Consider the following 56726-nt stretch of genomic DNA (forward strand, 5'->3'; position numbering starts at 1 on the left):
GCCCAACCCCCTCCGGCCCAGGCGTCACGACAGGCCGTTCCCGCGACGCCTCAGTCACCGAAGCTGCGCCTGCCCACGGAGGTGCGCCCCACCGGTTACACGGTGGAGCTCACGCTGGACCCGAAGGTGTCCGTGTTCCAGGGCGTGGCGGACATCGCGCTCGAGGTGACGAAGCCCACGTCCGTGGTGTGGCTGCACGCCAAGAGCCTCACCGTGAAGAAGGCCACGCTCACGCAGGGCGGTGCGTCCTCCGACGTCACGCCGGTGCGGGGCGAGGAGGACTTCCTCGGCTTCCCGCTGACGAAGCCGCTGGCCACCGGACCGGCGACGCTGCGCATCGTCTATGACGGCGTCGCGTCGGAGAAGGAGACGGACGGCGCCTTCCGCGTCAACGAGGGCGGGGACTGGTACCTCTACACCCAGTTCGAGCCGGTGGACGCGCGCCGCGTGTTCCCCTCCTTCGACGAGCCCGGCTTCAAGGTGCCGTGGCAGCTCACCTTCCACGTGCCCGCGGGCGTCGTGGCCGTCACCAACACGCCGCAGGAGTCGGAGGAGGCCCGCCCGGACGGTGGCCGCACCTACCGCTTCGCGCGCACGCAGCCGCTGCCCAGCTATCTCATCGCCTTCGGCGTGGGGCCCTTCGACTTCCTCCCCGCCGCCGACGCGGGCCAGAAGAAGGTGAAGACGCGCATCATCACCCCGCGCGGCCGCACGGTGGAGGGGACCTATGCCGCGAAGGTGACGCCGGAAATCCTGGCCGCGCTGGAGGACTACTTTGGCACGCCATACCCTTACGAGAAGCTGGATGTGATGGCGGTGCCGCTGCTGGGCGGCGCCATGGAGCACCCGGGCCTGGTGACGTTCAACTCGCGCCTCATTCTCGCGAAGCCGGAGGAGGACTCGCTGGGCCGCCAGCGCGGCTTCTCCGATACGCAGGTGCACGAGCTGGCGCACCAGTGGTTCGGCAACCTGGTCACCATGCAGTGGTGGGATGACCTGTGGCTCAACGAGGCCTTCGCCTCGTGGATGACCCCGCGCCTCGTCGAGTCGTGGCGCCCCGCCTGGGACGCGCCCGTCGAGCGCGTGCACGACCGCGCCCGGGCCCTGGACGCGGACAGCCTCCTGTCGGCGCGCCGCATCCGCCAGCCCATCGAGAGCGCCAACGACATCCACAACGCCTTTGACGGCATCACCTACGGCAAGGGCTCCGCGGTGCTCAGCATGACGGAGGAGTGGCTGGGCCGGGACGTCTTCCAGCGCGGCATCCAGCGCTACTTCCGCAAGCACGCGGGCGGCAACGCCACCGCGAAGGACTTCCTGGACGCCGTGTCCGCCGAGTCCGGCAAGGACGTGACGGGCATGCTGGGGACCTTCCTGGACCAGAGCGGGGCGCCGCTCGTCACCGCGTCGCTGGTGTGCGGCGCGGACGGCGCGAAGGTGGTGCTCACGCAGCGGCGCTACCTGCGGCTGGGGGCCACGTCACCGGGCCCGCAGACGTGGAAGGTGCCGGTGTGCGTGGAGTACGCGGCGGGCGGCAAGGAGGCCCGGACCTGCACGCTGCTGGAGGGCGAGCGCGCGGAGGTGGCCCTGAGCGAGGCGAAGACGTGCCCGGACTGGGTGTTCCCCAACGCGGAGGGCGCCGGCTACTTCCGCGTCCAACTGGACGGGGACGCGGCGGCGAAGCTGGCGAAGTCCGGAATGAAGCGGCTGTCGCGCACCGAGCAGGTGACGTTCCTGACGGACGTGCGCGCGCTGGCCCTGGCCGGGACGATTCCCGCCGCCGAGGCCCTGGCCCTGACGCGCCGCCTGGCGAATGAGCCGGACCGCGTCGTCACCCTGGCCTCGTTGGATTTGCTGGAGCTGGTCAGCTCGCGGCTGCTTCCGGACGAGAAGCTGGAGGACCGGGCCCGCTTCCTGCGGGAGACGTATGGGCCCCGGGCGCGGCAGCTCGGCTTCACCCCGCGCAAGGGGGAGAGCGAGGACACGCGCCTGCTCCGTCCCCGGCTGGTGCGGCTGGCGGGGCGGGAAGGCAGGGACCCGAAGCTGCGCGCGGAGGCGCGCGCCCTAGCGAACAAGTGGTTGAAGGACAAGCGCGCGGTGGCGCCGGAGATGGTGGACGTGGTGCTCGCCATCACCGCCACCGAGAACGACGCGGCCTTCCGGGAGCAGCTCGTCGCGGCGGTGCGCTCGGAGAAGGAGCGGCACACGCGCCAGCACCTCATCGGCGCGTTGAGCCACTTCACGGACCCGGCGCTGGTGAAGCAGAACCTGGCCCTGGTGTTCGAGAAGGGCCTGGACCCGCGTGAGACGGTGTGGATGGCGTTCGCCGCCTCGCGGGGCCTGCGCACCCAGGACGTGGCCTTCGACTTCGTGAAGGAGCACTATGACCGGCTGGTGGGGGACTCGCCCGAGGCGCTGCTGCCCGTCGAGGCCGCCGGGCGCATGGCCTACGTCGGCAGCAACTTCTGCGACGCGGGCAAGCGTCAGCAGGTGGAGGACTTCTTCACCGAGCGCAACGCGAAGGCGCCGGGTGGCCCCCGGATGCTGGCGCAGGTGCTGGAAATCGTGGACCAGTGCATCGCGCTGAAGAAGACGCAGGCGGCGAGCGCCGAGTCCTTCCTCTCCAAGGGCGCCCCGTCGCCGCGGGCGCCCACGTCGCGGTAGCTCGCGCGGGGCGGTCGGGCCCGGCAGCCCTCGCGGGGTGGCCGGGCCCGGAGGCTCAAGCGGGGCCCTACTTCCGGCCGCGGGACATGAAGGACATGAAGGCCTCCTGCGCCTCGGCGGACTGGAGGCGCTGGATGAACTCGCCACCCTCGCGGGCCAGCGTCTCGCGAATCTGGGCGCGCAGGGGCTCGCGAACCAGCCGCTTCGTCACGCGCACCGCTTCGGCCGGGCGGGAGGCCAGCGTGGTGGCGCGCTCGGTGGCCACCTGCTGGAGGCTGGCGTCCGGCACGACCTTGTTGATGATGCCCGCGCGCAGCGCCGTGGCCGCGTCGAAGGGCTCGCCGAAGAGCAGCAGCTCGCTGGCCACCGCGAAGCCCGCCGTCCTGGGGATGAGCAGGCTGCTGGCGCCCTCCGCGCACAGCCCCAGTTGGACGAAGGGCATGTGGAAGCGCGCGCGCTCGCTGGCCACCACGTAGTCGCAGTGCAGCAGCATCGTCGTGCCGATGCCCACCGCCGGGCCGTCCACCGCCGCCAGCACCGGCTTGTCCGCGTCCACCAGCGCGCGCAGGAAGCGGAACACGGCGCTGTCCTCGCCCGCGGGCGGGTGCTCCATGAAGTCGCCAATGTCGTTGCCGGCGGTGAAGACGTTGCCCGCGCCGGTGAGCAGCACCGCGCGCACGTCGACGTTGCCCTCCGCGTCCTTCAGCGCGCGGGTGGCCGCCTCGTACATGGCATGCGTGAAGGCGTTCTTCTTCTCGGGCCGGTTGAAGGTGAGGGTGAGGACCCCCGAGTCGAGCTTCGTCAGCAGCGTGTCGGACATGATGCCGGGGAGCCTAACCGACTCCGTGCGGAGGGCGGGAGAATGGCGCCCGGCCCCCTGGCGATGGGGGCTGTCGAGGAGCCCAGCCCCTTGCGGGCCGTCAGGGCCGCAGGGCCCGGGCCACCAGGGGCGCGAGCGTCACCACCTGGTGCTGGAACGGCAGCCCCTGGACGGGCTCCACGCTGTCGGTGCTCACCAACCGAGTGAGCGGCAGAGTGCGCAGGCGTTCCGCGGCGGGGCCCACCAGCAGGGCGTGGGTCGTCACCACGGTGAAGTCCTCCGTGCAGCCCGCGTCGCGCAGCGTGCCCGCCGCGGCGACCAGGGTGCCGCCGGTGGACACCATGTCATCCACCAGAATCGGGCGGCGTCCTCGCACCTCGCCCATCAGCCCGCTGGCGTGGACCTCGTCCCCGCTCAGCCGCACCTTGTGAATCACCGCCCATGGCCGGTCCAGCAGCCGCGCCAGGGCCTCCGCGCGCTTCACCGCGCCCAGGTCCGGCGCCACCACCACGGAGGTGTCGGTGACGTGCTCGCGCAGCGCGTCCGCCAGGAGCGGCAGCGCGGTGAGGTGCTCCAGCGGCGCGCCGAAGCAGCCCTCCAGCGCGGGGCTGTGCAGGTCCACCACCAGCACGCGCGCGAAGCGGCCCTGTGACAGCAGGTCCGCCACCAGCCGGCCGCCCAGGGGCTCTCCGGGCTTCGCCCGCCGGTCCTGCCGCGCGTAGCCCAGGTAGGGCACCACGGCCTCCAGGCGGGCGGCGCCCATGCGCCAGCACGCGTCCGCCATCAGCAGCAGCTCCAGCAGGTGCTCGCCCGCGGGCGGCGTCGTGGACTGCACCAGGATGACGGTGCGGCCTCGCACCCGCTCGGGCACCTCGACGTGCATCTCCCCGTCGGGGAAGCGCTCGAAGTGGCAGTCAGCGGGCGCGATGCCCAGGGCTTGCCCGAGCGCGCGTCCCAGGTGGGGGCTCGCCGTGCCAACAAGGAGGACAGGGTCCATGGGCCGCACCCTAGCGCGCCTGCCGGCCGGACGGCGCGTCCTGGGTGGCCCCCTCGCGAGCACCCCTGCGGGGCGGCCTCCGCCTGGCCCTCCGCCGCAGGCTGCGGGCCCCGTGACTTCCTTGTGGGGAGGAGGAAGGACGCAATGCGCTTTCGGGACCGAGCAGATGCGGGCCGCCGGCTGGCGGCGCGGCTGTTGCCCTACCGGGGCGGCGAGGTGCGCGTACTGGGCCTGGCGCGAGGCGGGCTCCGCGTGGCGTACGAGGTGGCCCGCGCCCTGGATGCGCCGCTGGACGTCTGGGTCGCCCGCCGCCTGGACGTGCCGGGCCGGCTGCCGGTGCTGGGCGCGGTGTCGGAAGGGGGCGGCATCTACCTGGACCGGGGCGCGCTGCGGGACCTGGGCCTGGCGGAGGTGGAGGCCCGGAGCCGGGCGCGGGCGGAGGCTTCGGAAGTGGACACTCAGGTCCAGCGGCTGCGGGGCACCTCGGAGCCCTCGGTGAGCGGCGCCACGGTGCTGCTGGTGGATGACGGGCTGGTGTCGGGCGCCACGGCGGTGGCCGCGCTCCAGGTGCTGCGGCGGCGGCACCCGGCCCGGCTGGTGCTGGGCGTCCCCGTGGGGACCCCGCACGGGCTGGCCCGGGCGCGGCCGGAGGCGGACGCGGTGCACTGCCTGGAGGTGCTCCCCGCGATGCGCGACGCGTCGGAGGCCTACGACGACTTCCGGCCGCTGCCGGACGTGGAGCTGCGGCAGTTGCTCGTGCGCGCCCGGGAGCCCGCGCAGCCGCGTGAACTCCTCGAGTCCACGGACCTGGGCGGCTTCTGGATGTGACGCGAAACCAAGGAGGCATGGACGACATGTGGCAGGGAGGAAAGACGGACCCGGACATCCGGGAGGTGCAGGTCCAGGTGGGTGACGTGGTGCTGGGGGGCAGCCTGGGCATCCCGGACGGCGCGGAAGGCCTGGTCATCTTCGCCCATGGCAGCGGCAGCAGCCGCTTCAGTCCCCGAAACCGCGCGGTGGCGCGAGCGCTGCGCGCGCAGGGGCTGGCCACGCTGCTGTTCGACCTGCTGAGTGAAGAGGAGGAGGTGGAGGACGCGGGCACCGGGGAGCTGCGCTTCGACATCCCGTTCCTCGCCCGGCGGTTGGCGGCGGTGACGGAGTGGGCGGAGCGGCAGCCGGCGCTGGCCCCGCTGCGCATGGGCTACTTCGGCTCCAGCACCGGCGCCGCGGCGGCGCTCGTGGCGGCGGCCCTGCATCCGGACCTCATCCACGCCGTCGTGTCACGCGGCGGGCGGCCCGACCTGGCTGGGCCGGTGCTGCCCCGCGTGCAGGCCCCCACGCTGCTGCTCGTGGGCGGGCAGGACGTGGGCGTGCTGGAGCTGAACGAGGAGTCGCTCGCGCGGATGGAAGGCCTGAAGGGCATCCAAATCATCCCGGGAGCCACGCACCTCTTCGAGGAGCCCGGCGCGCTGGAGCAGGTGGCCCGCCAGGCCGCCGCGTGGTTCCTGCGCTTCCTCGGCGGGGTCGGCGCGGAGGCGCGCGCGTGAGCCTGGCGTCGGGACACACCAACGAGGGAGGCGTCATGGAGACGGGGCAGGTATCGGCGGCGCGCGAGGCGGTGCCTCGGTGGGAGCACCTCACCCGCGGCACGGAGCGCGTGGTGCGGGGGCGGGGGCACTCGCTGGAGGAGGCCTTCGAGCAGGCCGCGGTGGCGCTGTGCGCGCTGGTGGTGGACCCCACGTCGGTGGAGGTTCGCGAGGAGGTGGAGCTGACGTGCGAGGCGACGGCGCCGGAGCGGCTGCTGGCGGACTGGCTGCGCGCCATCGTCCACAAGATGGCGGCGCGCCGCCTGTGTTTCCGGTGCTTCGCGGTGCGCATGGACGGCACGCGCCTCTTCGGCCATGCCTTTGGTGAGCCGTTGGACCGGGAACGCCACCCCTTCGCGCGAGACGTGCGGGGCGTGTCGCTGATGGAAACGCGGGTGTTCCAGGACGCGGATGGGCTGTGGACGGCCGAGTGCGAAGTGGAGCTGTGACGCAGGGGCGCGCGGGACGTGGCGCAATGAGCCCCCCGGGCGCGCGCGCGGGCTGGTAGGGTCCGCCGCATGAGTTCGCGTGAGCAGCGCTTCGTCTGGTTGGACTTGGAGATGACCGGGCTGGACCCGGAGACGTGTTCCATCATCGAGGTGGGCGTCATCATCACCGGTCCGGATTTGCGGCCCCTCGCGGAGATAGAGCGCGTCATCTGGCAGCCGGAGGAGGTGCTCCTGCGCATGGAGCCCGTCGTCCGGGAGATGCACACCCGCAACGGGCTCTTGGAGAAGGTGCGTGCCTCCAGCACCTCCCTGCGCGTGGCGGAGCGGGACGTGATGGCGCTCGTCGCCGAGCACTGCGCCCTGGGCGAGGGCATCCTCGCCGGCAACTCCATCCACACCGACCGGCGCTTCCTGTTCCGCTACATGCCCATGCTGGAGCGCTATCTGCACTACCGCATGGTGGACGTGACGAGCCTCAAGGTGTTGTCGCGCGCCTGGTACCCGAACCTGGTGGAGCCACGCAAGCCGCCCAGCGGGCACACCGCCCTGGCGGACGTGCGCGCCAGCATCGCGGAGCTTCAGTACTTCCGCGACACCCTCTTCCGCGGGACGCCGGCCTAGGCGTGGGGCTGATGCTCGACGAGCAGCTCGGCGATGGTGTCGAGCAGCACGTCCAGCTCGAAGGGCTTGGCGAGGAAGCGCGCGCTGGAGCGGCGCTCCTCGTCGGAGATGCGGCCGGCGCTCATCACCACCACAGGGATGCCTCGCAGGCCGGTGTCCTCGCGCATGCGGCGCAGCATCTCCCGGCCGTCCATGACGGGCATCATCAGGTCCAGCAGCACCAGGTCCGGCTTCGCGTCCGCCATGCGCTGCAGGCCCTCGGCGCCGTTGAAGGCGGTGACGATGTCGTAGCCCTCCACGGACAGGATGTCCTGGAGCGCCTCGACGATGGCCAGCTCGTCGTCCACGATGAGAAGCCGCTTCATGCGCCACGCCCCCCACGTCGGGGCGGCTTTCCGCGCCGGACCGGTTTGCGCCCTGCCTTGCGTTTCGGCTTCCGCGGCGGCACTGCCTGGGACGGGGTCTGCCCGTTGAAGAGGGCCTCCGCGCCCTCGCTGTCCGCCGCGACCTCGATGCCCCGGGGCGTCATGGCGAACAGGCGCTGGGCCGCGTCATGGTCGCTCTCCCGCGCCTTCAGCACGGAGAGCACGCGGTAGCGCCGCGAGCGCAGCGCCACCAGCCGCAGCACCAGGACGTTGTCGACGAGCGCCTCCACGTCCAGTCGCGCGTCCGCCTCCGGCGCGGCGAGCTCGTGCGTCTGCTGGAGGAGCAGCGGGGTGACGCCCAGGTTGAGCAGTTCGTACATGAGGGCGGCGAGGAAGCGGGGCGTGCGCTCCGGGGCCGTGAGTTCCTGACAGAAGGACTCCAGTCCGTCCAGTACCAGCCGCTGGATGCCGTGCTGTTTCACCCACCCGAACAGCTCCTCGGCCAGCGCGTCCGGCTGCGACTCCGCCGCCACGCGGGACACCAGGTGGACCCGGCCCGCGTCCACGTGCTCGCCCAGCGCCAGTCCCATCCGCTCCGCCCTGTTGACCAGCCGGGGCGGCGTCTCCACGAAGCCCAGGTACAGCCCGGGCTCTTGCCGGCGCGCGCCCTCCATCAGGAAGTGCAGCCCCAACTGCGTCTTGCCGCTGCCGGGCGGGCCCGCCACCAGCGTGGACGAATCCCGAACCAAGCCGCCGGAGAGCATCTCGTCCAGCGCGGGGAGGCCGGAGGTGAGCCGCGCGTCCGTCGCGAGCGTGCGCGCGGGCAGCCGCGTGTAGACGGCTTCGATTCGGGGATGAACGGACAGGCCGTCCTTGGAAATCTGGAAGCCGTGCTGGCCGGGGACCTGCGGGCCGCCGCGGAACTTCGTCACTTCGACCAGGCGCACCGACTTCACGCCGACGCGCTCCTGGGCCAGGGCGACGACGCCGTCCACCATGGTGTAGCGCGGGTCCACCGGGCCACCGTGCTGCCCGGCGAGCAGCAACGTGGTGCAGCCCGCGAGCGCGTTGTGGACGCACAGGCCGTGGAGGAACTCCCGGAGGCGCAGCGGGTCCTCGGAGCGCTCCTCCATGGCCACCAGGCCGTCCACCACCAGCGCCGTGGCGCCGTGCTCGCGCACCGCGCGGAAGATGAGCTTGCCGAGTCCCGCCAGCCCTTCCGCCTTGAGGGCGGCGGAGCCGCTTTCGTAGTTCAGTACGCGGCCGACCGCTTCCGGGTGGAAGAAGCTCATGCTCCGCAGGTGCTGCATCATCCGCGCGTGGGATTCACCCAGCACCGTGAGGTAGACGGCGCGCCCGCCCTGGGCCACGGTGGCGAAGCAGTACTGGTTGCCGAGGAGGGTCTTCCCCGTCCCCGGCGCCCCCGCGATGATGTACGTGCCCCCGCGAAGAAAGCCGCCGCGCAGGAGCGTGTCCAGTCCTGGCACGCCGCTGGAGACGCGTGCGTCGGGTTCGTCCGGCCGCTCAGCGGTGTCCGTCACACGATGCTCCTTCCGTCCTGGGCGCGAACCCTAGGCCAGCAAGGTGCCCACGCCACGCAATTGCGCGGCGTCTGTCCGGAACCGTGCGGAGGAAGCGCGGCTCACCGCGTCTCTTGCGTGCCGGGTGTCACCAGCGCCGCCCGGAGGAGGTGCTTCTGCACCTTGCCCAACGCATTGCGCGGCAGCGCCTCCGTGAAGACGACCTGGCGCGGCTTCTTGAAGCTGGCGAGCCGGTCCTTGCACCAGTCCACCAGGGCCTGGGACTCCGGCGGGGGCGCGCCCGGGTGAGGCACCACGACGGCCACCACCTGCTCGCCCAGGTCCGCGTCCGGCAGGCCCAGCACCGCGACCTCGGCGACGCCCGGGTGCAGGGCGAGCACCTCCTCCACCTCGCGCGGGTACACGTTGAAGCCGCCGCTGATGATGAGCTCGCGCGCCCGCCCGGTGATGCGCAGGTATCCGTCCGCGTCCACCTCCCCCAGGTCGCCCGTGCGGAACCACCCGTCCGCGTCGAAGGACTCGGCGGTGGCGTCCTGGCGGCGCCAGTACCCGGCGAAGACGTGAGGGCCCCGCACCTCGATTTCGCCCGTCTCACCGCGCGGCAGCGGCTGGCGCGTGCGCACGTCCACCACGCGCGCCTCCTGGCCAGGGTAGGGGAAGCCCACCGTGCCAGGGCGGCGCTCGCCCTCGTAGGGGTTGGTGGTGTTCATGACGGTCTCCGTCATCCCGTAGCGCTCCAGGATGCGGGCGCCGAACGCCGCTTCGATGTCCGCGAAGAGCTGGGGGCTGAGCGGCGCCGAGCCGGACACCCACAGGCGCAGCGCGCGCGGCTTCACGCCCGACGCGCGGGCCTCCTCCAGCAGGCGGCTGTACAGGGTGGGCACGCCGAAGAACATCGTGAGCGAGGCGTCGTCCCGCAGCGCGGCCAGGGCCTCGGCGGCGTTGAAGCGGCGGCGCAGGTCCACGCTGGCGCCGGTGAACAGCGTGCCGTGCAGGCCCACCATCAAGCCGTGGGTGTGGAACAGCGGCAGGGTGAGCAGCAGCCTGTCTTCCTCCGTCCAGCGCCACGCCTGGGTGACGGCCCGCACGTTGGCCAGCAGGTTGCGGTGCAGCAGCATGGCGCCCTTGGAGCGGCCGGTGGTGCCGGAGGTGTAGCCCAGCACCGCCAGGTCCTCCGGACGTGGCATCACCAGCGGCGCGGTGGCCAAGGTGCCCTCCGCGAGCAGCGTGTCGAAGGGGACCTCGGTCAGCGACTCGGGCAGCGCGGTGGTGGGGCGCTCCACGGTGACGAGCCACTGGAGCGAGGGCAGCTGGGCCCGCAGCGGCACCAGCTCGGCGACGCCCGCCGCGCCGGTGACGCAGCCGCAGACCTCCGCGTCGGACAGGATGTGGGCCAGCTCCACCTGCCGGTAGGCGGTGTTGACCAGCACCACCACGCCGCCCGCGGCCTGCACGCCCAGGTAGGCGATGGCGAAGCGGGCGCTGTTCTCCAGGAAGAGCGCCACCCGCTCACCGGCCTGGAGCCCGCGCTGCTTGAGGCTCCGCGCGAAGGCCGTGACGTGCGTGGCGAGCTGTCCGTAGGTGAAGCGCTCCTGCTCGAACGTCAGCAGGGGCCGCTCGGGCGCGCGGTGTGCATGGTCCAGGAACACTTCGAGAAGGGAGTCCGGCATGGGCGCGCACCTTAGCCCTGGCGCCTCCAGGGGCCTCCACCCCCTTCCCGCTGCTGTCCGCTTCTGGGACGGCCCTTTCCGCAAGTGGGCACGCGCTTCGGGAGGCACTGCTTGGGTCTTAGCAATTCCAGGGGCTTGGCGCGGAGCGTGGCCTTGGCACGAGCCTCGCTCTGCGCAGGGGCGTGGACATTCCCAAAGCCAAGAAGCCGCGTCGCAAGCCCTGGGTGCTCGCCATCGGTGGGGCCTGCGCGCTCCTGGTGGTGACGGTGGGCCTGTCCCGGCTGCGCCCGGCGGCGCCCACGGTGGAGCGGGCCTCGGTGTGGTTGGACACGGTGAAGCGCGGCCCCATGGTGCGCCAGGTGAAGGGCGCGGGCACGCTGGTGCCGGAGTACATCCGCTGGCTCACCGCGGACACGGCGGGCCGGGTGGAGCGCATCCACGTGCGGCCCGGGGCCACGGTGACGGCGGACACGCTCTTGATGGAGCTGTCGAACCCGGACGTGCAGCTCCAGGCCTTGGAGGCCGAGCGCCAGCTGGCCAGCGTGGAGGCCGACCTCATCCAGGTGCGCATGGAGCTGGAGACGCAGCGGCTGGCCCAGGAGGCCATGGTGGCGGCGCTCATCAGCGAGTCCGCCGAGGCGACGCGCCGCGCCGAGGCCAACGAGGTCCTCCACCAGCAGGCGCACATCGGTGACCTGGAGGTGCGGCAGACGCGCGACAAGGCCGCGGAGCTGAAGCGCCGTCTGGCGCTGGAGGAGAAGAAGCTCCAGGTCGTGGCCTCCAGCATGAAGGAGCAGCTCTCCGCGCAGCAGGGACAGGTGGAGCGGCTGAAGGCGGTGGCCCGCTTCCGCCGCGCGCAGGTGGAGTCGATGAAGGTGCTGGCGGGCGAGGACGGCGTGCTCCAGGACCTGCCGCTGGAGCTGGGGCAGTGGGTGACGCCGGGGGTGCTGCTGGCGAAGGTGGTGAAGCCGGAGCGGCTGAAGGCGGAGCTGCGCATCGCGGAGACGCAGGCGCGCGACATCCAGCCCGGGCTGAAGGCGTTGGTGGACACCCGCAACGGCGTGGTGGAAGGCCAGGTGGCGCGGGTGGCGCCCGCGGCGAGCCAGGGCACGGTGCGCGTGGAGGTGTCGCTGCCCGCGGAGCTGCCCCGGGGCGCGCGGCCGGATTTGACGGTGGAGGGCACGGTGGAGCTGGAGCGGCTGGGCGACGTGCTGTCCGTGGGGCGCCCAGCTGGCGCGCAGCCGGGCGCCACCATGGCCCTCTTCCGGTTGATGCCGGACAGTGATGAAGCCGTCCGCGTGCCGGTGCAGCTGGGCCGGGGTTCGGTGAACGCGGTAGAGGTGCTGCAGGGCCTTCAAGAAGGTGACCAGGTGGTGCTGTCGGACATGGCCGCGTGGGACGCGGTCGAGCGGGTGAGGCTGCGATGATGACGAACGACACGAAGACGGCTGCTCCCTCTGAAGGCGCGGCGGCGCAGGAGGGCGCGAGCGTGGAGCCCGGCAAGGGGCTCATCCACCTGGACGGCCTGACCAAGGTCTTCGAGACCGAGGACGTGGAGACGCACGCGCTCTCCAACATCCACCTCAACGTGCGCAAGGGAGAGTGGGTGGCGATTGTCGGCCCGTCGGGTTCGGGCAAGTCCACCTTGCTGGCGGTGCTGGGGCTGCTGGACACGGCGACGCGCGGGGCCTACCTGCTGGACGGGCGCAGCGTGTTGGACCTGTCCGCGACGGACCGGGCGCTGGTGCGCAACCGGCACATCGGCTTCATCTTCCAGAGCTTCAACCTCATCGGCGACCTGACGGTGTTCGAGAACGTGGAGCTGCCGCTGACGTACCGGGGCATGCCCGCCGCCGAGCGCAAGCAGCGGGTGGAGGGCGCGCTGGAGAAGGTGGGCATGGCGCACCGGGCCCGTCACATGCCGGGGCAGCTCTCCGGCGGTCAGCAGCAGCGCGTGGCGGTGGCGCGCGCGGTGGCCGGCGACCCGCTCATCCTCCTGGCGGACGAGCCCACGGGCAACCTGGACTCGAAGAACGGCGAGGCGGTGATGCAGCTCCTCTCCGAGCTGCACAAGGGCGGTGCCACCATCTGCATGGTGACGCACGACCCGGCGCACGCGCGCGTGGCCACCCGCACGGTGAGCCTCTTCGACGGCCGCGTCGTCCAGGACGAGCAGCGCCGCTGAGCGCGGGGCCTGGCCTCCGCGCCCATCTCCCCGAGGAGCGCCGGGAAGTCCTATCCCCTGGCCGGCGGCCGGGCTCGGGGGGGGCCGCGCCTGAGAGACTCCCGCGCGACCACCGCCGGTTGTTTCTGGCACATTCCCCCCATGGGTGTCCCCCGTGTCTGAATCCGCCCCCTCCGTCCCGAATGCCCCCAGTGCCGCCGGGCGGCCTCCGTGTGTCCTGGTCGCCGATGACCAGGCGGACGTCCTGGAAGCCCTCCGCCTGCTCCTCAAGCGTGACGGGCTCACCGTCGTCACCTCGCAGTCGCCCGCTGGCGCGCTCGCCACGCTGGAGGCCGAGGACGTGGACCTGGTCCTGATGGACCTGAACTACGCGCGCGACACCACCTCCGGGCAGGAGGGCATCGACCTGCTGGGCCGCATCCGCGCGCAGGACGCGTCCCTGCCGGTGGTGGTGATGACGGCGTGGGGCAGCGTGGAGGGCGCGGTGGAGGCCATGCGCGCCGGTGCTCGCGACTATGTGCAGAAGCCCTGGGACAACACGCGCCTGCTGGCCACGCTGCGCACCCAGCTGGAGCTGCGCCGGGCCCTGAAGCGCAGCCGCCGGCTGGAGGAGGAGAACCAGCACCTGCGCCGGGGGCAGGGCCATCAGCTCTCCCTGGTGTCCGAGTCCCGGTCCATGCAGCCGGTGCGGCGGCTCATCGACCGGGTGGCGCCGTCCGGCGCCAACGTGCTGGTGACGGGCGAGCACGGCACGGGCAAGGAGGTGGTGGCGCGGCTGATTCACGCGGCCTCCACGCGCTCGGAGCGGACCTTCGTCGCCGTCAACTCCGGTGGCCTGTCCGAGGGCGTCTTCGAGAGCGAGCTGTTCGGCCACGTGAAGGGCGCCTTCACGGACGCGAAGACGGACCGCATCGGCTGCTTCGAGCTGGCGGATGGTGGCACGCTCTTCCTGGACGAGATTGGCAACATGCCGCTGTCGCAGCAGGCCAAGCTGCTGCGCGTGCTCCAGACGGGCGAGCTGCACCCGGTGGGCTCGTCGAAGACGCGGCGGGTGGACGTGCGCGTGGTGAGCGCCACCAACGTGGACCTGTCGCGGGCGGTGACGGAGGGGCGCTTCCGGGAGGACCTGCTGTACCGCCTCAACACGGTGGAGGTGCAGCTGCCGCCCCTGCGTGAGCGGCGCGAGGACATCCCGCTGCTCGCCGCGCACTTCCTGGCTGAGCAGGGCCGGCGCTACGGCCGGCCCGACGTCCGGCTGTCCCCGGAGGCGCTGGAGGCCCTGCTGTCCTATGCGTGGCCGGGCAACGTGCGCGAGCTGGAGCACGCGGTGGAGCGCGCGATGCTGATGGCGTCGGGCGACGAGGTGACGCAGGAGGACCTGCTGCTCAAGCGGGCCGGCCGCGAGGGCCTGGCGCGCCTGGAGGAGATGACGCTGGAGGAGGTGGAGCGCTACCTCATCGAGCGGGCGCTGGCGCGGCACGAAGGCAACGTGAGCGAGGCGGCGAAGGGGCTGGGGTTGTCGCGCAGCGCGCTGTACCGGCGGCTCCAGTACTACGGCATCAAGGGCGCTCGGTGAGCGAGGAGCGCCGGCTACCGCCGCATGACCTGCAGGTGCTCGGGCTCGCGTGGCTCGCGGGCCTGCCGGGCTCGGTGGCCGCGCTCGTGCTGGTGTGGCTGGGGGACTTCTCCACCAAGGTGCAGTGGACGCTGACGTCCCTGGTGGTGGGCACCTTCCTGGGCGTGGGCCTGTTGGTGCGCGAACGGGTGATGCGGCCGCTGCACGCGGTGGCCAACCTGCTGGCCGCGCTGCGCGAAGGGGACTACTCCGTGCGCGGCCGAGGCGCGCGGGCGGGGGACGCGCTGGGCGAGGTGCTGCTGGAGGTGAACGCGCTGGGGGCCACCCTGCGCGAGCAGCGGCTGGGAGTGCTGGAGGCGGGCGCGCTCCTGGAGCAGGTGATGGAGGAGATTGACGTCGGCGTGCTGGCCTTCGACGGGGCGGGCACGCTGCGGCTGGTGAACCGCGCGGGCGAGCGGCTGCTGGGCGCGTCACGCTCGCAGTTGGTGGGCAAGGGCGCCGGAGCCCTGGGCCTGACAGACCTGCTGGCGGGCGACGTGCCTCGCAGGCTGACGCGCTCCTTCACGGAGGAGGGGGGGCCCTACGAGCTGCGGCGAGGCTCCTTCCGGCAGGGTGGCCTGCCACACCAGTTGGTGGTGCTCGCGGACCTGCGGCTGGCGTTGCGTGAGCAGGAGCGCGAGGCCTGGCAACGGCTGGTGCGGGTGCTGAGCCACGAAATCAACAACTCGCTGGCGCCCATCGGCTCCATCGCGGAGGCGCTGCGCGACACGTTGCTCATGGCGCCGCGTCCGTCCGACTGGGAGGAGGACGCGAAGAGCGGGCTGGGCATCGTCGCCCGTCGCTCCCAGTCCCTGGCGCGCTTCATGTCCGCCTACGCCAGCCTCGCGCGGCTGCCGCCTCCGACGCTGGGGGCGGTGGAGGTGGACGCGTGGGTGCGCCGGTCGGTCGCGCTGGAGAAGCGCCGGAAGGTGGGCGTGCGCGCGGGCCCCGGGTTGGTGTTGCGGGGCGACGTGGACCAGCTGGAGCAGCTGCTCATCAACCTGGTGCGCAACGCGGTGGACGCGGTGTTGTCCGTGCCGGAGGGCGCGGGGGACGTCTGGGTGTCCTGGGCCGTGCTGTCGCCGGGCGCGGTGGAGGTCTGGGTGGAGGACGAGGGCCCCGGCATGACGGACACCGGCAACCTCTTCGTGCCCTTCTTCACCACCAAGCCCCAGGGCAGCGGCATCGGCCTGGCGCTCAGCCGGCAGATCGCCGAAGCCCACGGGGGCAGCCTGCGCCTGGAGAACCGCCCCGAGGGCAAGGGCTGCCGCGCGCGCTTGAGGTTGCCTCAGGGCGCGTGAGCCTCAGGCCACCTGCGCGCGGGCCGTCGCGGGAGGCGCGTCGTACTCGGGCGTGAGGTCCACCACGTCGATGGTGAGCAGGTGGTAGACGATGCAGTTGCTCACCCAGAAGAACAGCGCGCTGTAGTGGACGTAGACGAGCGGCGAGCCGGGCCACACCTGGAGCGGATGGTTGAAGACGTTGGCCGCGATGTAGCCGCCCACCCACTCACCCACCCAGCACGCCGCGGCGCCAATGGCCAGCCGCGGCCAGACCTTCACGCGGCGCGGGTAGAACCAGAAGAAGTGGAGGCTCCACAAGAGCGCCACGCAGCCGGCCCACAGGATGAGGCTCCCGAAAGAGAACCAGTGGTACGGCGACCTGGGGAACACCCAGCCCCAGTCCCCATTCATCCACCGCCAGGCCACGTTCTGCGCCAGCTCCATGAACCAGAAGAGCGGGGCGACGTAGAGCACCTGCGTCAGCAGGACGCGCAGGAAGGTGCCGGAGTTCTGCCAGGTCAGCCTCGCGGGCCGGGCGAGCGAAGTCATGAGGTCCCTTGCGGCGGCGATGGGTGGTCCGGTGCCGCGTCACCAGTCAGTACGTGATGAGTCCCATTTCTTGGGAGAAGGGCGGCGACAGGTGGTTGCGCGGAGGCGCCAGAGTCCCGGTGGGAGGCGCCGTTGAAACAGCCATTTCCAGGAAGGTCAGCAAGAGAGGTGGTTTCACACCCGTTGGCCTGGGACGGGAAGGGCACCAGAATCCGCCGGATGATTGCCACCCCCCGCCTGTATCACCGACTCGGCCAGCCGCCCGCGCTGCTCCTGGCGCTGCTGTGCACCGTGGGCGCCGGCGCCCGCGCGGAGGCCCCCATCCAGCGCTCCTTCCTGCGCCTGCCTTCGTCCAACGGGCATGGCGCGGTGATGCTGGACGTGGAGCAGCGAAAGGTGACGCACTTTCGCGAGCACCTGTTCGCCACCGAGGAGCCCGTCATCGACGCGGCGGGCAATGACGTCTTCGAGAATGGCCACCCGAAGGTGATTCACTCCCGCGACCTGCTCTTCGACGCGTTCTTCGGGCTGCGCTCCGGGGGCACGCAGCGCTGGCTCAGCACGCAGGAGGCGGACCGGGACGCCAGCGGCTACGCGGCGTGGGCGCCGGAGAAGACGGGCGGAACGGGGCTGGGCGCGCTGGTGCAGCGGGTGGGGACGCTGGAGGCGACGACGTTCGTCTTCGCGCCGCAAGGCCTGCCGCACGCGTCCTTCGTGATGGCGCTGCGCGTGCGCAACACCGGCGCGGCGGCCGTCACCGGTGTGAGCGCCTTCTCGCTCCACAACTTCCACCTGGGCTTCGGTCGGCCGGGGGTGATGGCGGACCTGGAGGAGAATGGCGAGACGGTGGAGCTGAGCGGCGACGACTTCGTGGAGAAGGGCTTCGCCGGCGTGCTGGTGGCGCGGCCGTTGGGCGCGGTGGCGCGGAAGGCGGCGTGGCTGTCGGCGACGACGGGCGCGCAGAACGCCTACACGGTGGTGAATGGCGGCGGTGGGCAGGACCTGCGGGACTTCACGGCGCAGCCCTCGGCGGGGACGGGCTGGGCGACGGCGTACCAGTTCAACCTGGGGGACATCCCGGCGGGCGCGGAGCGGTGGGTGGGCGTGGCCTTCGCGCACCACGGTGACCCCGCGTCCGGGGCCACCGCGCGGCAGTGGCTGACGGAGTACGCGGGCGCGTCCGGCGCCCAGGCGCTGGTGGACGCGGAGGTGGCGCGGTGGGCGGCGTTCCAGGCGGACACGGTGAAGGTGCCGGCGGGCATGTCGGCGGACGAGGAGTCGCTGCTGCGGCACTCGGCGGTGGTGCTGCACATGGCGCAGGTGCGCTCGCGCGACGTGTACCTGCGCGAAGCGCTGTCCCGGGATGGCGAGCCGCGCCGCACGCGCTTCAAGGCGCCCGACGGGACGACGGCGACGCTGCCGGGCACGGTGCGCCACGCGGGCTACGGCGCGGTGCTGGCGAGCCTGCCGCCCGGGCAATGGACGTATGCGTGGATTCGGGACGGGGCCTACGCGGCGGCGGCCATGGCCACGCTGGGGATGCAGGCGGATGCCCGTGACGCGCTGGCCTATTACCTCAACGCGGACAGTGGCCGCTTCCAGCACTGGCGTGAGCTGGAGCCGTATTCGATGCCGCCGTACATCATCACCCTCACGCGCTACCACGGCTTCGGCGTGGAGGAGACGGACTTCAACGAGGCGGGGCCGAACCTCGAGTTCGACGGCTTCGGGCTCTTCCTCTGGGCGCTGCGGCACTACGAGCGGACGACGGGCGACACCACGCTGGTGGACCAGACCTGGCCCACGGTGTCGACGAAGGTGGGGGACGCGCTGGTGGCGCTCATCGACCCGGTGACGGGGCTCATCCGTCCGGACTCGTCCATCTGGGAGACGCACTGGAACGGGCGGCAGCGCTCCTGGACGTACACCAGCCTCACGGCGGCGCGCGGCCTGTGTGACGCGGCGGAGCTGGCGCGGCGGGTGGGAGACACGGAGCGCGCGCAGCGCTACCGGCAGGCGGGCGAGTCCTTGCGTCGGGCGATGGCGGAGCAGCTGACGGACAGCACCTTCGCGCTGGCGTCGAACCTGGAGGAGCTGAAGACGGGCCGGGGCTACTGGGACGCGGCGGTGTTCGACGCGTTCGCCTTCGAGCTGTTCGACCCGGCGGGGAAGATTGCCCAGGCCACGTACCGAGGCCTGGACCTGCGCCTGTCCTCACCGGCGGGGGCGGGCTGGCAGCGCAACGATGACCGGTATGACCACCCGGGTGGCGCGGACATGAGCCCCTGGGGCGGCGAGTACGACAGCGCGGAGTGGGTCATCGTCAGCCTGCGCGGCGCGGTTGCCAAGCGCATGGGCGGCGATGTGGCGCGTGCCGACCGCGTGCTGAAGTGGGTGACGGACCAGTCGCTGAAGAACTACCTGGCCGTGGCGGAGACGTATGACGAGCTGAACGGCACGTACAAGTACAACACGCCCATGGCGGGCTTCGGCGCGGGCGCCTATGCGCTGGCGCTGGACCACCGCGCGGCCGGAGTGAGCGACCCGGCGTGTGGCGCGTACTTCGACGAGAGCACGTTGACGAAGCAGCCGGACGCGGGCACGGGCACGCCGGACGCGGGCACGCAGCAGCCGGACGCGGGGCCGCAGACGCCCGACGCGGGCACGCCGCCGGATGACGGTGGAGGCGTGGGGGGTGGCGGTGGCGGCTGCAACGCGGCGGGACCGGGCGCGGTGGCGCTGTGGGTGGTGCTGGCCTTCGTGGGCCTGGCCGTGGCGCTGCGCCGTCGCGGAGCCTGAGCGCGGGCGGCGCGCGGTGGGCGGACCGCCGCGCGCTGTCTCGGGTATTGGCCTTCACGGGGCCTGAGCGGGGAGCGGCTCTCCGGGCGCGTTACAGGGCACTGGCGAACTTCGCGGCGATGGGCGCGGCGACGCGCCCGCCCACGCCGCCGCCTTCCACCAGGACGGCGAAGCCCACGCCCTTTCGAAAGCCGATGAACCACGCGTGCGTGGGCAGGGGCGCCACGGTGCCGAACTCGGCGGTGCCTGTCTTGCCGCCGAGCCCGGGGACCTGCCTGCCGGCCTTCCCGGAGCCCTCCGTCACGACGGCGCGCATCAGCGCGGACAGCGGCGCCCGGACGCCGTCGGAGAGCGGGCTGCTCGGTCCGCCGTCCAGTCCCTCCACGAGGTAGGGCGCGCGCCACTCGCCGGACTCCGCCGCCGCGGCGACCGAGGCCATGTGCAGGGGCGTCGCGAGCACCCGTCCCTGGCCGATGGCGGCGGCCGCCAGCTCAATGGCATCGGCGGGCGCGGGGAACGAGGCCCCGGCGGAAGTCAGGCCGGGGAAGTAGGACACATCGAAGCCGAAGCGGCGAGCCGCGGCGCCCAGCGCGTCACCGCCGAGCCCCGTCGCGAGCGTCACGAACGCGGTGTTGCACGAGTGGGCGAACACCTGTCGCAAAGTGGTGTCGCCCAGGGACTCCCCTTCGAAGTTCCGGAAGGGCTTGGTGCGCACCATCGTCATGGGTGGGCACGCGACAGGAGAGTCCACCCGCATGCCTCGGGCGAGCAGCGCCTCCGTGGTGACGACCTTGAACGTGGACCCGGGCGGATAGCGGCCGGTGAGGGCACGGTGCAGTGGCTGCGAGAGCGGCCGGCTGGCGACGGCGAGGATGGCCCCCGTGCCGCTGTCCACGGCGACGAGGGCCGCGGGGTGTGCCACGCCGTCGAGCGCGGCCTCCGCGGCGGCCTGGACCTCGCGGCGCAGCGTGGTGGACAAGGGCGCGCCCGGCTCGCCCTCGAAGTGGAAGAGGGCCTGCGTCTTGCCCCAGGGGCGCATGAGCAGGACGTCGCCGGAGGGGCTGCCCGCGAGCTGGACCTCGTAGGCCCGCTCCAGGCCGGAGAGGCCCACGAGGTCACCGGGCAGATAGGTGGGACCCATCAGGGGAAGCAGCTCGGCTGTCACCTCGCCGATGCGGCCCAGGGTGTGGGCGGCGAAGCCGTCCTCTGGGGTACGGATGCTCTTGCGGCGGAAGAAGATGCCGGGCACGGGGGCCAGCGCCGGGCGCACCTGTTGGTAGCGCTCGGGCGGGAGGTCGATGATGGGCACGAAGCGGCTCGTCGCCGTGCCCGCCGCGCTCATCGCTGCGTCGAACCGCGCGGTGCTCACGCCGACCTGGGCCTGGAGCGCCGCCGCCACGTCCGAGCGGCTCCGGACGCGGGTGGGGTCGACGCCGATGGTGATGACCTCGCCTTGCAGGGTGAGGGGTGTCCCCCGCGCGTCGAGGATGTCGGCCCGCTGTGGTGCGGTGCGGGTGCGGGAGAACAGGTCACCCTCGCGGGCTTCTGGGTGCAGCGTGGCGGGAGTCCACTGGACGCGCCAGTGGCCTTGGTGCCGGACGAAGCGCAGCGCGCCCTCCAGCTCCCATTCTCCGAGCCCGCGCAGCAGATGCACGGCGCGGTAGGTGGCCACCCGGGCGTCGCCATCGCGCTGGAAGGGCCCGAGCTCGAACTGGGAGGAGACGATGCGCAGCCCGTCGCGGAACTGCTGGTGCATCACCTCGAAGTACGCGGGCGGGTTGACGGCGGCGCGCCGCATGGCGGCGACATCTCCCGCGGCCCAGGCGTGCAGGTAGGCCTCGGCCTCGGCGACCGGGCCGGTGACGGCGGGTTCGGGGACGGGCAAAGGGGCAGGGGCCGCCGGCCTGGACGCGCAGGCCGCCAGGAACGCGGCCATCAGGGCCAGGACTCCAACCTTCCACGCTCGCCAGGACACGGGCGGAACTCTGTTGCGCACGAGCGCGGAGGGGTCAAGGAATCCGCCGCCGAGGGCACCCTGAGTGCGGCCAGGGGATGGAGGTCAACAGACTGCGCGACCGTGGACGGCGTCCCCGGCGCTGGAGCGTCCACCGGGCGCCACGGTGGACTCGGACGCGGCGCGGCGCCCGAGCGAGGACGCGGCCGGGAATGCACGGCGCGACCATCCTTGGGCGTGCAGGTTCGCCGCGGATGCGCTGGAGTGGGGCGCATGATGGAAGCAGCCCTGGAGGCCTTGGCGCGGCAGGCGCTGGAGCGGTGTCGCGCCGCGGGCGTTCGCCTGGCGTTGGTGGAGGCCTGCACGGGCGGCCTGCTGGGCGCGACGTTGACGGAGGTGCCCGGCGCCTCCGCGGTGGTCGAGCGCGGCTTCATTCCCTATTCGTACGAGTCCAAGGTGGAGCAACTCGGCGTGCCGCTGGCGTTGCTGCAAGCGCATGGCTCCGTCAGCGCGGAGGCGGTGGAGGCCATGGCCCACGGTGCCCTGGCGCGCTCCACGGCGGACTGGGTGCTGGTGGAGACAGGCATCGCGGGACCCGGAGGCGGCATGCCGCAGAAGCCCGTGGGCCTGGCCTACCTCGCGGTGCTCCAGCGGGGTGGACAGGCCACGGTGGAGCGGCACGTCTTCACTGGGGACAGAGCCGCGGTCCGGCGCGCCATCGTGGGACGGGGGCTGGCGCTGCTGGTGGAGCGGTTGGGCGCATCCTGATGGCCTCTGGGAGCGCGAATGCAATCGGGGGCAATGCGATGCCTTGAAAGCCCCCATGCTGCCGTCCGTGGGTGGCCAGGTGCCAGTGAATGGCGCACGCAATTGAGGTAGAGTTGCCCGAAGTGGCGCCGCATGTCGCCCCCTGGCTGCCCTGCAACTCAGGCGGGTTCTCATTCCTGGGGCGGACATTGATGCCCACGAGTCTTTCGGTCACCAGTCTGGGGATGCTCTCGTCGGTAGGGTACGACGTAACGACTGCGTGTGCCGCCATCCGGGCTGGTATCAGTTGCGCGCGTCCGCTGTCCTACTTCAGGGTCCTTGATGAAGAGGCCCAGGACACGGTTCCGTTGATGGGGCATCCCCTTGAGGGAATGGCCAGCGGCTTCGTGCTGCTGGGGTTCTGGGTACGGGTCGCCCGGGCGTGTCTGGATGACCTGCTGGTGTATGGCGACCTTCCGGAGATGGACGACACCTCCTTTTGGGGCCGTACCGGGTTGGTGGTGGCGTTGCCCACCTGGGATGCTCAGCGCTACCAGGAAGTTCCTCGTCCGTGGAACGACCACGACGCAATGGGGGCGCGTTTCCTGGAGCGACTGAAGCGCAGCATGTCCTGGCGCCTTGAGCCTCGATATGTGGCGGTTGTTCGCAAGGGGCATGCGGGGGGGGGCAGCGGGGCTCAGTCTTGCCCGAAGGTGGATGGATGAGGGGCTTGAGCGGGTCGTGGTGCTCGCCGTTGACTCCTACCTGGACCCATTCACCTTGGAGTGGCTGGAGTAGCGGCGCCGCCTGAAGACGAGCGAGCGTCCCGTGGGCTTGATGCCAGGAGAAGCGGGGGCTGCGGTTTTGGTGGAGTCGCGCGGCGCCGCGCAGCGCCGCGGAGCCCGAATCCACGCATCGATTCGTGGTTTCGCGACGGCCCAGGAGCCCCGGCACCTCTTTCAGGACAAGCCGAACACGGGAGAAGGGCTCGCCACGACGATTGCCACCTGCCTGGATGCCGGAGGCCGTGGCGTTCACTTCCGAGGAGACGTGGTCGTGGACCTGAATGGAGAGGAGTGGCGGGCGAAGGAGTGGGGCCACGCGCGGGTGAGGCTCTCCTCGCGGCTCGATGGCGTTGCCAAGTGGATTGTTCCGGGGACCTCCGTTGGCGACGTGGGTGCAGCCAGCGGACTGGTCGGATTGTGCGTGGCGGTCCGCTCGCTGACGCGACGCTATGCAACGGGGCCTCAGGTGCTCGTCGTCTCCAGCTCGGAATGGGGTGATGCGGGCGCGGTCCTTCTTGAAGGAGAGGTGTAGGCATGTCAGACGCATCGGAAGAGCAACACCTCAAAGATGTCGCCGCGCAGTTCCACGAGGGAGCCGCAGATACGTCGGTGGGCAAGTGCCTCAACCGGCATGTCTCTGTCTGGAAGGCGCACTCATGTTCGCATCGCTGGCAGGCCTGGCTTCACGCGTCCGATGACAAGGCGCTCTACGACTGGCCCAAGTACAAGCGCTTCGTGGACGAGAATCAGCCGATCCGCACCAACGCGAAGCAGAACTACACAACGAGCGACAAGTCTGGAAATACGACGGTCTGGCCTGTCTACCCTGCATTCTACAAGGAGTTCCTTGATGCTCCACAACCACACGATTGGGACGTAGGGCAACTGGGGAACTTCCGGCATAGCTGCGTGGTTCCCTACTACCACAACGCGCACCATATCGTTACGAACTCGGAGCTGCGAAACGCCATCAACAGGCTGACCTCGAAGTTCTAGTCGCGCGTGCCTGACGCCAACGCCTTCGTGCGTGGCGGTCTGCTGAAAGTCGGGTATAATCTCAATCACAAGATGAACATGATTGTCCTTCCAATGGACAAGGCCATCGCGGACGAGTTGGGCTTGCCTCGCCACCTGGACCAGGTGACGGATCGGGCGCATCCCATCTACTCCCATCAGGTCAAGGATGAGCTTGAGGGCATCATGGCCGATTACGCCCAGACGCTGGAATCGGTCGCCAACGCGGGACAGGACCACGTAATGCCCAACTATTCCCTCTCCAAGGCGAAGCTGGAGTCCCTCTCGAAGACCATCTACGCGAAGATCGTCTCGAACGTCCGCCCGCCAGGGTACGACGGCACGCTCAACACGGTGCTGGGGCCTCCTCGGCGGAGACCGGCCGCGCCCAGGGTGCTGGGCAAGCGCAAGGCGCAGTAGGGAATCGATTCTTCCATGAACTACTTCATGATCGAAACCTTGGGCGACACGAACGACAGTTCGCTCTGTCTGCTCGATAGCGAGCCCGAAGGCATGGGGCTGGAGAGCTATTACCTGTCCGTGGGCAAGAAGGCCGCCCCCTTCTTCCCAACGGATGCCAGACTCCATATGAGCGAGGCGTATCCAGGCATTCAAACGGGCTCTCTGATAGGGAACTTCAAGCGCTTTCTCATTGTGGATTCGAAGACTCGCGAGATATTCGCGCGACGGTGCTCGGGGATGGAGGTCGAATACCTCCCCTTCACCCTCTATAATCACAAAGGGCGCATCCATTCGCGCGACTATGGGTTCATCAATCCCATTGGTGCGTTTGACTGCCTGGACTTCCAGGAGAGCCAGATTGAGTATCTGGGCCAGGACATCGTGCGGATCGAAGAGCGAGTGCTCGACCCGCGGAAGTTGAAGCATGCGCCAGACTTGTTCCGTATTGACAGGGACACGCAGCGATATGTGGTCAGCGAGCGACTGGTAGACGCACTGGAGGCGTCAGATCCCACCAATATCCTGGTCACGGAGCTGGCGCAGTCGGGTCACCTGTGACTGTTCGCGAGAATCCCGTGACCTCGAAGTTTCTGCCGGTATTTGCCAAGAATGCACTGCTGGAGGCACATCAGGCGCTGCCTGGACTCATCGACGGTTCCGCGAAGGAAGCGGATGTCCTGGCGGTGTGCGGGCACTTCCGCCGCAGGGGCCTGTGCGAGTTGCTCTTCGAGGGAGCGCCCGAGCGCCTCCATCGGTTTCTCTTCATGAGCGGCTGCGCCTACCTGCATTTCCTTGAGCGTGCTGTACCCGCTGCGAGGCACGTCAGCAAGGCAGCTCCATTCTTCGACGCACTGGCGAGCATGGACCTGCAGAGGGCTCGGCGCATCGCGCTGGCCAGCACCGCTCCCTTCAATCCGAAGCGGGAATATGAAGAGGACTTCTTGTATGTGCAGCGCCTCATGGGGATGGTTGCTCAGCGAACGGAGCCTGCGGAGGTGCGAGCGCGCCACGCCGCCTTGTGCATGGAGACGGATGATGCCCGGTGGCATCTCGTGGAAGCGCTCCTGCACGACGATACGGCCAGGCTCAATGACGCGTTGACGCGAATGCTGCGAGAGGAGGCCTCGAGGTGGCGCAGGCTTCACGAAGAAGGCGCCGTGCGTGAGGAGGAAGCCGCTACCGAAATGCATGTGTGCATCGAGGGGCTGGCGTTGGCGTGGTTGGCCCAGCAGAGAGGCCTCGGGACGTTGTCTGACTACCCGCAGGTCCCCTCCCTGGCCCGAATCGTGCCCGACGAACGCCCGGCGGCGGAGCTCTGGATGGACCCGATGCGCTGGTAGCACCGGCCGGCTGTTCTTCAGCCCCGCAGGCCCTCGGCGAAGGGGCGGCTGTACGACGACGCCGGTGTCGCGCGTGCTTCCGTCCACGCCTGAAGTTGCGTGGACACCCAGCGGCGCGTGGGCACCTGAATGGCGCCCCGGCTGCGGAACGCCAACTCCAGGGCCAGGGCATGCCGCCTTCGCATGGGCGCCGTCGTGAGCGCCTCCAGGAGTGCCTGAGGCGTCAGTGGCTGGCCCGCGAGATACCGCTGCCTGGCGTCGAACCGGGGCCGGTTCTCCTGCCACCAGGCCGCGACCCGCTCCGCGTGAGGAACGGGCAGCGCGTCCTCGGGCTTGAGCTTGAGGTCCGCATCCAGATCCTCGGACTCCAGGGGCGCGGGCTCCTCGGGCTCTTCTTCTGGGGGCCTGACGAATGGCCCTTCGATGCGGAGTCCCGTGATGGCGCTGAAGGCCTCGCCCGCGAGCGCGGCCGTGGCCTTGTCGTGCAGCTGCTCCAAGCAGGCGTCCGCGGCCGCCAGCCGTCCAGAGAAGCCAAGCGCCCACAAGACGTCAGGCCGGCGCGGCTCCACGGAGAGCAGCCCCAGGAGGACCTTGAGGTCACGCTCGTCGCCATTCAGGGCCAGCGCGAGCAGAGGCAGCCGGCCTCCACGCCCTTGAGGCTCCGCGGCAGCCTGGCAAGTGGCCCATGCGTTCCGGTGCCCCGCCTGGAGGCCGGCGGCGATGGCGGCCTCCCGAAGCAGCGGATCATTGGACTCCAGCGCGCGTTGAATCGCGGTGGGCTCAACCGCCACCCGGCTGCGGCTGGCGGCTCGCAGCGCGGCGGCGGCGACCAGGGGATGCGGATGTGTGACGAATGGCTGGCACAGCGGAGCGTCGACAAGGCCTTGTGCGCCGAGCGTGTCCAGGGCGAGCGCCTGGAGCTCGGGGCGGGTGTCGCCCTGCTTCAACAGCGACGACAGCCCTGCGCCGAGGTCGGGCGGGCAGTTGAGTTCGAAGGCGCGTTGGAGCGGCGTGAGCGTGGGGGGCTCCGCCTCGGCAAGCGCGGCCAGGAGCGCGGCGGGCCCAGTCGGCGCATCGCTTCCAAGGAGCGCCAGGGTGGCTGCGACGATGCGCTCTGGCTCTTCGGACGTGAGCGCGGGCTCGAGCAGCCGCCGGGCAACCGGCGCTCCTCCCAGTACCAGCCCATCCACGTGGGCCGCGAGCTGTTCCTCCAGCTCCGCGACGTCGGCCAGGGTGAAATCGGGAGCGTCGAGGGCTTGCTCCCACTGGCTCCATCGGAACGCGGCCTCGTCGAGGTGCGTTTCATGGATATCCCAGCGCAACAACCGTCCATCACGTTTGGCCATGGTCGGGCTCGGAGGGTCAGACCTCTTTGTCGCAGACGAGGCACTTGGGCTTGCCTTCGCTTCCACCCATGGCGATGACAGGGCCCTGCATGACGGGGAACGGCGGCGTGTTCTTGTCGTTGTGGAGCATCAGGTCGAAGGCGCGGGCCACGTTCTTTCCTTCGAACTTCACGTCGAAGGAGAAGTTGACGAACTCCGCCTTGCCCTTCGTCTTGCCGGAGACCACGCCGCCGCCCGCGGTGCCGGCCTCGTCGCCGGTGCTCGTCTTGAAGTTGGAGTCCTTCACGCAGACCGGGTTGCCGGCCACGGAGACCTTCTTCGTGCCCTTGTCGGTGTCGGAGGACTGGGCCACGTTGGGGTAGGGGATGGGCACGGGGCCAGCCGGGCTGGGCGTCTTGCACACGTCCGGGAAGGCGACGGTGACGCCGCCGCTGTCCTTCGTCACCACGGACATCTTGTTCACACCGGTATTGACGGGCATGCCAACCACCTCCAGGGGAGCAGGATACCCCAGTGGGGCCACGCGGTGCGAGTGGCCACTTGCCCCATTGCAACGGCATGGCCTGAAGACCTCATGCGCGACTACGCCTACGTCAGCGAACTGCCCTCGACCTCACACGTCCTCGCCCAACTGCCCGTCTGGCTCTACGACGACAACCGCTGCCACCGCACTGCGGGCTGAGGGTGTCCCGGTGCTCATTCCTCAGTGGCTGCTGGCGCCCGTACATGAGAGTGCTCACGCACCTTCTCCACCATCCTCCTGACCGCCTGCTACATCAGCGGGCACGGCTCAAACAGGGTGCGCGTCAACAGCGTATCGGAGAACATGTCGGAGGATTGGCTCAGTAAATGCGGCAGCGGTCGCCCATGCCAATGTACTTCACGCCCGTGATTCCCGCTGCATCAATAACCGCACGCAGGTCGCCACGAATGAGAATGACGGAAGGCATGGATTTGAGGCGAAAGAGTTTCGCTTCGGGAGGAATCCGGTCTTCGAGGACATGAAGCCGGAACAGGCCAGAAAGAATTTCTGGCTCCAAGCCAAGCTGTTCTACATCGCTTCGCTCCAGGTCAATGCAGTCGTGCTGGTCGAGCACGTTCGCGACGAAGAAGTCCTTGGCTGCAATCCGGCCTTTGTGATTGGCGATGGAGACGGGGAGGAACTCGATGTGAGCGGCGGAATGCTCAGCGAGCAATTGCTTGAGCCGGTTGGAGACGATGGCGAACTGCACGGTGTTCGCAATGAGATCTGGGGTCACAAGCCCCTTGTTCTCCCCATCCATCTCGAGCACCACGTCCGAGGGGAACCGCTCGTCCATGCGCAAGCCGCGACTGATACGCCAGTTCGTGGCGCGGATCGATTCGGGCTCTTCGTTGATGACGCAATTCTTCGGCTCCCGAACAGTCGAAAGGATGAAGAAGGATGGCATGGGGCAGTTACCGTGAGTCGAGTAGTTCGAAAAGACTATTGAGGTGAGCGCCAGATTCCATGACGCCAACTTCCCGGATGTCCTGGCGTGTCCGATTTGAAAAGGCGTGGAGTTGTTCTCCAAGAGGAGGCAGGGGTTTTGGATGTTCCGCACGCTCCTCCGCGGCTGGGTACAACACCGCGCACCGCCACTGCGCCATCCGATTCGTCACACCTGACGACAGGCTCTTCGGCCGCGAGCACGCGCTGCTGGCTCGACGCTGCGAGGCATGCCAACACGCAAAAGAACATCATCCCGAGCACTGGAGTCGCGATGCTCGCAACTGGACGCCGGTGTGCCTCGTCCGTCTCGGCCTCCCTCCAAACCTCACCCCGGCTGTGCAGGGGATGACGCCCACCGCTATGACGGCAGCGCTTCGGTCGGTGTCTTCCATGCGTCCGGAGACAATGGTAGTTTGGATACGGGCAGCCGGGCAAATCTAGGGATGTTGGGGTACTCCCGCTGAGTGGCGAGTCCGTCCAACTCCGCCAACCTCAACAGCGCGAAGCCATTCATGAAGAGCGCGCCATCCGTGCGTCTTGCCTCCTCTGGATAGGCACCCTTTTCCTTGAACTGCCGACCACGTTCCTCGATGACGGCAATCAGGGCATCATGAAACCCGTCTGCGTCATGCTTCAGGAGCATCTGACAGGCTTCAAGATACGGCGCATGTTCGCCGCCAACCACCTGTTCCCAGCGCGCAAGGAGGGGATGCAGGTCATGCTCCTCGCGCGCGTGGAGATGCAACAGGCGCTTGTGCATGAAGCGATGCAACAAGAAGTCGTCTTCGTATTCCCACTGAGGATCGTGACGGTCAGGCATCAGCCGAGCCAGAGTCACCGCCAGGTCAAGCTGGCCTGCCGTTATGGCATCGACAAATGAGAAGTTCTTGCTCGCGCACATTGTGAGTGGATGGAAAGTACGCCCAGCTACCGTGAGCCGCATCGCGACGAGGCGCACGAGGGCAGACTTGCAGAGGAGGACCTGGAAGCGATCGCTCCGAAGTTCGGCAAGGAGTTCGCAGAGCGCCAGCCGGTGGTACATCAGCGCGGCGACATCATAGGCCTTCCCGGAGCGCTCGGCCACACCCTGTATAGCAATGCTCCTCAATGCGTCAGTCAGCGCGGAATGTGCATTCAAGCGAATGGTTTCCAAGTCCATGGTCCGGTTCACACGCAGCTCTACAGGAGCTGGTAGCGCTCCCCCATGGCGACGTATCGAATGCCGGTGATGCCCTCTCGCTCAAGGACTACGCGGAGATCATCGCGAATGATGAGTGCTCGGGGGAAGACGTTGACCCGGAACAGCTTCGCGTTGGAGGGAACCTTGGTTGAGTCGAGAGCGAGTTGGGACAAGGCCTCGAACTGGCCAGGAGAGATGATGGACTTCTCTCCCCGGGTCTTCGCTGTATCTACACACTCGTGAGTGCCAATGACATTGACAATGAAGCAAGCCTCTGCCGCCACCCGTCCCTTGTGGTTGTAGAGCGAGAACGGAAGGAATTCGATTTCCACGCCGGCCTCTTTCTCAAGCAACGACTTGAGCTTGGCGGAGACCATGGGGAGCAGGAGGGTGTTGGGGATGTAGTCGGGGATACCCAGACCACCATCCCTGGACATCTTGAGGCGTACCCCATAAGTGTATTCATTGTCCATTCGAACGCCCTTGGTGGCCATCCAGAACTTCTTGTCCAAGGGCCTGGGCAGTTCGTCGATGAGGCAACTCTCGTCGCTCTCGATTTCAGTGACGATGAAATACTGATAGGTGGCTTCGATCATGACAGGCTACGGTATGTTTGGAGAAAGAGAGCTTTAAGAGGAGGGGGACTGACAGCTAGATTGAGGCGGCACTGCTTGACTTGGGGCTCCATACATCATCCAGTGTGTTGGACGCCTCCAAATCAAGCCCCAGGCGGATTCCCTCCTTGCGCAAGTCCTTGCGAAGCTGCTTGGAATGTTGCTCCAATTGAGACTTCCATGGCTTGTTCTTGGTCTCGGACATTTCGGGGTGCCCGTCGGGTTTCGATTGTTGTTCAGCCGCACCGCTTCTGACGGAGTTGATGCGCTTCTTGACCTTCTTGCTGAAGCCCGGATGGCTGTTTGTATGAGCAGGGAGGAGGTATATTTTTCCGTATTCGCGCTGGGTCGGAAGAATGATGGTGTTGATTCCCTTGTTGATGTTGTATTTGAGCTGTTGAAGCAGGCTCATGTCCTCTTTGAAGGACTGGTAGAGTACGTCTGTCGGAATGATGTGGTGAGCCTCATGCGCCCAGGGTTTCGTGCTGGCGGACCAGAAGTTGGCGCCAGACATAGCCATGTCCCAGGCCCCTGGAGTGAGGATGGGGTTGTTCTTGGCTGCTTTCCTGTTGAGGTTGATGACCTTGGCTTGCGTCTCAATCCTTTTACGAGCGCGCCCGCCGCTGCGGTCGAAGCTGAGATTGTACCAACTGCTGTCGTTGGCGACGTGATACTTGATGGCGTTTTCTTTGTGGTTGTGCCCCGCATACAAACAGCGTGGACGAAAGTCGGGCGGCTTCCGATATACCCAGATGCATCGTGTGACGCAGCCGTTGTCCTCACCAGGCTGATGGCTGTCCTTGGTGCTGAGCTTCGACAGGTGCCGTTCCTTTTCCTTTGTTTCGGCTGACGACTCTGCTTTCGAGGCCGCGTTCTCCAGTTTCTCTGAATCCGGAGCCTGGTTGGCTGTTTTTCGAGCCTCTTCGGCTTTGCTCTTGGCCTGGTTCGCGGCTGCGGCCTTCTTTTGGTACTGCTCAAAGGCTTGACGCTGAGCTTCACGCATGTCCATGGTATGGCCTTGTCCGATTGACCGGAGTTGATGGGGCCCCGACGAACATGGCGCCGCGGGCTTCATCGTCTCCTAGGAGCATTACGATCGCACTGTGGCTGGGAGCGTAGCCGCGGACGAAGCCGCGAACAGCAAGACATATGGACGCAGCGCCGGTCGCTACTCCTATTTCTCCAAAGGAAGCGGGCGGAAACCACTGCCAGGATTCTTCGGGGAGGATGGTTCCTCTCAATCGTACGAGCGCGGTGCCAAAGTCCCGAGCCCGGAACTCGTCACCATTGATATTGACGATGATGAGTCCTGGGCGTCTCTGCTCCAATCGGAAGCATTCTTCCGTGGCGGTTGCTAGCGCGATGCCTTGGGGAGGGACGCCCGAAAAGCGGTCAAAATCTTCCGCGGCCATCGCGGATGAACCCAGAAACCCCTCGATTCGCGCTCCCCGGAGTCGAGCGGCATCCATGCGTTCCAGCAAGATGAATGACGCGGCCTCTCCTGGGAAGAACCCGGAGGGCTTCTCCTCTGTTCTGAGGAGTCCCAGCGTGTGAGCGTCTGCCAATGCGCTGCCATGCACGTATGAGTCGATACCTCCTACGATGCATCGGTCGATTTTACGAGAGCGGAGCAGGTTGACGGCTTGCTCAACGGCTCGCGCGAAAACAGCGGGGCCACCATGGAAAGTGGTGCGCAGTTCGAACGGGATGTCCAGTCCGTTCCATTGGAGTAATGCTGGAACCAGACTTTGCTCCAGCTTGGATTGGAACAGCTTTTGGCGCTCGAAATGTGCCCGAAGGGCTTCTTTCGCGACGTCCTCTGCTGCAGGACCTTGTCCGAGGAGTTCGAACTGACATTGTGAGGTCGAATAGAAGTGGCCAGGGAGGCACAGGAAGAACCCCATGCGAGCATGCGACGCCTGCTTCAGCCCTGAGTAGCGAATCAAGTCGTCCAGCGCCGCGTCCCCAAGTCGTGCCAGACGCGCGACGCCGTCAAAACCATCTGTGAGGCCTCGGACAGAGTGCCCCTTCAGTGGAATGCTCTCCAACGTATCGAGATCCGGCTCCTCAATGTCGAGCTGTGTCCACTGGGTTACGCCCGCGCGTGCTGATGCACAGCTTGCCACCACGTCGATTCCGAGCGACGACGTCAGCCCCAGCCCTGTGATGGCAATGGCGGCAGGGGAATGCGACTGAAGGTCACGCGCTATCATGAAAAAAGCCCCTCGGCCAAGGGACGCGAGGTGAGCGTGGGCGGGGCCTCTCGTAGCGAGGTCAGTCCGATGAACTGGCGACGGGTGAATGCCTGGGTCTGGAGCTGAAATGCACCCTGACTGCGGAGCGTTGCTTCCAGTGCCAAGACATGTCGCCTTCGCATCGGTTCTGCCCACAATCCCTGCAGGAAGGCAGCAGGCGTCCATGGCTGCCCTCGAAGATATCGTACGGCCGGATTGAATTGCTTCTGATTCTTGGCCCACCATCCACGGATGTCGTCTGTGGATGGTCGAGGGAGGCCAGTTCCAGGAGGGCGATGGATGGTTGGCGCAGTTCCATTTCCCTCATCCGAGGCTTCGTCTTCGCTCTCAGCCTTGTCCTCGACAAATGGCTTGGCCAGAACCAGCCCTGTGATGGCGGAGAATGCTTCCGCTGCCAGGGGGGCGACGTTGTCATCGTCGAGATACTTCAAGCAGGTCTCTGCTGCGGTCACATACCCGTTGAACCCCAATGCCCAGACTGCATCCGCACGCGATTGAGGCTCGTCGGCCAAGGGGCTGAGAAGGGTTGACCCGCTTGGGCCTGCTCCTAGTGAGAGCAGCAGGAGCGGCAGTGTCTGGCCTGGGTGCCGAGCGACGACCATGTCGCGGCAGATTCTCCAGGTTTCTGTATGGCCGGAAAGAAGGGCGGCTATCAGGGCTGCGTCACGTGTCTGCGGCTCATGTGATGAAATGGCCTGCTTCAGCAACGGCCACTCGATGCGTGTCCGAAGACGTGTTGCTGCCTGCAATGCGGCTGTTGCTACGGACGTTTCTTTCGCTGTAACCCAACGAGCTAGTGGCGCGGGAGGGGCTATCAAGTGTGTACCCATCGCGCTCAGGGCGAGAGCCTGAAGAGGGGGAGCCTTGTCCAGAAGAGATGGCAGCCAGGCGGGGAGTGTCTGTGGCTCTAGTACTTCAAGTGCACGCCGGACTGCCTCAAGGGCGGTGGGCGTGGCATTTTCGACGAGAGTCAGGACCGCATCTGCGCTTTTGCTCCAGTCTCCGCCAAGGAGCGTGAAGACAGCAGTGGAAAGACGTTCGGGTTCGTCCGACGCCAGCGCGGGCTCGAGAAGCCGGATGGCCACGCGTTCACCTCCAAGGACGAGTGCGTCCAATCTCGCCAGGAGTTGTTCTTCGGCTTCAGCGGCTTCCAATAGAAGTTGGTCAGAGGCAGTGAGAGTCCGTTCCCATTGTCCCCATTGGAAGGCGGCCTCATCAAGGTGCTCCTCGTACCGGCCCCAGTTCAGGATGATGTCTGTTCGGAGGTGCATGGGTTCGTGATGCCTTCGACGGCGGTGCTGGAGTCCTGGCCGCTTGGCATCAGCTTTGCCCCGGAAGGGCAGGTGCCCCTGCGGCGGTCTTCCTTGGCCGAGCTGTAATAGGCCTACAGGTCCTTGTCGCACACCGCGCATTTGGGAGCCTCATCGCTCTTCCCCATCGCGATGACAGGACCTTGCATGACGGGGAACGGCGGCGTGTTCTTGTCGTTGTGGAGCATCAGGTCGAAGGCGCGGGCCACGTTCTTTCCTTCGAACTTCACGTCGAAGGAGAAGTTGACGAACTCCGCCTTGCCCTTCGTCTTGCCGGAGACCACGCCGCCGCCCGCGGTGCCGGCCTCGTCGCCGGTGCTCGTCTTGAAGTTGGAGTCCTTCACGCAGACCGGGTTGCCGGCCACGGAGACCTTCTTCGTGCCCTTGTCGGTGTCGGAGGACTGGGCCACGTTGGGGTAGGGGATGGGCACGGGGCCAGCCGGGCTGGGCGTCTTGCACACGTCCGGGAAGGCGACGGTGACGCCGCCGCTGTCCTTCGTCACCACGGACATCTTGTTCACACCGGTATTGACGGGCATGCCAACCACCTCCAGGGGAGCAGAGTACCCCGGCAGGGGCCACGCGGTGCGAGTCGAGCAGCCGCGCAGCCGGAGCGCGGCTGCGCTGCTGGATACATGCCCCTACACTGGCTCCGCTCAGGCCGCCTTGGGCGCGCTCACACCCTGGGCGGTGACCTTCAGGCCCCGCACCTCGTGGAGACCCTCTCCCAAGGCAACGTGTCCACGCCAGAGGAGCGTCACCTGCTCTTCGTCGGTGTCCAGGGTCACGGTGTCCAGGTGCATGGGGGGTGTCGCGTCCTCGCCGCCCGCGAGCGCCACGGTGACGACCGGCGCGGACTGGCCGGGGAGCGCGAAGGACAGGCGCCCCTTGGGCGAGACGCCGGCGATGATGACCGGCTCGTCCCCCTTCAGGTAGCCAGGGGCGATGAGGCCCGGCGCGGCGGCGTTGAAGAATCGCCGGTCGAAGTCCTTCGGCAGCATGGGCTTGCGCGTCTTGCTCCAGGCCTCGTCGTAGGTGCCGCCGTACCTGGCGCGAGGTTGCCAGTGCGGGGAGATGAAGCCGAAGCCAGCGGGCACCACCTTCTGGCCGAAATCACGCAGGGGCTCCGTGGCGGGGTCCTCCAGGTTGGGCAGCTTCAGTCCCTCCTCGAAGTGGCGAGGACTGGCGCGGAAGCCCACGCCCACGGGGTTGCGCGCCTCGAAGGAGGGCTTCGCGGCGTCCGTCCTGTCCCAGCCGCCGAAGGCGCGCTCCCACGTGAGCGGGATTTTGTCGAAGGGGAGCGGCCTGGTGGCGGTGACGTGCCCCATGCTCTTGAACCAGGTCCGCTCGCCCACGACGCGCACGGCCTTCTTCAGTGGCCCGACCTGAAGCGCCACCAGCGCCTCCGTGGCGCCTTTCTGGGGCGGGTAGGCATGGCCAATCAGCGCCACGTCCGTGGCAAGCTTGATGAAGGCGCTCTCGGGTTCGTGTTTGTCGCTGGACTCGCCGGGCTTGCCCCAGGACTCACCGCTCCACGTCACGGGCACCTGCTCGTCCGCGAGCTTCAGCCCGGAGGGCCCGATGGCATATGTGGCCTTCACGACGAGCAGCAGCAGAGGACTCCCGTCCTCGTCGGCGAGGCCCATCATGTCGAAGGCGAAGGGGGTCTCGTTCTCAAGGGTGGGGTGTCCCATGGCTTTTCGAATCGGCGGGCAGGAGGTCCGGCAGCGCCAGCGCGGAGGCGCAGTGTAGCAGTCATGCCTCGGGTTGTTCCGCGCGTGCCGTCACTTCGCCTACCACGCCCCCACCACCAGCAGGCCGGCCAGCCCCGCGTAGAGGGGCACGTTGAGCGCCAGGGTCAGCCGGTTGATGCGGCGGAACCGGGTCTGCGCTTCGTCCGCGAACCAGATGCCGTCCTCGCCCGTGGTGCGGCCCTCCACGGCGTGGAAGAACAGGGCCGCGTAGGCGACCTCGACAATCAGGCTCACGAGCACCAGGCCCAGGAAGGCCAGGGCCCACAGGTCCTCGGGGCCGAGCACGCCCAGCCACCGCGCCCGGCCCCAGTACAGGCCTCCGAGCACCAGCGCGATGCACGCGACGTCGTGGGCCACGCCATATGGGGGCCGCCAGCGCTTCATGCCGTAGAGCAGGTACAGCTCCGCCACGCCTCGCAGCCACATGAAGGCGGCGAACGCGCCAAGCACGCCTCGCGCCTCCTCCGGCACCGCCGCGTCCAGCGCCACCAGCGGGCACGCGAGGAACCACAAGAACACCGCGTAGAAGAGCCACGCCAGCTTGGGGCCGGAGATGCGTCCGCCTCGCGAGCCCTTCACGTTCTGCGCGTGGCGGAACGCGCCCGCCGCCACGATGCAGACAGCGGCCAGGATGGCGAGGAGGGCTCGGGTGTGCGGAGAGGGCATCGGAAGGTGCGCGCTGGAGGACCTGCGCCCGGAGTTTGCAACGCCCTGGGCATGGCATGGATGCACGGACAGGAGGGGCTCATGCAAGCCCCTGACCTGAATGGACAGCGCGCGCTCCACGGGGCACGCTCCGCACGCGCGCGGCGACGCGCCTTGGTGGGAGGCGGGCTTCGATGAGCGTTGGTCCCGGGGTGAGCCCGGCTGCACAGGTGTACATCCCGCTGCACACGGCGCCCCGCGTCGAGCGCTGGGGCTGGGTCTGGCCTCGCTGGAACGACCCGCGCCTGCCCTTCGCCTTTTTGCTGACGCTCTACGGTGTGCTCGGCTTCACCTTCTTCGGCTTCAACCGCAACCCGTGGCAGATGGCCACCATCGTGGTGACGGGCAGCGTGCTGGACGTCGCGCTGGGCTGGGGGCTGAAGCGGCAGAAGGTCGTGCCCCTGAGCGCGTACATCTCCTGCTGCTCGCTGGCGCTGCTGCTCAACTACTCGCATTCGAGCTGGCTGCTCCTCCTGCCGGTGTGGATCGCCATCGGCTCGAAGTACGTGCTCACCTTCCAGGGCCGCCACGTCTTCAACCCGTCGATGTTCGGCGTGGCCATGTCGCTGCTCTTCACCCGGGAGCTCATCACCGCCGCGCCCGCCTACCAGTGGGCCAACGGCGAGGTGGCCCTCTCCGCCTTCATCCTCATGGCGGCGCTCGTGCTCTTCTTCTTCCGGGTGGGGCGCGGGTGGCTGGTGGTCAGCTTCCTCGGCTTCTATGCGCTCCAGACGGCGCTGCGCGCCTACGTGCTCCGGCATCACCTGCCGCCAGAGGTCCTCTTCCTCGGCACGCTGGGTGCGCCGTCGTTCTTCATCTTCGTCTTCTACATGCTCACCGACCCGGCCACGTCTCCGGGCACGCGGCGCGGGCAGATACTGCTGGCGCTGGCGGTGACGCTGGTGGACCTGGTGCTGCACTTCAAGGAGAGCGTCTACACGTTCTTCTATGCGGCCCTCACGTGCGCCGCGGTCCGCTTCCTGTTCGTCCACGCGCGCGCCGCCTGGCAGCGCGGAGGGCGCGAGTCACTGCGCACGCTGGTGTCCTCCGGTTGGCTGAAGCGCGCCGCGGTGGTGGGCGGGCTGGGTGGCCTCATGGTGGGTGGCTACACCCTGGCCGCCACGCCCGGAGTCCGGACCCCGCCGCTGGACTTCCGCATGGAGCGCGTGGATGCGCGCGCCGCGGGGCTCGGCTCCACCATGGGCAACACGCTCGAGGAACTGGACCCTCGGCTGGAGCACGTCGCGAAGTGGCTGGTGGCGGTGGGGGATGCCGTCGCCGTGGGGGACTACGATGGGGATGGCCGGCCGGACCTGTTCCTCACGCACCCGCTGGCGCGGCCCGAGGACCACGCGGTCCTCTATCGCAACCTGGGCGACCTGCGCTTCGAGCGGGTGCCCGTGCCCGCGCTGGAGCGCTTCACCACGCGCTACAGGGAAGAGGGGCTGCCGGGCGGCGGCACCTTCGTGGACTGGGATGGCGACGGCGACCTGGACCTCGCCGTGGCGGTGGCCTTCGGGCCCGTCCGGCTGCTGCGCAACACGCTGCGGGAGACGGGCACCGCGGGCTTCGAGGACGTGACGGAGGCCGCGGGCGTGGCGGACCACGCGGTGAGCCTGGGCCTCACCTTCCTCGACTATGACCGGGATGGGCACCTGGACCTGTTCGTCCTCAACGTGATGACCACGCACCTGCCGGGCTACGCGCCTCCGGTGCCGCTCAACCTTTTCCGTCTGCCCGAGCCCGAGCACGCTGAAGACCGCCGCATGTTCCGCTTCATGCATGACGGCTGGCACAACGCGGCCAACGGCGGGCTCAACGCGCTCTACCGGGGCCGGGGTGACGGCACCTTCGAGAAGGTGGACATCGCAGCCATGGGCATGCCGCAGACGCACTGGTCGCTGGCGGTGAGCACGGTGGACTTCAACCGCGACGGGTGGACGGACCTGTACGTGGCCAACGACTTCGGACCGGACGACGTCTACCTCAACGAGGGCGGCACGCACTTCCGCCGCGTCGCGGGCCGGCTCTTCGGTGAGATTGGGAAGGACACGTACAAGGGCATGAACGCCTCCGTGGCGGACTTCGACCGCAATGGCTGGTTGGACCTGTACGTCTCCAACGTCCACCACTCGCTCCAGGCGGAGGGCAGCCTGCTGTGGATGGTAGGCCCCGGGAAGGACGCCTTCACGCCAGCGTTCCGGGACGAGGCCACCTTCCGCGGCGCGCTCAACGAGCGGCGCTTCGGGTGGGGCGCGGCGGCGGGAGACCTGGACAACGATGGCTGGCCAGACCTGGTGCAGGCCAATGGCATGGTGGATGACCGCCTGGACGCGGCGCGGTGGCGCATCCCCGACGGCCAGCGCAAGGACTACTGGTACGTCAACCACAAGCTGATGCAGTCCGGCCCGGAGGTCCACACGTTCGCGGACAAGTGGGGCGACATCCGGGGCCGCACCATCTACCCGAATGAAGCGCGCCGCGCGTATCTCAACCTGGGTGACGCGAAGCCCGGCCACTTCGTGGACCTGGCGCGCGAGCTGGGGCTGGACGACCCGGACAACTCGCGAGGCGTGCTCCTGTCGGACCTGGATGGGGACGGCGACCTGGACGCGCTCATCACCAACCAGCACGGGCCGGTGTCGCTGTATCGCAACACGCTGCGCTCGGAGGGGCGCCAGGGTGCGCGCTTCGTGGGGCTCACGTTGGTGGGCCACGGGGGACGCACGCACCGGAGCGCGGTGGGCACCCGGGTGGTCGTCACCTACGAGGAGGCGGGGAAGCAGGTGGAGCAGGTGCGGGAGGTGGGCTTGATGGGCGGCTTCTCCGCGTCGGCGGACGCCCGGCTGCACTTCGGGCTGGGCCGGTACTCGGGGCCCGTGACGGCGCGGGTGCACTGGTACGGAGGGGACGTGCAGGAGGTGTCGCTGACGCCGGACCGCACGCAGGAGCTTCGGCAGCCTCCTGACGCGGAGGTGTTGCAGGGGCGTGCCCGGCCATGATGTCGCCGCTCAAGGGCTCGACGGTGCGGCGTGAAGCGCTCACGGACGCGCAGCGTGGGCGGATGCTGGCGCTGATGCAGCGCTGCTACACGGGCGTGTCGCCGGAGCGGTTCGCGGAGGACCTGGAGGCCAAGCAGTACGTCATCCTCCTCCACACGCGGCGAGGTGGGGAGCTGGTGGGCTTCAGCACGCTGCGCGTCGCCGAGGAGCTCGCGGGCGGGCAGCGGGTGGAGGTGGTGTATTCGGGCGACACGGTCATCCACCCCGACTGGTGGGGACACAAGGTGTTGCAGGTGTGCTTCGGGCGCTTCGTGTTGTCGCGCAAGCTCCGTCATCCCCTTCGGCCGGTGCACTGGCTGCTGTTGAGCGCCGGCTTCAAGACGTACCTGCTCGCGGTGAACTACTTCCCCAGGACGATGCCTCGGCGGGACTGGACGCCGCCGCCTGGCCGCGCCGACTTCCTGCGCGCGCTGGCCGCCCGCTGGTTCGGCGCGCAGTACGACGCGGCGCGGGGCACGCTTCGCTTCCAGGGCGCGCACTATCGCGTGCGGGATGGCGTCGCGCCCATCGACCGCGCGGCGGCCCAGCACCCCGACATCGCCTTCTTCGCCGAGCGCAACCCGCGTCATGGCGAGGGCGAGGAGCTGGTGTGCCTGGTGGAGATTCGCTGGTGGGACCTCTTCCTGGCGCTGGGGCGGAGCGTGTCCGGGCAGCTTCGGGGCTGGGCCCGGCGCGGGTTGAGATACGCGGGCGCCCGCGTGAGGACGTGAGGCCGGCGTGAGCGCTTCCTCCTTGCCGCTGGAGGGGCTGCGGGCCGTGCTCGCTCCCTCCGCGCTGCGCTTCCACCGGGCCTTGCGCCACCCCGAGGCCGCGCAGGCGGAGTGTCTGCGGCGGGTGCTCTGTTCGGCCGCGGGAAGCGTGCAGGCGGCGCGCCTCCCTGGCTTCCACCGCATCCGCGCCGCCCGTGACTTCCAGGACGCCGTGCCATGGGTGACACCGGACGCGCTGGCTCCGGACGTGGAGCGCATCGCCGCGGGCGAGGCCCGTGTGCTCACGCGTGAGCCGGTGCTGCGCTTCGAGCTCTCTGGCGGCTCCTCGGGCGCCAGCAAGCGGGTGCCCATGACGCGCGGCCTCCTGGCCGAGTTCCAGCGCGCCCTGGCCCCCATGCTCTTCGAGTTGCTCCACCGCCGGCCCGCGCTGCGCGAGGGCGCCAGCTACTGGTCCATCTCCCCGCTGGCGCGAAGGCAGGTCCGCACGGCGGGCGGCATTCCCGTGGGCAGCGCGGAGGACAGCGCCTACTTCTCGCGCGTGCTGCGCCCCTTGCTGTCGCGCATCTTCGCGGTGCCTGGGGACGTGGGGGCTCTTCCGGACGTGGAGTCCTGCCGCTACGTGACGCTCTGGCACCTTGTCGCGCGCGAGGACCTGGCGCTCCTCAGCGTGTGGAACCCCAGCTTCCTCACGCTCCTCATGGACGCGTTGGAGCGGCACGGGGAGCGACTGGCAGATGACCTGTCGCGAGGGCGCTGTCGGCCGCCTTCGTCCGGCGCCGCACCCGATGAAGCCGCGCTGCGGACGGTGTTGGCTCGGATGCGCTTCTCTCCGCGCCCGGAGCGGGCCTCGCTGCTGCGCGAGGTGCTGCGTGGTGACGGGAGCGCCCGCGCGCTGTGGCCTCGGCTGTCGCTGCTCAGCATGTGGACGGACGCACAGGCCGCTCACGCGCTCCCCGCCGCGTGTCGCCGCTTCCCAGGCGTGGAGGTGCAGGGCAAGGGACTGCTGGCCACCGAGGGCGTCGTCACCGTGCCCCTCTTCGATGCGCCCGCTCCCGTGCTCGCGGTGCGCAGCCACTTCTTCGAGTTCATCGACGGCGAGCACCCCACCGCGCGGCCTCGCCTCGCGCACGAGCTGGAGCGGGGCCGCACGTACACGGTGCTGTTGTCCACCTCGGGCGGCCTGCTGCGCTACCGCCTGGGCGACCTGGTCCGCGTGGAGGGCTTCCAGCACGCGACGCCCTGCCTGCGCTTTGTCGGCCGGGCGGATGCCGTCAGCGATTTGGTGGGCGAGAAGCTCGCCGCCACGCGCGCGGGGGCCGTGCTGGATGCCGTGCTTCCGGATTTCTTTGACGGCGCGCGGCCCGGCTTCGCCATGCTGGCGCCCGAGTGGAGTCCGGCGCCAGCCTACGTCTTGTTCCTGGAGACGGGCGCCCCCGCCTCTCGGCTCACCGCCGCCGCGGAGGCCGTGGAGCACGCCCTCTGTGAGGGACACCACTATCGCTACGCGCGGGAGCTGGGGCAGCTCGGCCCGGTGCGCGCCGTGCGCGTGGAGGACGGGGCGCGCCGCTACGAGGCCCGCTGCGTCGCGCTGGGCCAGCGCGCGGGCGACATCAAGCCCGTGGACCTGCACCGCCTGACGGGCTGGTCGGACCATTTCTCCGGAGTTGCTCCATGAGACCGCCGCTGCGCCTGCATCCGCGCGACACCTCGCCCGCCCCCAACGTGGACCTGGCGGCCGAAGCCGACCTCACGCGCTGTGGCGCGCTGAAGGACTTCTGGTACGTCGCGTGTCTCTCCACCGAGCTGAAGCCCGGCCAGCCCCTGGCGCGGACCCTCTTCGGCACGGGCGTGGTCCTCTTCCGTGACGCGCACGGGCAGCCCACCGCGCTCCGGGACCGGTGCCTGCACCGCAACGCGCGGCTGTCCCGGGGTGCGGTCTTCGACGGCCGCATCGGCTGCCCGTATCACGGCTGGGTCTACGACGCGTCGGGCGCCGTGGTGGAAGTCCCCTCGTTGGGGCCCTCGCAGCGAAGCGAGTTGCTCGACGCCAACGCCTGCGCGCGGGAAGGGCTGGCGACGGAGCCCTGCGCGCTGGGGCGCCTGACGCGCTTCCCTACAGTGGAGCAGGACGGCCTCGTCTTCGTCTACATGGGTGGCGCCGAGCCCGCGCGGGCCGCGCCGTTCCGCGTGCCTTGCTGGGGCCAGGCGGGGTGGACGGTCTACTTCATGGTGACGCGCTTCCCGAACGGGGTGACGAACCTCGTCGAGAACTTCATGGACGTGCCGCACACGCTCTTCGTGCATCCAGGTTGGTTCCGCAGGCCCGCCAGCAAGCGGGTGCCGGCCACGGTGCGGCGCACGGCGGGCAGCGTGTTGGTGACGTACAAGCAGGCCCAGGACACCGTCACGGGCCTGGGCAGGCTCTTCAACCCGCGCGGGCTGCCGCTGCTCCACACGGACAAGTTCTACGTCCCCAACGTCACGCGCGTGGACTACCTGTGGGGCGAGCACGGCTTCGTCATCAACTCGCAGTGCACGCCCATCGGGCCCACGGACAGCCTCGTCTATACGGCCATCAGCTACCGGTTGCCGGTGGATGTCCCCGGCGCGCTGGTGGGGCGCGCCATGATGCCGCTGGTGCGGTGGTACACGCGGCAGGTCATCCGGCAGGACGTGGCCATCATGGACATCCAGCGCGAGGCCCTGCTGGACGGCCCAGGCGGCGGCGTCTACTCCGGCACGGAGGCGGACCTGCACCACGCCGACATCGAGGCGTATCGCCGCTGGCTGCGGGAGGGCGGCCAGGGCCCGGGGCCCGAGGACACCGAGCGCGACATGGCCTTCTGGATTTGAGGCCGCCGCCGCGCTACGGCGGAAGGTAGGGCAGTTCCACGATGAAGGTGGCGCCCTGGCCTGGCTCGCTCTCCACGCGGAGGGTGCCGCCGTGCGCCACCACGACCTGGCGGGCCGCGTAGAGCCCCAGGCCCAGGCCTCCAAAGGCGCTCGAGGGAACGGCGCGTTCGAAGCGCTGGAAGATGCGCGCCTGGTGCTCGTGGGCAATGCCGATGCCGTGGTCTCTCACGGAGAGGCGCGCGTGGTCCGGCGCGCCCTCCACCCGCACCTCGATGGGACGGCCCTTGCCGTACTTGAAGGCGTTGACCAGGAGGTTGCCCACGACCTGCTGAATCCGCAGCGAATCCCACACGCCTTCGACAGGGACGTCCGCCGTCAGGTGGATGGGACAGGCCGCCTCGGCCGCCGGAGTCCTGGCGCGGGCGACCGTCTCCCGGACGAGCCCCGACAGGTCGAGGGGCTCCACCATCAAGGGCACCTGGCCCTCTCCCATGCGGGAGGCGTCGAGCAACCCGTCGATGTGCGTGGCGAGCCGCTCGGTATGGCGGATGGCCTTGTCCAGCCGCTCCAGCAGGCGTCCGCCACCATCCTTTCGCGTCGCCGCGGAGGGGAGTGATTGGAGCTGGAGCTGGAGCGCCGTCAGTGGCGTCTTCAGCTCGTGACTGGCCAGGGCCAGGAACTCATCCCGGTGGTGGAGCGCCTCGCGCAGGGCCTGCTCGGCCTGCTGTCGCTGCTGGACCTCCGCCTCCAAGGCCTGGGCGCGCTGCTGGAGGAGGCTGACCTCGCGCAGGCGCCCCGCCGGGCCTTCGAGCCGTGTGTAGCGCTCGGTGGGGAGGACGTGTGCGTGGGCCTTGCAGACGTCGAGGAAGGGCTGCGCGTGCGCCGCCTGGCCGAAGTGGCCGATGGCGTAGGTGCACAGCAGGGACAGGGGGTACAGCACGCTGAGGTCATTCCACAGCGCCTCCAGCGCCACCGCCATGTCCGGCATCCCATCCATGCAGAGGACATCCACCATCTCGCCGTAGGCGCGGACCTTGGCGCCGGGGCGCGCGGCCGCGAGGCTGTGCTCAATCACGGCGCCGACGACTTCGCGGAAGCGCTCCCAGTCCGGGCGTCCACCCACCATGAAGCGCGACAGCGTCTCGCGGGCGTCGAGCAGGGTGAGCTGACCGCTCGCGATGACCGCCTCGGTGTCCACGCCCGCGGCCATCAGCCGCGCGATGAGCTGCTGACGGTGGCTCGCCTGGGTGATGAGGATGAGCGGGTCTCCGCGTTCGAGCCCGCCCGTGATGTAGGCCTCGACGATGTCGACGACGAAGGCTTCGTCCTCATAGAACTGGACCGTGTGGTCATGCTCCAGGGGATACCCGATGGGCGTTTCGCTGGCGGGCTGCCGGTGGCTGCTCCCGAGAGTTGCGGCGTCGGATGGAGGCATCGTCCTCACCAGGTGCGTGGGCGCCTCATTATTCTGTCGGGGCCGCTCGACGCGGAACGGCCCCCGGGGGCAGTGGAGCGCCCGGAAGCCGTCACTGGCGGGCCGGCGCGCTCCTCAGGGATAGAGCGACTTGAAGTAGCTGATGGAGTTGTTCCACGAGGGCGTCAGGTGCCCCATCCTGTTCGGGAAGGCGTTGCCCGCGCAGGCCGCGGCGTCGCAGTAGTACTGGTTGTACTGGCCCACCACGACGGGCCCCGAGACGGGCGCGTCATACGAGTAGATGGGCGAGCCGCTCTGGCCCGGGCTGCCGTCGCAGCCGATCTCGATTTCCTGGTGCCAGCCGTCCGCGTCCGGGCTGTAGGCGTTGCCCGTCTTGCACAGGTTGACGTCGCCGTACAGCGTGCGCGCCGTGCAGCTCGCGGGGGCCGCCACGTGGCCGCAGCCAGGGTAGCCGCGCATGTACGTGGACCACGTCTTGAGCGTGTCCGTGGACGCGTTCCAGTGCCCCATCCAGCCCGGGTGGCCGTTCGGGAAGTTGTCCGCGAGCACCATGATGGCGACGTCGTGGCGGTTGCAACTGGCGACGCTGTTGCAGGAGCCGTTGATGTAGCCCTCCGGCACCCAGTACCAGATGGCGTCCTGGACACCCCACGGCGCAGTGGCGCCGTCGCGGCGAGCGGTGAAGGTGTTGAAGATGGGGTTCCACCCGCTGTACGCGCTGACGACGCAGTGGGCGGCGGTGACGACGACGCGGCGGCCCACGAGCGCACCCGAGCATCCAGCGCTCAGGTGGCCGATGGTCCGATAGGGCCACGAGTTCGTGGCATAGCCGTTCGTGAGGCCCATGCGGACGCGCGTGTCCACGCCGTTGCTCCACGTCTGGCCGGAGACCGCGCCGGAGGTCAGGGCCTCATCACCGTTCACCGGCTCCAGTCGCGCGGCGTCATCCAGCGTGCCGCGCGAGGCGCCGTTGAGTCCGCGCCGCGCCAGCTCCTCCGCCACGCGGCCCAGGTTGGCCGCGTCGGTGCGCAGGCGGTAGGCCTTGTTGTTCTTCACGTCGATGCCAATGAAGGAGCGCTCGGTGGACGGTCGGGTCGGTGCCTCCGCCGCGGCGCGCGTGGCTCCCGCGGCCTGGCGCGCCGAGGCTTCGCGGTGCAACGCCTCCGCGTTCACGTCCTTCAGCATGCGGACATCGCCCAGGGCCTCCAGGTGCGGGAGCTCGGCGCCCGCGGCTTCGCCCAGCCACGCCTCCGGGACGACCTGGACGGGGGGCTCCACCTGGGCGCGTGAGGCTTCACCACCACACGCGGCGGCCATGAGGCCGAGCGCACAGAACATGGACCTGCGAATGCCACGAAGCATGAGTTCCCCCTTCGCTGTTTGAGAAGACAGGTGAGTCGCCAGCGAGAACGGGCGTGGGGGGATTCCTTCTCTTTGCGTGGTGGAGACGCCGCGCTAGCGTCCCAGTCCCATGGCGGACACCCGGCAGCGCGGCGCACCTTCGAGCTTTTCCCAGAACGAGGCCGCGGACATCATTCGCGAGGCCACGGCGCGCGCGCTCGCGGGCAAGGACGTGGAGCGCGCGCTCACCCGGGAGGACCTGCTCGCCATGGCCCGGGAGATGGGCGTGAGCGAAGCCGCCGTGGAGAGCGTGATTTCCGCGCGCGCGGGACGCGACAAGGCGCAGCGCCGCATGCGCAGGGCCTACATGGGCCTTGCGTCACATGCGACGAGCTACACCATCGTCATTGGCGGGCTCACCCTCATCGACCTGTTTTCGGGGCCGAGCTGGTGGGTGCAGTACCCCGCCATCGGCTGGGGCATGGGACTGGCGTTCCATGCCATGGGCACGCTGATGGCGGCCTTCAATCACGCGGACAGGCCGCGGTGAGCCTTCGGCCGCGTTAGCCGATGCGCCGCAGCCCCGGCAGGTCTTCCGGCCGCAGCGCCCAGCGAGGCACTGGTGGCAGCGACGCCAACGTGCCCGTCTGCGTCGCAGGGAAGCCCTCCACGTGCGCACCCTCCGCGAAGGCGCTGCCCTGCTTCACCAGGCTGCCCGCGCCCACGAAGCTGCCGCGTCCCAGCCGCGTCCCGTCACAGAGGATGGCGCCCGGCTCCACCACGGTGTTCGCGCCCACGTGGCTGCCATGCACCGTGCAGCCCGGACCGATGATGACGCCGTCCTCCAGCGTCAGCGCGTGGTCCGACAGCCGGTGCAGCACGGTGTTGGCCAGCACTTGCACGCCCGCGCCAATGCGCACCGGGCCATTGCCGTCCCCGAGGATTTTGACCCCGGGGCCAATGATGCAGCCCGGGCCGATGATGACGTCCCCCGTCACCTCGGCCGAGGAGAAGAGGGTAGCGGTGGGGTGCACCAGTGGGTGTTTGTCGCGAAACGTATAGAGCTGTCCCATGGGAGCGTCCTCTGCGCGATCTCTCGCGGAGAAAGCGGTGAGTGGTTGGCCCGGCAGGTCGAGGCTTCCGCCGCGCCGCTTCCGGAGCCGTTCCAAATCATCCGCGGTGGTTCGGCGGAGAATGCGACCGGGGCGGCCCACGACGACGGAGTCGTCCGGCACCACGGTGCCCGCTGGAATGAGCGTTCCTTCCCCTAGCAGGCAGCGGGTGCCGATGCGCGCACCGGGCATGAGGATGGAGCCGCCTCCTACGTCGCAGAGCGCGCCGACCTCCGCGCCCAGCACGAGGCTGCGGTGGTCGAGAAAGGTGCGCTCTCCCACCGTGACGGGGTGCTGCGGCATCCCGATGATGACACCGTTCTCCAACACGGCCGAGCCAGCGCCCAACCGCACGGCGCCGTCATGCGAGCGCACCACCGCGCCTTGCGCGATGTTGGCTCCAGGACCCAGGTGGAGAGTTCCCAGCACCCGCGCGCTGCTGGAGAGGCTGAAGTGCGCGTCCCCCCCGGCAGGCACCGCGAGCACACTTTCGTGCGGCAAGCTGATGGCCATTGATGCGGCACCCTACACCCACGCGCTCTGCGGCCCGACGGCCCGACGGCGCAGGTAGGTTGTCCAGCGTCCGACGGTCGCCGGGCCGGGCCTTGCCCTGGAGGAGGCTGCCCGCTCCCTGTTCTATGCTTGCGGCATGGTGTTGACGAAGGGGATGAGAGGGCGGAACGTCATGGCCCGTGCACGGCGCTCCACCCGGCCCCCAGGGCCGCTGCCGGTGGTCCTGCTCCTCGTCCTGGGAGTGGCCTCGTGCAACACCGTGGAGGTGCCTGGGGATGCGGTGGCCTGTGCGGGGCTGCGGTGCACCGCGGGCGCCTGCTTCTCCAACGCGGGGCAGCCCATGTGCCGCTGCGGACCGTGGGAAGATGCCGCGGGGTTGACGTGCTCGGTCGCCGCCTTCAAGCAGCCGGATGACCATGGGGGCGCTCCCGACAGCGCGACGGTGCTGACGCTCCCCATGTCGCCCCGCGAGGGCCGCATCGAAGAGGGCCTGCGCGAGGAGCTGAAGGACCGGGACGTGTTCGCCGTCACCGTGGCGGAGCGCGGCATGTACCGCTTCTCATGCACGCGGCTGACCCTGTCGGAGTGCCGGGTGCGGTTGCTGGACGCGGCTGGGAACACGCTGGACATGCCTGTCGATGTGGAGGGCGCCACGGTCTTGTGGTTGCCCACGCTCGCCGCGGGCACCTGGTACTTCGAGGTCTCTGGCGGGCGCTCACACGGGCACTACACGTACCACCTGATGTCGCTGGGCGTGGACGACCACGGGGATACGTTGGAAGAAGCCACCCTCCTGCGGGAGGTCGCTGGCGCTCCGTTCCCGGTGAGGCTCGCCTCGTCCGCTGACGTGGATGTGTTCACCTTCCGCTCGCGGGTGGGGCATGGCTACCGCTTCATCTGCGAGCAGGCGCCCGGGCTGCTCCTTCAGGTGATGCTGCTGTCCTCTGTCGGCGCGGTCGCGGAGGTCTCGCAGGGCTCGTCAGGGGCGCCGCTCGCGGTGAGCCTGCTTGCGACGTCCGAGCGTGACTGGTTCGTGGTGCTGAGTCCGGAGGGCGTCACCCCGGTGGATTCCACCTGCCGCTTCGAGGACCTGGGCCCCGATGAGCATGGCGACACGCTGGAGACCGCCACGGCCGTGACGGCGGGCATCCCGGTGCCAGTCACCCTCCAGTCACGTGAGGACGTGGAGGTCTTCTCCTTCACGGGGGCGCCCGGGCACGTCTACACGGTGCGGACGGAGGGGGCCGGGCGGTGGTCGGCTCAGGTGGTGGATGCGAACGGGGGGAACGTGGCCCTGGCGGACACGGACCGGCTGCGGGCCCGGGTGGAGCGCGCCGGGACGTATTACCTCCTCGTGGATGGCGGCGACCTCTGGGCGCACTCCTTCTTGCTGACGTTGGTGGACGCGGGAGTGGATGACCACGGGGACTCGCCGCAGACGGCGACGCTCATCACGCCGGGGACCCCGCTCTCGGGCCTCTTCGAGACGCCGCATGACACGGACGCCGTCGTCTTCCAGGCCGAGGACCGTGGCATCTACCTCGCGTCCTACGCGCCCTCTCCGGACCTGTCCTTCAACCCACGGGGCGCGGTGGGCATCCTGGAGCTGGACGACGGCCGCCACCTCTTCAGCGCCTGGAACGCGGCGCCTGTCACGATGATGTTCCAGCCATTGAATGGCGCGGAGGCGTTCTCCTTGCTGCTGGAGCACGTGGCCGTCGATGACTACGGCGACCACGGCGGGACGGCCCACGCCCTGACGCTGCCGGCCTCGGTGTCGGGCGTGGCTCAGACGGCCATCGACGCGGATGTGTTCTCCGTCGGGTTGGAGGCGGGCCGCGCCTACTGGCTGGACCTGGAGGCGGGAGCGCTTCAGGTGTCGCTCATGGCCCCCGGCGGCCTGCCATTGAGTCTGCGGGCTGGACGGTTCGTCGCGGACCGCTCCGGCCTCCATGTGCTGACCTTCGCCGGTGCCTCCGGCCTGGAGCAGGTCCCCTGGCGCTTCACGCTCCAAGCGGAGTGAGCGTGCGTCAGGGCAGGCAGATTTCGAAGCCGGTCCGTCCGGCGGGGAAGGTGTCCCGAGGACGTGAGGCGGGCGTCACGGCGTAGAGGTGGAAGTCGAGCCGTCGCTGGAGGAAGCCCTTCAGCGCGGGCGCCAGCGGGTCCCCTTCGTCCTGGTACAGCGTGAAGAAGTGGAAGCCCTGGCCGTGGAAGTCCGCGTACACTCGCTCCACGAGCGCGTTGAAGATGGCCGGGTCTTCTCCGCGCACGCTGGTGTTGCAGAGATAGAAGTAGCGGAAGTCGCTGCCTGGCGCGGGCAGGCGCGGTGCGTGGAGCGCGGTGGCCAGCGTGTTCCATCCCCACCGCACCCAGCGCAGGCCTCCACGGTAGGCATGGACGCGGTAGCGCTTCACGGCCGCGGGGCTCCAGGCGGTGGTGCAGCCCACCAGCGCGCCTGTCGCGTCGAAGGCCAGGTAGGTGTCTTCGATTCGCAGCCCAGGCCAGTGGGCGAGGCGGTGCTCCAGCTCGCCCACGTCGAAGCGGTAGCCGAAGGGACGGGCGCGGTGGTCGGCATCCAGCAACGCCGAGACGGCGGGGACGTCCTCGGGCGTGGCGCGCCGCACGGCGAAGGCGCTGCGCTGGGGACGGCGGCGGAGCAGGAACTGGATGGACACGGCGGAGAAGCGGCGGAGCAGGGCGTAGTGCGGCTGGCTCACGCGTCCTGGCCGCCGCCGCACGAGCGCCTGGAGCGCGGTGGCGTTGGAGGCCATGACGGCCGTGAGGAAGGTGTCCACCCCCAGCCGCTGGGCGCTCTCCTCGAGCATGGGCCCGTAGAAGCGCGCGAGGCCGCGGCTCCGGCGCGCGGAGAAGCGGGTGCGCAGGTCGCCCAGGTAGCCCACCCGGCACGGACGGCCCTCCCGCCAGCCGTCGCGCACGTGCACGGCGCCCATCCCGTCCAGCCGGCCGTGCTCGCCGTGGACCCAGACCTCCGTCTCTCCGCGCTGCATGGTGTAGAGGCCGAAGTAGTCCGGCGCTCGCTGCGAGGAGAGGACCAGGTCGCCCTGCATGGGCACCGCGCCGAACAGGTCGAGCAGCGCGGTGTTGTCGTCACGGGTGGCGCGTCGGAAGTCGCTCATGCGGCGGTGGCGGAGCCTACCCCGGCCGCCGCCGTTTGTGGTTAGGCTGGAGGCTCCCCGAAAGGAGTCACGCGATGAAGAAGAATGGAATTGCGATGCTGATGGCGCTGGGTGTGGGACTGGCGGCGGGTTTCGGAATGGCGTTCATGCCGTCCACGGCCGAGGCCAACGCGCCTGAGTCCGCGCAGGCCATTTGTGTGCGCAACTCGGATTGTGACTACTTCTGTGGTGAGGGCTTCGGGCACTGCATCCGGGGCATGTACTGCGCGTGCATGTAATGGCGTCCAGGGTCTGAAGACCTCGCCAGGGGGCCAGCGGCTCCCTGGCGAGGCCGGACGCCTCCGCCCTCACCGCGTGTCCACGGGCCGCCGCGTCAGCAGCGCGAGCAGGGCCTGGCCCACCACCACCAGCGCGATGAAGGCACACGCCAGCACCGCGGCGGCGGCGGGGTCCGCGTAGCTCTGGAGCTCGAACAGCAGCGTCCCGAGCACCTCGGTCCCCGCGGGCACCAGCAGGACGGACATCGTGATTTCCGTCGCGCACGCGAGGAACGCCAGGACGAAGGCCGCGGTGAGCGCCGGCCGCAGCAAGGGCAGGGGCGCATCCACGAACGCGCGCCAGGGGCCGGCGCCGCTCACCCGCGCGGCCTCGGTGAGCGAGGCGTCCAGTTGCGCGAGCGCCTCCTCGCTGTTGCGCGCGCCCAGCGCGAGGTACTTCGCCACGTAGGCGATGAGCAGCAGCCACGGCGTGTGGGCCAGCGCGAGCACGAAGGCGACGCGGTCCATCAGGATGAAGCGCACGTCCCGGGAGAAGGCGAGCAGCAGCGCCAGGGCCAGCACCGTCCCGGGCACCGCGTAGGGCCACACCGCCAGCGCCTCCACGCCCGTGCCCAGGCGGCGCAGCCCGCGTCGCAGCACCGCCGCCGCGAGCCCCAGGCCACACACCAGGACACCCGCGCCCGCCGCCAGCAGGACGCTGCGCCCCGTGGCCTGCAGCGTGCGCGGCTCCAGCAGCACGCCCGCCCAGTGCGCCAGCGTCAGCGTCTCCCACGTCAGCGCCGCGCCGAAGCTGCGCTGGAGCGACGTGAGGAGGATGGCCCCCAGCGGGAGCAGCACCAGCACCGAGGCCGTCAGGCTCACCGCCCCCAGGACGAGCCCGCGTGCGCGCCCCAGCGGGAAGGGGCGGGAGGACAGGCCCTTGCCCGCGCTCAGGCGGACGCGGCCGGCGCGGCCCAGCGCCCACGTCACGAGCATCGCCAGGGGCGCGAGCAGCAGCAGCGACGTCGCCAGTTGCGCGGCGCGCGCCAGGCCCTCGTCACCGCCCATCAGCACCAGCTCATAGATGCGCGTGGTGAGCACCCGCGTGGGCGGCGAGGCCGACACGCCCAGCAGGTACGGCACGCCGAAGGACGAGGCCGCCATGAGGAACACCATCACCGCGCCCGACAGCAGGGAGGGCAGCGCCAGCGGCAGCGTGGTGGTCAGCAGCGCCCGCGCTGTCGAAGCCCCGCAGACGCGCGCGGCTTCCTCCACCGCCGGGTCCACGCGCCGCAGGGCGGCCGCGCCCGCCAGCAGCACCAGCGGGAGGCCCGACACGCCCTCCACGAAGGCGATGCCCGCGGGGCCGTAGATGTCGAAGATGTCATCGCCGAGCAGCCGGTTGAGGTACCCCGCGCGAGGGCTCGCGAGCGACAGCCAGCCCATGCCCCAGATGAACGCGGGCACGGCGGAGGGCAGGGTGAACAGCACCGTGAAGGCCCCACGCATGGGCAGGTCGGTGCGTTGCAGCACCAGCGCCAGCGGTGTCCCCAGAACGAAGGCCAGCACCGCCGCGCCCGTGGCGATGCGCAGCGTGTTCCCCAGCGCCCCGCCTTCGGCGAGCAGCCAGCCCAGGCCCCCCGCCCCGGCGGGCCCCAGGCCTCGCCAGAGCAGCGCGGCCACCGGGAGCACGGAGAAGCAGAGCACCGGCACCAGCCACAGGCCGAGCCCCAGCCACTGGGACCTGGGCGCCGCCGCGCTCATCGTGAGAAGGCCTGACGGAAGCGCTCCTTCACGGCGCCGCCCCGCGCGAGCCCTCGTTCGAGCAGCTCGGGCGTCCACGGGCGCGCGCGCTCCAGCAGCTCGGAGACACCGGCCTCTCCCTTGGGGCCCGCGAGCCTGGGGTCCACCGCGTGCATGTCTCCCTGCTCCACGATGATGCGCTGGCCCTCGGGGGACAGCAGCACGTCCACCACCGCCTTCGCCGCCACGGGGTTGGGCGTCGTCGCGAAGAGGGCCGCGGGGCCGGGGATGACGACGGCGCCATCGGTGGGCCACACCACCTGGATGGGGCTGCCCCGGGCCTGGGCCGCGAGCGCGTTCTCCAGGAGCAACACGCCCGCATCCGCCTCGCCGCTCTCTATCTTCTGGAGCACCGCCGCGTTGCCTCCCGCGACGATGGCGCCGCGCTGGCGCAGCCCGGGGAAGAAGGACTCGCCATGCTTCGCGTCGCAGAACACGGCCCAGGTGAAGGCGGTGCCCGACGTCAGCGGGTCTCCAATCGCCACGCGTCCCGTCCACGGACCCTCCGCGAGCGCCGCGAAGGAGGTGGGCGGCGGGGGCCCGTCCTTCCGGTGCACCAGGACCATGGTGGACAGGCGCAGGGCCGCGTAGCGCGCGTCCAGGTCCACCAGGGCGCGGGGCACCCGGAGCACGTTGGGCGAGGCGTAGCGGAGCAGGGCGCCTTCACGGGCCAGCCGCTCGTAGAGGAACGGGTCCGACGTGGCCAGCAGGTCCGCGCGGATGGCCCCGGCGGCGCGCTCCGCCTCCAGCCGGCTGGCCACCTTCTCACTGCCCGCCTGATACCAGCGCACCCGGACGTCGGGCAGCCGCGCCTTCAGCAGCGGCTCCAGCGCGTCCAGGACGTGCCGGTACATGGACGTGTAGACCCAGACGTCTCCGGAGGGCGTGGCCTCGCGCGCCAGCGTGGGCCCGGCCGAGGGCGCGGCGGACTCGATGCGGCAGGCGGCGAGCAGGACGAGCGCGGCGGCACCCGCGGCCCGGAGCAGCGTGGGCAGGGACATGTGCCCGCGATTATGCGGCACCCGCGCGCCCTGTCACGCGGCGCGGCCGTCACGCCTTGGAAACGAGAAGCCCCTCCGCGCACCGGACGCGGAGGGGCCGCTCGACAGACTTGGGACAGACCTACTTGCAGGCCCGCGCCGGCATGGCGTCAATCCAGTCGGCGATGAGCCGTGAGCCCTGGTCGTGGCGAAGCACGCGGCCCAGCTCCGGCATCATCTTCCCCGACTCCTCGGTGTGCATGCGGTACCAGAGGATGGACACGGAATGGTCGCCGGGGACGATGTCGAACTCACCGCCCACCCCGCCGCCGGCGGAGCCCGGCCGCTTGCACACGCCCAACGTGAACTCATCCGTGTTGTCCACGTTGAGGAACAGCCGGCTGGTGGTGCCCGCCGTCCCCTTCGGGTTGTGGCAATGCGCGCAGTTGATGTCCAGGTAGGCGCGCGCGCCGCTCCAGCGAGCCCTCCTCCGCGTCGAACGCGTTCGGCGCGCGGGGGACCTGGTCGATGGGCGGCAGCCCCGTCAGCCGGCCCAGGTTGGCCAGGTGCTGGAGCTGGTTGATGGGCCCGTCGCCATAATCTTGGTCCTGGTTGAGGTAGCGGGCCTTCACGCCAATGGGCAGCAGCACCTGGTTCTCCTGGGCGTCCTGGAGGTGGTGGCACTTCAGGCACTGGTTCTTGCTGGGCACCAGGTAGTCCAGCGTCCGCTCCTCGCCGTCCTCGCCAATGAAGCGCACGCCGCGGACGACGCGGCCGCCGTTGGCCAGCGTGGCCTCCGTCTGGGCCTCGTTCCAGAAGTAGGGAAAGGCCTCCCAGCCTCCGGGCCGGTGCACCAGCACGCGCGTCTCGATGACGCGCACGTTCTCTTCCGGGACGCGGAGGTCCGCGGGGAAGGCGAACGTCTTGGTGATGATGGTGCCCACCGGCAGGTCCAGCACGTCGTGCGCCGAGTACCCGGCCTGCGCGTCCGGCGGGATGAACAGCGTGCGGGACTTCACCGAGTAGTCGGAGAAGAGCGGCGTGGTCAGCGCATAGGGGATGTTCCCCTCCACCGGCTGGAGCCCACCCGACGCGGGTGTCCCGGTGAAGAGGCCGAAGCCCGACAGGGTGCTGGGCGGAAACGCGGGCCCGGCGTCTGGCGTCCCCGCGTCCTCGGGTGTCCCCGCGTCCTCGGGCGTGCCGGCGTCCTGGCCCGCGTCACCCGTGCCCGCGTCACCCGTGCCCGCGTCGTCGTCACCCGCGTCCGGGGTGCCGCTGTCCTCGGGCGGGTACCCGGAGTCGAACACGAGCCCGCCGCCGGCGTCCGGCGTCGGCGTCACGCCGCCCTCGTCACCGCCGCACGAGGCCAGCGCCGCGGTCACCAGCACCGCGGCGAGGCCCAGTCCTGGGATGAACGGCCTGTACATGCGTCCGTTCTTCACGGGGTCTCAGCGGATGGTCAGGGCCGGGGTGAAGCCCGAGCAGTTGTAGGGCTCGGCGCCCTGGACATAGCGGCGCGTCTCCGCCCAGGCGGCGGCCAGGTTGGGGGTGCCCGCCATGATGTGGGCGCCCACGGCCTGCAGGTCGAGGTCCACCACCGAGGCCTGCGTGCTCTCCGGCAGCGTGTTGCGCGTGAAGCAGATGTTGATGGGGTTGGCCAGGCTCTCATCGCGAGGCGCCGGGTCGATGCCGTCCCACAGCACGTGCTCCACGCCCGTCACGCCGTGGGCCGCGGCGCCGTACTGGTAGACGGCGCCCACCAGCGCGCCCAGCGGGCGGCGCTCCGGGTCCGGCGTGCCGTTGTCCACCAGGCGGCCGCTGCCACCGGTGAAGGTGTTGTCGTGGATGGAGATGTCCTGGCTGGGGTAGTTGAAGAAGCCGGCCGCCCACTGGATGGGGTCGGATTCAATGGCCAGCCCGCTGAGGATGGCGATGTCCACCGTGTTGTTGTCGCCCCACGTGTTGTGCTCCAGCTCCACCCGGCGCGAGGCCAGGATGAAGGTGCCGGTGCCGGCGGGGACCTGGGACACGGTGCTGCTGCTGGCCTGCACGGAGGCGAAGTTGGGGCGGTTGTTCCCGGTGATGGTGTTGTGGGCGATGTAGACGTCCGTGCCCCGGATGGGGTTGCCCGGCAGGTCGAACACGACCAGGCCCGCGGTGTTGTCCTGGGCGATGTTGTTCGCGACGTGGGCGTACTTCGTGTTCTCGATTTCGATGCCCGCCACGTTCTTCTTCGCCACGTTCCGCCGGACGATGGTGTGCTGCGTCTGACCGACGTAGATACCCGCGTCGGCGGCGTTGTACGCCTCACAGTCCTCGACGAGGACGTACATCGACTTCACGGGGTAGATGCCGTACTTGCCGTTGCTCTCCAGGTTCTCCTCGGCCCACTCGGTGCGGACGCGCTGGATGTTCACGTTGCTGGAGGACTCGATGCGCAGGCCATCCTTCTTCGCGTTCCAGACGGCCAGGTCGCTCACCGTGAAGAGCTTGCCCACCACGTCGAAGCCGTTGGTGTTCGCCGCCGCGTTGGAGAAGTCCAGCACGGTGCTGGCCTCGCCGCCGGTGGCCTCGCCCTGGGCGCCCTTGCCCGCGCCCTTCACGGTGATGCCGTTGGCGCGCAGGGTGATGGCGTTGTCGAACTGGAAGGTGCCCGCGCCCAGCGCGATGGTGGTGCACTCGTCCAGCGCGTTCACCGCGTCCTGGAGCTCCTGCTCCTGGCCCGGGTTGAACGTCAGCGTGGTCTGCTCCTTGCCCTCGCAGGAGAAGTCCTGCGGCCACGCCATGGAGCCACCGTCACCGCCGGTGCCACCGTCGTCCGGGATGCCCGCGTCACTGCCCGCGTCCCCCGTGCCCGCGTCCCCGGGCGTGCCAGAGTCCGGCTGGCCCGCGTCCGGACGGTCATCGTCGTCATCCGAACAGGCGGGGAGGGCAAGCAGACCCACGAGGGCCAGGAGCACGGCACGGGGCGCGCGCGACAGCGGCAGAGGATGCATCAGGTATCTCCTGTGGAAGTGCTGCGCTTGCTGGCGCCCGAGCATGGGGCTTCAGGGCGCAGCCAGCACCGTGCGAATCCTCCCTGTGAAGATGAACAACCTCAAGGGTGAGACACCAAAAACAGCCGGGCCTCCCGTGACGCGATGCGTTCTGCAACACGGTTGATAAATTGCTCCCATTCTTCATGAGAGGTCGACGCGGTGCTGCCTTACTTCCCCTTCGAGCAGGATGTCTTTTCAATGTCGCTGGGCGTGCGTGCGCTGAGGCCCGAAGAGACACTCATCGAAGTAGACGCGCCGCGCTATGCGGACGAAGTGGCGTTGAAGGCGGCGCTGCTGACGGCGGGGCACGCCGAGCGCTTCCAGGGAGGGCCCGGGACGGAGGAGCTCCAATGGGAGACGCTGACGGTGCTGCTGCCTGCCATGGCGCGTCAAGCGCCGGAGCA

The 56726-nt window shown here is 69.5% G+C and carries 52 protein-coding genes (1 of these 52 running past the window's edge); 25 read left to right on the forward strand and 27 right to left on the reverse strand.

What is annotated here, in order from left to right; translation table 11 throughout:
- On the forward strand, positions 1-2664 hold a 2664-nt coding region (locus HV826_RS22300; protein WP_255207765.1), incomplete at its 5' end, for a M1 family metallopeptidase.
- A 67-nt stretch (positions 2665-2731) separates the two neighbouring features.
- Here the strand turns inward: HV826_RS22300 and HV826_RS22305 are convergent.
- Positions 2732-3484 carry an enoyl-CoA hydratase gene (locus HV826_RS22305; protein WP_176419029.1) on the reverse strand — a complete coding sequence of 251 codons (753 nt, stop codon included), beginning with the start codon at positions 3482-3484 and terminating at the stop codon, positions 2732-2734.
- Between the two features lie 100 nt (positions 3485-3584).
- Positions 3585-4490, reverse strand: a complete 906-nt coding sequence (locus HV826_RS22310; protein ID WP_176419030.1) for a ribose-phosphate pyrophosphokinase — start codon at positions 4488-4490, stop codon at positions 3585-3587.
- Between the two features lie 135 nt (positions 4491-4625).
- Between HV826_RS22310 and HV826_RS22315 the strand changes: the two genes are divergently transcribed.
- From HV826_RS22315 to orn, 4 genes are all read left to right on the forward strand, one after another.
- On the forward strand, positions 4626-5309 hold the full coding sequence (locus HV826_RS22315; RefSeq protein ID WP_176419031.1) for a phosphoribosyltransferase: 684 nt from the start codon (positions 4626-4628) through the stop codon (positions 5307-5309).
- Positions 5310-5335: 26 nt separating this feature from the next.
- Entirely contained in the window at positions 5336-6028 is a 693-nt protein-coding gene (locus HV826_RS22320) for a dienelactone hydrolase family protein (protein WP_176419080.1), read from the forward strand.
- The gene (locus HV826_RS22325; RefSeq protein WP_176419032.1) at positions 6025-6516 is read left to right on the forward strand and encodes an archease; all 492 of its coding nucleotides are present in this window, start codon (positions 6025-6027) and stop codon (positions 6514-6516) included. The genes HV826_RS22320 and HV826_RS22325 overlap by 4 nt, the downstream gene beginning before the upstream one ends.
- A gap of 69 nt (positions 6517-6585) precedes the next feature.
- On the forward strand, positions 6586-7137 hold the full coding sequence (gene orn, locus HV826_RS22330) for an oligoribonuclease (protein ID WP_176419033.1): 552 nt from the start codon (positions 6586-6588) through the stop codon (positions 7135-7137).
- On the opposite strand, the gene HV826_RS22335 is transcribed toward orn, so the two are convergent.
- The 3 genes from HV826_RS22335 to HV826_RS22345 all read right to left on the reverse strand — a co-directional run bounded on the left by HV826_RS22335 (position 7134) and on the right by HV826_RS22345 (position 10713).
- Positions 7134-7502 (reverse strand): response regulator, encoded by a 369-nt coding sequence (locus HV826_RS22335; RefSeq protein ID WP_176419034.1) that lies wholly within the window; start codon positions 7500-7502, stop codon positions 7134-7136. The genes orn and HV826_RS22335 overlap by 4 nt on opposite strands.
- Complete coding sequence (locus HV826_RS38125) at positions 7499-9043, reverse strand: ATPase domain-containing protein (RefSeq protein WP_176419035.1); 1545 nt, start codon at positions 9041-9043, stop codon at positions 7499-7501. The genes HV826_RS22335 and HV826_RS38125 overlap by 4 nt, the downstream gene beginning before the upstream one ends.
- A 101-nt stretch (positions 9044-9144) precedes the next feature.
- Positions 9145-10713: an AMP-binding protein gene (locus HV826_RS22345; protein WP_176419036.1), complete on the reverse strand. Its 1569-nt coding sequence runs from the start codon at positions 10711-10713 to the stop codon at positions 9145-9147.
- 182 nt (positions 10714-10895) lie between these two features.
- Here HV826_RS22345 and HV826_RS22350 point away from each other — a divergent pair, with 182 nt between their 5' ends.
- The 4 genes from HV826_RS22350 to HV826_RS22365 all read left to right on the forward strand — a co-directional run bounded on the left by HV826_RS22350 (position 10896) and on the right by HV826_RS22365 (position 15814).
- Positions 10896-12140, forward strand: a complete 1245-nt coding sequence (locus HV826_RS22350; protein WP_176419037.1) for an HlyD family efflux transporter periplasmic adaptor subunit — start codon at positions 10896-10898, stop codon at positions 12138-12140.
- Positions 12137-12898, forward strand: a complete 762-nt coding sequence (locus HV826_RS22355; protein ID WP_176419038.1) for an ABC transporter ATP-binding protein — start codon at positions 12137-12139, stop codon at positions 12896-12898. Before HV826_RS22350 ends, HV826_RS22355 begins: the two co-directional genes overlap by 4 nt.
- A 154-nt stretch (positions 12899-13052) precedes the next feature.
- Positions 13053-14474, forward strand: a complete 1422-nt coding sequence (locus HV826_RS22360; RefSeq protein ID WP_176419039.1) for a sigma-54 dependent transcriptional regulator — start codon at positions 13053-13055, stop codon at positions 14472-14474.
- Positions 14471-15814, forward strand: a complete 1344-nt coding sequence (locus HV826_RS22365) for an ATP-binding protein (protein WP_176419040.1) — start codon at positions 14471-14473, stop codon at positions 15812-15814. Before HV826_RS22360 ends, HV826_RS22365 begins: the two co-directional genes overlap by 4 nt.
- Positions 15815-15817: 3 nt before the next feature.
- Here the strand turns inward: HV826_RS22365 and HV826_RS22370 are convergent, their stop codons facing one another.
- Positions 15818-16345, reverse strand: a complete 528-nt coding sequence (locus HV826_RS22370; protein WP_176419041.1) for a hypothetical protein — start codon at positions 16343-16345, stop codon at positions 15818-15820.
- Between the two features lie 219 nt (positions 16346-16564).
- On the opposite strand from HV826_RS22370, the gene HV826_RS22375 reads away from it, so the two are divergent.
- A complete protein-coding gene (locus HV826_RS22375) occupies positions 16565-19144 on the forward strand; it encodes a glycoside hydrolase family 15 protein (RefSeq protein ID WP_176419042.1) in 2580 nt (859 codons plus the stop codon).
- Positions 19145-19235: 91 nt separating this feature from the next.
- On the opposite strand, the gene HV826_RS22380 is transcribed toward HV826_RS22375, so the two are convergent.
- On the reverse strand, positions 19236-21080 hold the full coding sequence (locus HV826_RS22380; protein WP_217917088.1) for a penicillin-binding transpeptidase domain-containing protein: 1845 nt from the start codon (positions 21078-21080) through the stop codon (positions 19236-19238).
- Between the two features lie 291 nt (positions 21081-21371).
- Between HV826_RS22380 and HV826_RS22385 the strand changes: the two genes are divergently transcribed.
- The 7 genes from HV826_RS22385 (at position 21372) to HV826_RS22415 (ending at position 25446) form a co-directional block, all read left to right on the forward strand.
- Positions 21372-21866: a CinA family protein gene (locus tag HV826_RS22385; RefSeq protein WP_176419044.1), complete on the forward strand. Its 495-nt coding sequence runs from the start codon at positions 21372-21374 to the stop codon at positions 21864-21866.
- 89 nt (positions 21867-21955) lie between these two features.
- Positions 21956-22570: a hypothetical protein gene (locus HV826_RS22390; RefSeq protein WP_176419045.1), complete on the forward strand. Its 615-nt coding sequence runs from the start codon at positions 21956-21958 to the stop codon at positions 22568-22570.
- Positions 22571-22901: 331 nt separating this feature from the next.
- Complete coding sequence (locus HV826_RS22395; RefSeq protein WP_176419046.1) at positions 22902-23162, forward strand: hypothetical protein; 261 nt, start codon at positions 22902-22904, stop codon at positions 23160-23162.
- Positions 23163-23164: 2 nt separating this feature from the next.
- The gene (locus HV826_RS22400; protein WP_176419047.1) at positions 23165-23626 is read left to right on the forward strand and encodes a hypothetical protein; all 462 of its coding nucleotides are present in this window, start codon (positions 23165-23167) and stop codon (positions 23624-23626) included.
- Positions 23627-23704: 78 nt separating this feature from the next.
- Positions 23705-24064 carry a hypothetical protein gene (locus HV826_RS22405; protein ID WP_176419048.1) on the forward strand — a complete coding sequence of 120 codons (360 nt, stop codon included), beginning with the start codon at positions 23705-23707 and terminating at the stop codon, positions 24062-24064.
- A gap of 15 nt (positions 24065-24079) precedes the next feature.
- Positions 24080-24664, forward strand: a complete 585-nt coding sequence (locus tag HV826_RS22410; RefSeq protein WP_176419049.1) for an imm11 family protein — start codon at positions 24080-24082, stop codon at positions 24662-24664.
- A gap of 17 nt (positions 24665-24681) precedes the next feature.
- A complete protein-coding gene (locus HV826_RS22415) occupies positions 24682-25446 on the forward strand; it encodes an Imm49 family immunity protein (RefSeq protein WP_176419050.1) in 765 nt (254 codons plus the stop codon).
- A 17-nt stretch (positions 25447-25463) separates the two neighbouring features.
- On the opposite strand, the gene HV826_RS22420 is transcribed toward HV826_RS22415, so the two are convergent.
- From HV826_RS22420 to HV826_RS22470, 11 genes are all read right to left on the reverse strand, one after another.
- The gene (locus HV826_RS22420) at positions 25464-26792 is read right to left on the reverse strand and encodes a TIGR02270 family protein (RefSeq protein ID WP_176419051.1); all 1329 of its coding nucleotides are present in this window, start codon (positions 26790-26792) and stop codon (positions 25464-25466) included.
- A gap of 16 nt (positions 26793-26808) precedes the next feature.
- Entirely contained in the window at positions 26809-27273 is a 465-nt protein-coding gene (locus tag HV826_RS22425) for a DUF4150 domain-containing protein (RefSeq protein WP_163778503.1), read from the reverse strand.
- Between the two features lie 361 nt (positions 27274-27634).
- Positions 27635-28222 carry an imm11 family protein gene (locus HV826_RS22430; RefSeq protein WP_176419052.1) on the reverse strand — a complete coding sequence of 196 codons (588 nt, stop codon included), beginning with the start codon at positions 28220-28222 and terminating at the stop codon, positions 27635-27637.
- Between the two features lie 399 nt (positions 28223-28621).
- Positions 28622-29434: a hypothetical protein gene (locus tag HV826_RS22435; protein WP_176419053.1), complete on the reverse strand. Its 813-nt coding sequence runs from the start codon at positions 29432-29434 to the stop codon at positions 28622-28624.
- An 8-nt stretch (positions 29435-29442) separates the two neighbouring features.
- Positions 29443-30039 carry an imm11 family protein gene (locus HV826_RS22440; RefSeq protein ID WP_176419054.1) on the reverse strand — a complete coding sequence of 199 codons (597 nt, stop codon included), beginning with the start codon at positions 30037-30039 and terminating at the stop codon, positions 29443-29445.
- Between the two features lie 55 nt (positions 30040-30094).
- Positions 30095-31066 (reverse strand): AHH domain-containing protein, encoded by a 972-nt coding sequence (locus HV826_RS22445; protein WP_176419055.1) that lies wholly within the window; start codon positions 31064-31066, stop codon positions 30095-30097.
- On the reverse strand, positions 31053-32270 hold the full coding sequence (locus HV826_RS22450; RefSeq protein WP_176419056.1) for a beta-ketoacyl synthase N-terminal-like domain-containing protein: 1218 nt from the start codon (positions 32268-32270) through the stop codon (positions 31053-31055). Before HV826_RS22450 ends, HV826_RS22445 begins: the two co-directional genes overlap by 14 nt.
- Positions 32267-33583 (reverse strand): TIGR02270 family protein, encoded by a 1317-nt coding sequence (locus HV826_RS22455; RefSeq protein ID WP_176419057.1) that lies wholly within the window; start codon positions 33581-33583, stop codon positions 32267-32269. The genes HV826_RS22450 and HV826_RS22455 overlap by 4 nt, the downstream gene beginning before the upstream one ends.
- Positions 33584-33696: 113 nt before the next feature.
- Entirely contained in the window at positions 33697-34161 is a 465-nt protein-coding gene (locus HV826_RS22460; RefSeq protein WP_176419058.1) for a DUF4150 domain-containing protein, read from the reverse strand.
- Positions 34162-34278: 117 nt separating this feature from the next.
- Positions 34279-35316, reverse strand: a complete 1038-nt coding sequence (locus HV826_RS22465; protein ID WP_176419059.1) for a DUF2169 domain-containing protein — start codon at positions 35314-35316, stop codon at positions 34279-34281.
- A 99-nt stretch (positions 35317-35415) separates the two neighbouring features.
- Entirely contained in the window at positions 35416-36042 is a 627-nt protein-coding gene (locus HV826_RS22470; RefSeq protein ID WP_176419060.1) for a hypothetical protein, read from the reverse strand.
- Between the two features lie 173 nt (positions 36043-36215).
- Here HV826_RS22470 and HV826_RS22475 point away from each other — a divergent pair, with 173 nt between their 5' ends.
- From HV826_RS22475 to HV826_RS22490, 4 genes are read left to right on the forward strand one after another with little or no spacing between them, the layout of a single operon-like run.
- A complete protein-coding gene (locus tag HV826_RS22475) occupies positions 36216-39083 on the forward strand; it encodes an FG-GAP-like repeat-containing protein (protein ID WP_176419061.1) in 2868 nt (955 codons plus the stop codon).
- A complete protein-coding gene (locus tag HV826_RS22480) occupies positions 39080-39853 on the forward strand; it encodes a hypothetical protein (RefSeq protein ID WP_176419062.1) in 774 nt (257 codons plus the stop codon). Before HV826_RS22475 ends, HV826_RS22480 begins: the two co-directional genes overlap by 4 nt.
- 7 nt (positions 39854-39860) lie before the next feature.
- A complete protein-coding gene (locus HV826_RS22485; RefSeq protein WP_176419063.1) occupies positions 39861-41528 on the forward strand; it encodes a GH3 auxin-responsive promoter family protein in 1668 nt (555 codons plus the stop codon).
- Positions 41525-42706 carry an aromatic ring-hydroxylating dioxygenase subunit alpha gene (locus HV826_RS22490; protein WP_176419064.1) on the forward strand — a complete coding sequence of 394 codons (1182 nt, stop codon included), beginning with the start codon at positions 41525-41527 and terminating at the stop codon, positions 42704-42706. Before HV826_RS22485 ends, HV826_RS22490 begins: the two co-directional genes overlap by 4 nt.
- Positions 42707-42719: 13 nt before the next feature.
- On the opposite strand, the gene HV826_RS22495 is transcribed toward HV826_RS22490, so the two are convergent.
- Complete coding sequence (locus tag HV826_RS22495; RefSeq protein WP_176419065.1) at positions 42720-44141, reverse strand: ATP-binding protein; 1422 nt, start codon at positions 44139-44141, stop codon at positions 42720-42722.
- 114 nt (positions 44142-44255) lie between these two features.
- Complete coding sequence (locus HV826_RS22500; RefSeq protein ID WP_176419066.1) at positions 44256-45503, reverse strand: serine protease; 1248 nt, start codon at positions 45501-45503, stop codon at positions 44256-44258.
- A gap of 109 nt (positions 45504-45612) precedes the next feature.
- On the opposite strand from HV826_RS22500, the gene HV826_RS22505 reads away from it, so the two are divergent.
- Positions 45613-46032 (forward strand): 2TM domain-containing protein, encoded by a 420-nt coding sequence (locus HV826_RS22505; RefSeq protein ID WP_176419067.1) that lies wholly within the window; start codon positions 45613-45615, stop codon positions 46030-46032.
- Positions 46033-46045: 13 nt separating this feature from the next.
- On the opposite strand, the gene HV826_RS22510 is transcribed toward HV826_RS22505, so the two are convergent.
- Complete coding sequence (locus HV826_RS22510; RefSeq protein ID WP_176419068.1) at positions 46046-47107, reverse strand: gamma carbonic anhydrase family protein; 1062 nt, start codon at positions 47105-47107, stop codon at positions 46046-46048.
- A 172-nt stretch (positions 47108-47279) separates the two neighbouring features.
- On the opposite strand from HV826_RS22510, the gene HV826_RS22515 reads away from it, so the two are divergent.
- Complete coding sequence (locus tag HV826_RS22515) at positions 47280-49130, forward strand: hypothetical protein (RefSeq protein ID WP_255217354.1); 1851 nt, start codon at positions 47280-47282, stop codon at positions 49128-49130.
- 7 nt (positions 49131-49137) lie between these two features.
- Here HV826_RS22515 and HV826_RS22520 read toward each other — a convergent pair whose 3' ends face one another.
- Positions 49138-50244: a hypothetical protein gene (locus HV826_RS22520; RefSeq protein ID WP_176419070.1), complete on the reverse strand. Its 1107-nt coding sequence runs from the start codon at positions 50242-50244 to the stop codon at positions 49138-49140.
- Between the two features lie 74 nt (positions 50245-50318).
- Here HV826_RS22520 and HV826_RS22525 point away from each other — a divergent pair, with 74 nt between their 5' ends.
- On the forward strand, positions 50319-50522 hold the full coding sequence (locus tag HV826_RS22525; RefSeq protein ID WP_176419071.1) for a hypothetical protein: 204 nt from the start codon (positions 50319-50321) through the stop codon (positions 50520-50522).
- A 69-nt stretch (positions 50523-50591) separates the two neighbouring features.
- Here the strand turns inward: HV826_RS22525 and HV826_RS22530 are convergent, their stop codons facing one another.
- The 5 genes from HV826_RS22530 to HV826_RS22545 all read right to left on the reverse strand — a co-directional run bounded on the left by HV826_RS22530 (position 50592) and on the right by HV826_RS22545 (position 56280).
- Positions 50592-52265, reverse strand: a complete 1674-nt coding sequence (locus HV826_RS22530) for an iron ABC transporter permease (protein WP_176419072.1) — start codon at positions 52263-52265, stop codon at positions 50592-50594.
- Positions 52262-53305 carry an ABC transporter substrate-binding protein gene (locus tag HV826_RS22535; RefSeq protein WP_176419073.1) on the reverse strand — a complete coding sequence of 348 codons (1044 nt, stop codon included), beginning with the start codon at positions 53303-53305 and terminating at the stop codon, positions 52262-52264. Before HV826_RS22535 ends, HV826_RS22530 begins: the two co-directional genes overlap by 4 nt.
- A 121-nt stretch (positions 53306-53426) precedes the next feature.
- The gene (locus tag HV826_RS37390; RefSeq protein WP_255217355.1) at positions 53427-53669 is read right to left on the reverse strand and encodes a hypothetical protein; all 243 of its coding nucleotides are present in this window, start codon (positions 53667-53669) and stop codon (positions 53427-53429) included.
- Complete coding sequence (locus HV826_RS22540) at positions 53653-54711, reverse strand: hypothetical protein (protein WP_255217356.1); 1059 nt, start codon at positions 54709-54711, stop codon at positions 53653-53655. The genes HV826_RS37390 and HV826_RS22540 overlap by 17 nt, the downstream gene beginning before the upstream one ends.
- 21 nt (positions 54712-54732) lie before the next feature.
- A complete protein-coding gene (locus HV826_RS22545) occupies positions 54733-56280 on the reverse strand; it encodes a parallel beta-helix domain-containing protein (RefSeq protein WP_255217357.1) in 1548 nt (515 codons plus the stop codon).
- 201 nt (positions 56281-56481) lie between these two features.
- Here HV826_RS22545 and HV826_RS22550 point away from each other — a divergent pair, with 201 nt between their 5' ends.
- A protein-coding gene (locus HV826_RS22550; protein WP_176419075.1) for a DUF3445 domain-containing protein crosses the window boundary here: on the forward strand, positions 56482-56726 show its 5' end (the start). It continues 679 nt past the right edge of the window; 245 of the gene's 924 nt are visible here — the first part of the coding sequence; it begins with the start codon at positions 56482-56484; its stop codon lies beyond the right edge, outside the window.

It is taken from the genome of Myxococcus sp. AM010, from assembly GCF_013372585.1.
Classification (GTDB): domain Bacteria; phylum Myxococcota; class Myxococcia; order Myxococcales; family Myxococcaceae; genus Myxococcus; species Myxococcus vastator.

Coding starts and splice junctions, on each gene's coding strand:
- HV826_RS22305 (WP_176419029.1), bottom strand. CDS start 3,484: ATGTCCGACACGCTGCTGACGAAGCTCGACTCGGGGGTCCTCACCCTC.
- HV826_RS22315 (WP_176419031.1), top strand. CDS start 4,626: ATGCGCTTTCGGGACCGAGCAGATGCGGGCCGCCGGCTGGCGGCGCGG.
- HV826_RS22320 (WP_176419080.1), top strand. CDS start 5,336: ATGTGGCAGGGAGGAAAGACGGACCCGGACATCCGGGAGGTGCAGGTC.
- orn (WP_176419033.1), top strand. CDS start 6,586: ATGAGTTCGCGTGAGCAGCGCTTCGTCTGGTTGGACTTGGAGATGACC.
- HV826_RS22335 (WP_176419034.1), bottom strand. CDS start 7,502: ATGAAGCGGCTTCTCATCGTGGACGACGAGCTGGCCATCGTCGAGGCG.
- HV826_RS22345 (WP_176419036.1), bottom strand. CDS start 10,713: ATGCCGGACTCCCTTCTCGAAGTGTTCCTGGACCATGCACACCGCGCG.
- HV826_RS22355 (WP_176419038.1), top strand. CDS start 12,137: ATGATGACGAACGACACGAAGACGGCTGCTCCCTCTGAAGGCGCGGCG.
- HV826_RS22370 (WP_176419041.1), bottom strand. CDS start 16,345: ATGACTTCGCTCGCCCGGCCCGCGAGGCTGACCTGGCAGAACTCCGGC.
- HV826_RS22375 (WP_176419042.1), top strand. CDS start 16,565: ATGATTGCCACCCCCCGCCTGTATCACCGACTCGGCCAGCCGCCCGCG.
- HV826_RS22380 (WP_217917088.1), bottom strand. CDS start 21,080: ATGGCCGCGTTCCTGGCGGCCTGCGCGTCCAGGCCGGCGGCCCCTGCC.
- HV826_RS22385 (WP_176419044.1), top strand. CDS start 21,372: ATGATGGAAGCAGCCCTGGAGGCCTTGGCGCGGCAGGCGCTGGAGCGG.
- HV826_RS22390 (WP_176419045.1), top strand. CDS start 21,956: ATGGCGCACGCAATTGAGGTAGAGTTGCCCGAAGTGGCGCCGCATGTC.
- HV826_RS22400 (WP_176419047.1), top strand. CDS start 23,165: ATGTCAGACGCATCGGAAGAGCAACACCTCAAAGATGTCGCCGCGCAG.
- HV826_RS22405 (WP_176419048.1), top strand. CDS start 23,705: ATGATTGTCCTTCCAATGGACAAGGCCATCGCGGACGAGTTGGGCTTG.
- HV826_RS22410 (WP_176419049.1), top strand. CDS start 24,080: ATGAACTACTTCATGATCGAAACCTTGGGCGACACGAACGACAGTTCG.
- HV826_RS22420 (WP_176419051.1), bottom strand. CDS start 26,792: ATGGCCAAACGTGATGGACGGTTGTTGCGCTGGGATATCCATGAAACG.
- HV826_RS22425 (WP_163778503.1), bottom strand. CDS start 27,273: ATGCCCGTCAATACCGGTGTGAACAAGATGTCCGTGGTGACGAAGGAC.
- HV826_RS22430 (WP_176419052.1), bottom strand. CDS start 28,222: ATGCCATCCTTCTTCATCCTTTCGACTGTTCGGGAGCCGAAGAATTGC.
- HV826_RS22440 (WP_176419054.1), bottom strand. CDS start 30,039: ATGATCGAAGCCACCTATCAGTATTTCATCGTCACTGAAATCGAGAGC.
- HV826_RS22445 (WP_176419055.1), bottom strand. CDS start 31,066: ATGGACATGCGTGAAGCTCAGCGTCAAGCCTTTGAGCAGTACCAAAAG.
- HV826_RS22450 (WP_176419056.1), bottom strand. CDS start 32,270: ATGATAGCGCGTGACCTTCAGTCGCATTCCCCTGCCGCCATTGCCATC.
- HV826_RS22455 (WP_176419057.1), bottom strand. CDS start 33,583: ATGCACCTCCGAACAGACATCATCCTGAACTGGGGCCGGTACGAGGAG.
- HV826_RS22460 (WP_176419058.1), bottom strand. CDS start 34,161: ATGCCCGTCAATACCGGTGTGAACAAGATGTCCGTGGTGACGAAGGAC.
- HV826_RS22465 (WP_176419059.1), bottom strand. CDS start 35,316: ATGGGACACCCCACCCTTGAGAACGAGACCCCCTTCGCCTTCGACATG.
- HV826_RS22470 (WP_176419060.1), bottom strand. CDS start 36,042: ATGCCCTCTCCGCACACCCGAGCCCTCCTCGCCATCCTGGCCGCTGTC.
- HV826_RS22475 (WP_176419061.1), top strand. CDS start 36,216: ATGAGCGTTGGTCCCGGGGTGAGCCCGGCTGCACAGGTGTACATCCCG.
- HV826_RS22480 (WP_176419062.1), top strand. CDS start 39,080: ATGATGTCGCCGCTCAAGGGCTCGACGGTGCGGCGTGAAGCGCTCACG.
- HV826_RS22490 (WP_176419064.1), top strand. CDS start 41,525: ATGAGACCGCCGCTGCGCCTGCATCCGCGCGACACCTCGCCCGCCCCC.
- HV826_RS22495 (WP_176419065.1), bottom strand. CDS start 44,141: ATGCCTCCATCCGACGCCGCAACTCTCGGGAGCAGCCACCGGCAGCCC.
- HV826_RS22500 (WP_176419066.1), bottom strand. CDS start 45,503: ATGCTTCGTGGCATTCGCAGGTCCATGTTCTGTGCGCTCGGCCTCATG.
- HV826_RS22505 (WP_176419067.1), top strand. CDS start 45,613: ATGGCGGACACCCGGCAGCGCGGCGCACCTTCGAGCTTTTCCCAGAAC.
- HV826_RS22510 (WP_176419068.1), bottom strand. CDS start 47,107: ATGGCCATCAGCTTGCCGCACGAAAGTGTGCTCGCGGTGCCTGCCGGG.
- HV826_RS22515 (WP_255217354.1), top strand. CDS start 47,280: ATGGCCCGTGCACGGCGCTCCACCCGGCCCCCAGGGCCGCTGCCGGTG.
- HV826_RS22520 (WP_176419070.1), bottom strand. CDS start 50,244: ATGAGCGACTTCCGACGCGCCACCCGTGACGACAACACCGCGCTGCTC.
- HV826_RS22525 (WP_176419071.1), top strand. CDS start 50,319: ATGAAGAAGAATGGAATTGCGATGCTGATGGCGCTGGGTGTGGGACTG.
- HV826_RS22530 (WP_176419072.1), bottom strand. CDS start 52,265: ATGAGCGCGGCGGCGCCCAGGTCCCAGTGGCTGGGGCTCGGCCTGTGG.
- HV826_RS22535 (WP_176419073.1), bottom strand. CDS start 53,305: ATGTCCCTGCCCACGCTGCTCCGGGCCGCGGGTGCCGCCGCGCTCGTC.
- HV826_RS22540 (WP_255217356.1), bottom strand. CDS start 54,711: ATGTACAGGCCGTTCATCCCAGGACTGGGCCTCGCCGCGGTGCTGGTG.
- HV826_RS22545 (WP_255217357.1), bottom strand. CDS start 56,280: ATGCATCCTCTGCCGCTGTCGCGCGCGCCCCGTGCCGTGCTCCTGGCC.